The organism is Nocardia caishijiensis NBRC 108228 (genome assembly GCF_001612825.1).
GTDB classification, from domain to species: Bacteria; Actinomycetota; Actinomycetes; order Mycobacteriales; family Mycobacteriaceae; genus Nocardia; species Nocardia caishijiensis.
Genome location: NZ_BDBE01000006.1, coordinates 173,015 through 216,896, shown reverse-complemented (window position 1 = coordinate 216,896; position 43,882 = coordinate 173,015). Strand labels below are relative to the sequence as shown.

39 protein-coding genes and 1 tRNA gene (1 of these 40 only partly in view) are annotated in these 43,882 nt (G+C 68.3%); 16 read left to right on the top strand and 24 right to left on the bottom strand.

The features are described 5' to 3' along the window. Window positions 1-462: 462 nt before the first annotated feature. Complete coding sequence (locus tag NC7_RS01675) at window positions 463-1,224, bottom strand: DUF2470 domain-containing protein (RefSeq protein ID WP_067977902.1); 762 nt, start codon at window positions 1,222-1,224, stop codon at window positions 463-465. 108 nt (window positions 1,225-1,332) lie between these two features. Here NC7_RS01675 and NC7_RS01670 point away from each other — a divergent pair, with 108 nt between their 5' ends. The 3 genes from NC7_RS01670 to NC7_RS01660 are packed head-to-tail and all read left to right on the top strand — an operon-like array spanning window position 1,333 to window position 3,369. Then, window positions 1,333-1,749, top strand: a complete 417-nt coding sequence (locus tag NC7_RS01670) for a hypothetical protein (RefSeq protein ID WP_067977900.1) — start codon at window positions 1,333-1,335, stop codon at window positions 1,747-1,749. 40 nt (window positions 1,750-1,789) lie between these two features. Then, the gene (gene pheA / locus NC7_RS01665; RefSeq protein ID WP_067977899.1) at window positions 1,790-2,704 is read left to right on the top strand and encodes a prephenate dehydratase; all 915 of its coding nucleotides are present in this window, start codon (window positions 1,790-1,792) and stop codon (window positions 2,702-2,704) included. After that, on the top strand, window positions 2,701-3,369 hold the full coding sequence (locus NC7_RS01660) for a histidine phosphatase family protein (protein WP_067977897.1): 669 nt from the start codon (window positions 2,701-2,703) through the stop codon (window positions 3,367-3,369). The genes pheA and NC7_RS01660 overlap by 4 nt, the downstream gene beginning before the upstream one ends. Here the strand turns inward: NC7_RS01660 and NC7_RS01655 are convergent. The 6 genes from NC7_RS01655 to NC7_RS01630 all read right to left on the bottom strand — a co-directional run bounded on the left by NC7_RS01655 (window position 3,366) and on the right by NC7_RS01630 (window position 8,935). Then, on the bottom strand, window positions 3,366-4,196 hold the full coding sequence (locus NC7_RS01655; protein WP_067977895.1) for an ESX secretion-associated protein EspG: 831 nt from the start codon (window positions 4,194-4,196) through the stop codon (window positions 3,366-3,368). The genes NC7_RS01660 and NC7_RS01655 overlap by 4 nt on opposite strands. Continuing rightward, complete coding sequence (locus NC7_RS01650) at window positions 4,193-5,317, bottom strand: PPE domain-containing protein (protein WP_067977893.1); 1,125 nt, start codon at window positions 5,315-5,317, stop codon at window positions 4,193-4,195. Before NC7_RS01650 ends, NC7_RS01655 begins: the two co-directional genes overlap by 4 nt. Window positions 5,318-5,363: 46 nt before the next feature. Further along, a complete protein-coding gene (locus NC7_RS01645; protein ID WP_067977891.1) occupies window positions 5,364-5,675 on the bottom strand; it encodes a PE family protein in 312 nt (103 codons plus the stop codon). A 109-nt stretch (window positions 5,676-5,784) separates the two neighbouring features. Further along, window positions 5,785-6,135 carry a metallopeptidase family protein gene (locus tag NC7_RS01640; RefSeq protein WP_067977889.1) on the bottom strand — a complete coding sequence of 117 codons (351 nt, stop codon included), beginning with the start codon at window positions 6,133-6,135 and terminating at the stop codon, window positions 5,785-5,787. Next, window positions 6,132-7,196 carry a septum formation family protein gene (locus NC7_RS01635; RefSeq protein ID WP_067977888.1) on the bottom strand — a complete coding sequence of 355 codons (1,065 nt, stop codon included), beginning with the start codon at window positions 7,194-7,196 and terminating at the stop codon, window positions 6,132-6,134. Before NC7_RS01635 ends, NC7_RS01640 begins: the two co-directional genes overlap by 4 nt. A gap of 41 nt (window positions 7,197-7,237) precedes the next feature. Next, window positions 7,238-8,935, bottom strand: coding sequence for an aldehyde dehydrogenase family protein (locus tag NC7_RS01630; RefSeq protein WP_067977886.1), 1,698 nt, complete (start codon window positions 8,933-8,935; stop codon window positions 7,238-7,240). Window positions 8,936-9,015: 80 nt separating this feature from the next. On the opposite strand from NC7_RS01630, the gene serS reads away from it, so the two are divergent. From serS to NC7_RS01580, 10 genes are all read left to right on the top strand, one after another. After that, a complete protein-coding gene (gene serS, locus NC7_RS01625) occupies window positions 9,016-10,272 on the top strand; it encodes a serine--tRNA ligase (protein ID WP_067977884.1) in 1,257 nt (418 codons plus the stop codon). A gap of 78 nt (window positions 10,273-10,350) precedes the next feature. Continuing rightward, entirely contained in the window at window positions 10,351-12,168 is a 1,818-nt protein-coding gene (locus NC7_RS01620) for a putative bifunctional diguanylate cyclase/phosphodiesterase (protein ID WP_236573180.1), read from the top strand. 29 nt (window positions 12,169-12,197) lie between these two features. Continuing rightward, window positions 12,198-12,491, top strand: coding sequence for a type II toxin-antitoxin system Phd/YefM family antitoxin (locus tag NC7_RS01615; protein ID WP_067495328.1), 294 nt, complete (start codon window positions 12,198-12,200; stop codon window positions 12,489-12,491). After that, the gene (locus tag NC7_RS01610) at window positions 12,488-12,748 is read left to right on the top strand and encodes a Txe/YoeB family addiction module toxin (protein ID WP_067977881.1); all 261 of its coding nucleotides are present in this window, start codon (window positions 12,488-12,490) and stop codon (window positions 12,746-12,748) included. Before NC7_RS01615 ends, NC7_RS01610 begins: the two co-directional genes overlap by 4 nt. 99 nt (window positions 12,749-12,847) lie before the next feature. Next, on the top strand, window positions 12,848-14,116 hold the full coding sequence (locus tag NC7_RS01605) for an MFS transporter (protein ID WP_236573181.1): 1,269 nt from the start codon (window positions 12,848-12,850) through the stop codon (window positions 14,114-14,116). A gap of 92 nt (window positions 14,117-14,208) precedes the next feature. Further along, complete coding sequence (locus NC7_RS01600; RefSeq protein WP_067977877.1) at window positions 14,209-15,171, top strand: DMT family transporter; 963 nt, start codon at window positions 14,209-14,211, stop codon at window positions 15,169-15,171. Between the two features lie 121 nt (window positions 15,172-15,292). Continuing rightward, window positions 15,293-17,170 (top strand): serine/threonine-protein kinase, encoded by a 1,878-nt coding sequence (locus NC7_RS01595; RefSeq protein WP_067977876.1) that lies wholly within the window; start codon window positions 15,293-15,295, stop codon window positions 17,168-17,170. A 47-nt stretch (window positions 17,171-17,217) separates the two neighbouring features. Then, a complete protein-coding gene (locus tag NC7_RS01590; protein ID WP_067977874.1) occupies window positions 17,218-18,378 on the top strand; it encodes a DUF7373 family lipoprotein in 1,161 nt (386 codons plus the stop codon). A 5-nt stretch (window positions 18,379-18,383) separates the two neighbouring features. After that, complete coding sequence (locus NC7_RS01585; RefSeq protein WP_236573231.1) at window positions 18,384-20,237, top strand: serine/threonine-protein kinase; 1,854 nt, start codon at window positions 18,384-18,386, stop codon at window positions 20,235-20,237. Between the two features lie 98 nt (window positions 20,238-20,335). After that, window positions 20,336-21,382, top strand: a complete 1,047-nt coding sequence (locus NC7_RS01580) for a Gfo/Idh/MocA family protein (protein WP_067977870.1) — start codon at window positions 20,336-20,338, stop codon at window positions 21,380-21,382. 79 nt (window positions 21,383-21,461) lie between these two features. On the opposite strand, the gene NC7_RS01575 is transcribed toward NC7_RS01580, so the two are convergent. Continuing rightward, window positions 21,462-22,997: a Rieske 2Fe-2S domain-containing protein gene (locus tag NC7_RS01575; protein ID WP_067977868.1), complete on the bottom strand. Its 1,536-nt coding sequence runs from the start codon at window positions 22,995-22,997 to the stop codon at window positions 21,462-21,464. A 114-nt stretch (window positions 22,998-23,111) separates the two neighbouring features. Next, window positions 23,112-23,999: a hypothetical protein gene (locus NC7_RS01570; RefSeq protein WP_236573183.1), complete on the bottom strand. Its 888-nt coding sequence runs from the start codon at window positions 23,997-23,999 to the stop codon at window positions 23,112-23,114. Between the two features lie 65 nt (window positions 24,000-24,064). Here NC7_RS01570 and NC7_RS01565 point away from each other — a divergent pair, with 65 nt between their 5' ends. Continuing rightward, window positions 24,065-24,823: a lysophospholipid acyltransferase family protein gene (locus tag NC7_RS01565; RefSeq protein ID WP_067977865.1), complete on the top strand. Its 759-nt coding sequence runs from the start codon at window positions 24,065-24,067 to the stop codon at window positions 24,821-24,823. A 73-nt stretch (window positions 24,824-24,896) separates the two neighbouring features. On the opposite strand, the gene NC7_RS01560 is transcribed toward NC7_RS01565, so the two are convergent. Next, window positions 24,897-25,313: a hypothetical protein gene (locus NC7_RS01560; RefSeq protein ID WP_157101796.1), complete on the bottom strand. Its 417-nt coding sequence runs from the start codon at window positions 25,311-25,313 to the stop codon at window positions 24,897-24,899. Between the two features lie 222 nt (window positions 25,314-25,535). Between NC7_RS01560 and NC7_RS01555 the strand changes: the two genes are divergently transcribed. Next, window positions 25,536-25,608, top strand: a tRNA-Gly gene (locus tag NC7_RS01555). A gap of 38 nt (window positions 25,609-25,646) precedes the next feature. On the opposite strand, the gene NC7_RS01550 is transcribed toward NC7_RS01555, so the two are convergent. After that, window positions 25,647-27,059 (bottom strand): lipase maturation factor family protein, encoded by a 1,413-nt coding sequence (locus tag NC7_RS01550; RefSeq protein WP_067977862.1) that lies wholly within the window; start codon window positions 27,057-27,059, stop codon window positions 25,647-25,649. 34 nt (window positions 27,060-27,093) lie between these two features. Continuing rightward, a complete protein-coding gene (locus NC7_RS01545; RefSeq protein WP_236573185.1) occupies window positions 27,094-27,735 on the bottom strand; it encodes a histone deacetylase in 642 nt (213 codons plus the stop codon). A gap of 254 nt (window positions 27,736-27,989) precedes the next feature. On the opposite strand from NC7_RS01545, the gene NC7_RS29705 reads away from it, so the two are divergent. Next, complete coding sequence (locus tag NC7_RS29705) at window positions 27,990-28,688, top strand: hypothetical protein (RefSeq protein ID WP_067977860.1); 699 nt, start codon at window positions 27,990-27,992, stop codon at window positions 28,686-28,688. 8 nt (window positions 28,689-28,696) lie between these two features. Here NC7_RS29705 and NC7_RS01535 read toward each other — a convergent pair whose 3' ends face one another. The 12 genes from NC7_RS01535 to NC7_RS01480 all read right to left on the bottom strand — a co-directional run. Then, window positions 28,697-29,350 carry a MerR family transcriptional regulator gene (locus NC7_RS01535; protein ID WP_067977858.1) on the bottom strand — a complete coding sequence of 218 codons (654 nt, stop codon included), beginning with the start codon at window positions 29,348-29,350 and terminating at the stop codon, window positions 28,697-28,699. 4 nt (window positions 29,351-29,354) lie between these two features. Then, entirely contained in the window at window positions 29,355-30,494 is a 1,140-nt protein-coding gene (locus NC7_RS01530) for a serine hydrolase domain-containing protein (RefSeq protein WP_067977856.1), read from the bottom strand. A 145-nt stretch (window positions 30,495-30,639) separates the two neighbouring features. Further along, window positions 30,640-32,889, bottom strand: a complete 2,250-nt coding sequence (locus NC7_RS01525; RefSeq protein ID WP_067977854.1) for a heavy metal translocating P-type ATPase — start codon at window positions 32,887-32,889, stop codon at window positions 30,640-30,642. 138 nt (window positions 32,890-33,027) lie between these two features. After that, window positions 33,028-33,975, bottom strand: a complete 948-nt coding sequence (locus tag NC7_RS01520) for a DUF8832 domain-containing protein (RefSeq protein WP_067977853.1) — start codon at window positions 33,973-33,975, stop codon at window positions 33,028-33,030. Between the two features lie 109 nt (window positions 33,976-34,084). Then, entirely contained in the window at window positions 34,085-35,500 is a 1,416-nt protein-coding gene (locus tag NC7_RS01515) for an MFS transporter (RefSeq protein ID WP_067977851.1), read from the bottom strand. A 178-nt stretch (window positions 35,501-35,678) separates the two neighbouring features. Continuing rightward, window positions 35,679-36,254 carry a sterol desaturase family protein gene (locus NC7_RS01510; RefSeq protein WP_084457765.1) on the bottom strand — a complete coding sequence of 192 codons (576 nt, stop codon included), beginning with the start codon at window positions 36,252-36,254 and terminating at the stop codon, window positions 35,679-35,681. Window positions 36,255-36,551: 297 nt separating this feature from the next. Continuing rightward, window positions 36,552-37,298, bottom strand: a complete 747-nt coding sequence (locus NC7_RS01505; RefSeq protein ID WP_067977848.1) for a FadR/GntR family transcriptional regulator — start codon at window positions 37,296-37,298, stop codon at window positions 36,552-36,554. A gap of 179 nt (window positions 37,299-37,477) precedes the next feature. After that, entirely contained in the window at window positions 37,478-38,113 is a 636-nt protein-coding gene (locus NC7_RS01500) for a hypothetical protein (protein WP_373861214.1), read from the bottom strand. Beyond that, the gene (locus tag NC7_RS01495; protein ID WP_067977846.1) at window positions 38,110-39,780 is read right to left on the bottom strand and encodes an ABC transporter family substrate-binding protein; all 1,671 of its coding nucleotides are present in this window, start codon (window positions 39,778-39,780) and stop codon (window positions 38,110-38,112) included. Before NC7_RS01495 ends, NC7_RS01500 begins: the two co-directional genes overlap by 4 nt. A gap of 32 nt (window positions 39,781-39,812) precedes the next feature. Continuing rightward, window positions 39,813-41,504: an ABC transporter family substrate-binding protein gene (locus tag NC7_RS01490; RefSeq protein WP_067977844.1), complete on the bottom strand. Its 1,692-nt coding sequence runs from the start codon at window positions 41,502-41,504 to the stop codon at window positions 39,813-39,815. Beyond that, window positions 41,501-43,192 carry an ABC transporter family substrate-binding protein gene (locus tag NC7_RS01485; RefSeq protein ID WP_067977842.1) on the bottom strand — a complete coding sequence of 564 codons (1,692 nt, stop codon included), beginning with the start codon at window positions 43,190-43,192 and terminating at the stop codon, window positions 41,501-41,503. The genes NC7_RS01490 and NC7_RS01485 overlap by 4 nt, the downstream gene beginning before the upstream one ends. After that, window positions 43,189-43,882: the final stretch of an ABC transporter ATP-binding protein gene (locus NC7_RS01480; RefSeq protein WP_067977840.1), read on the bottom strand. The gene runs 1,169 nt beyond the window's last position; only the last 694 of its 1,863 coding nucleotides appear in the window; its start codon lies off the right edge, out of view; its stop codon occupies window positions 43,189-43,191. The genes NC7_RS01485 and NC7_RS01480 overlap by 4 nt, the downstream gene beginning before the upstream one ends.

Here is a 43,882-nt window from a genome sequence, read left to right as displayed (position 1 = left end):
GGCGGACTCGAGTGGTGCTGTGCGGGTCGGGAGTGCGGTAGGTGGCGGACTCGGGTGGTGCCGTGCGGGTCGGGAGTGCGGTAGGTGGCGGACTCGGGTGGTGCCGTGGGGCTGGAAGTTTGGCAGCTGGCGGGGCTCGAGTGGTGCCGTGGGGCAGGAAATGCGGTAGGCGGCGGGTCCGGTGGTGCCGTGGAGCTGGAAGTTTGGCAGCTGGCGGGGCTCGAGCGGTGCCGTGTGGGCTAGAAATGCGGTAGTGGCGTACTCAAGTGGTGCCGGTCGCCGGGAGTGCGGTAGGCGGCGGGCTCGGTTGGTGCCGTGTGGGCTGGGTGTGCGGTATGTGGCGGGCTCGAGTGGGCCGGGCGGGCTGGGAGTGCCATGGGGGGCGCTCAGGTGGTGCGAAGTTGCTGGGATGCACCGGAGGTTGTTGGGTGCACCGGAGGTCAGGAGTCAGGTGTGCATGGGTCAGATGCGGCGCAGGCCGTTGAGGAAGGGGCAGCCTGCTAGGAGGCGGACGGCCTTGCTCAGGGATTCGATGTCGTCGGCGGGGGCCGAGAAGGGGAGGCGCACATCGTGATCGGCGTCGATGCTCTCGACGCGCAGGGTCATGCCGTAGCGGTCGATCGACAGGGGGTGCACGCGGCCGCCCTGGAGGCTTGCGGGTAGGTGGCGGGCGAGTTGGGCGATGAGGTCGGCGTGGTCCTCGGCCATGTGGGCCAGCCAGGCGCCCTCCATCTCGCAGAACGGGTCGGCGGTGGCGGCGCGCAGGTCGGCGTGGTCGACGGATTCGGCGCCGGAGGTGTCGGCGAGTACGGCCGAATTCACCACCACGCGCAGCAAGGTCGCGCCGTGGCCGACGTCGAGCAGGCCGGGATGCGGGAAGTCCTTGGCGATTTCGACGGCGAGCGCGCGCTGGGCGTGTGGTGGCACCTGCCGCACCCAACCGCGCAACCACACCAGCGCGCGGACGGGTTCGCGCAGCGGCAGGGGTGCGTGGTCGGTGAGTTCGAGCACCGCGGAGGTCTCGTTGGCAGTGGCCGCGAGGGCGGCGGCGAGCGAGTCGGCGGGTACGGCGATCACGGCGTCACCGCAGCGGCGCAGGTGGTGCAGGGTGGTCGGCACGGGGTCGATGCCTGGCAGTGCGAGCACCGCGGTCTCCGCGCGCAGACACGCACTGCGCACGCGCTCGGCAGTGGTGGGCGCGAGAATCGTGGTGGGGCTCGACATGTCAACCTCCGCGACAGTGAATAAGGTAAACCTAAGCTAAGTTACTCGGCGGCTCCGCGCAAGAGGTCCGCCGCCGACACGCCGACAGCGGCCGTCTACCGTGGACGAATGGCGCACGACGACACCACCTCTCCCGGCGAACCCGTGCTGGTCAGCCTGTCGGCCCCGCGCCGCAGCCTCGTCGCGGGCCTGATCCGCCCGCTCGGCAGCACCCCGGCGGGGACCCGTGTCGTCGACATCGACATCCCCGACCCGCGACTGGCCGCCGCCCTGGTCGAGGCCGCCCACGCCGACGCCGGGTTCGTCGCCCGCACCGACAGCGGCCCCCGCGCGCTCGCCGTCGTCGCGGGCACGGTCGCCGCGCTCTGCGGTGAGGACATCCCCACCGCGCTCTCCACCCCCGACCTCGCCTTCCTCACCGCACTGAAACCCGCCGCTATCGAGGCGACCCGTACCGTGCTGCTCGGCATCGAAACCAGTGATGAGCAGGCGGTTCGCGCGGCGGTGTCGGTGCTCGAGTCCTGAGCCGGGGCGCGCCCGCCGCCGGTCCAGCTAATCTTTCTGTGTGCCGCGTATCGCGTATTTCGGGCCATCCGGAACCTTCACCGAGATGGCGCTGGTGCAGTTCGAGAAATCGGGGGCGTTCGACGAACCCGTCGAGCGCGTCGCCGCGCCGAGCCAGGGCGCGGCCCTCGATCTGATCCGCGCGGGCGAGGTGACCGGCGCCGTGGTCCCCATCGAGAGCTCCGTCGAAGGCTCCATCCCCGCCACCCTCGACTCGCTCGCCGTCGGCCCGCGCCTACAGATCGTCGCCGAAACCGAACTCGAGGTCACCTTCTCGATCCTCGCCCGGCCCGGCACCACCCTCGCCGACATACGCACGCTCGCGGCCTACCCGGTGGCGGCCGCGCAGGTGCGCGAGTGGGTGGCCAGGAACATGCCCGCCGCGACGCCGTTCATCTCGGCCTCCAACGCCGCCGCCGCCGAGGACGTGCTGGCAGGCACCGCCGACGCGGCGGTCTCGACCGCCCTGGCCGGTGAACGCCTCGGCCTGGTCACCCTCGCCGACGGTGTGGCCGACCACGAACAGGCCATCACCCGTTTCGTGCTGGTGCGCCGACCCGGCCTCGCCCCGCAGCCCACCGGTGCCGACCGCACCTCCGTCGTCCTCGAACTGCCGAACGAACCCGGTTCGCTGATGCGCGCGTTCGCCGAATTCGCCACGCGGGGTGTGGATCTCACCCGCATCGAATCCCGGCCGACCCGCACCGGGATGGGCACCTACCGCTTCTACCTCGACTGCGTCGGCCACATAGACGACCCGGCCGTCGCCGAGACCTTGAAGGCGCTGCACCGCACCGCCCGGATCCGTTTCCTCGGTTCGTGGCCAGCCTGTTCCGCCGTCGGCACCCCGCCGCCGTCGGACGAACCGGCCGCGCAATGGTTGACGCAACTGCGAAAGGGGGTCGCGGACCTATGACAAACCGCGCGAAACTGATCCTGGTCCGCCACGGAGAGACCGAGGGCAATGTGGCTCGCATCCTCGACACCCAGGTCCCCGGCCTGCCGCTCACCGAACGCGGTGTGGCACAGGCGAAAGCCTTCGGCGACGCGTTGATCCGCCCACCCCGCGTGCTCGTCGCCTCCGAGGCCCTCCGGGCCCGCCAGACCGCGAGCTACATCGAAGCCGCCACCGGGACGACCGCCGAGATCCTCCCCGACCTCTACGAAGTGCAGGTCGGCGAACTCCACGGCCGCTCCGACCGCGACTCCCACGAACTGTTCCAGCGGATCTACCGTGGTTGGCACCACGGCGAACTCGAGACGAGAACCCCCGGCGGGGAATCCGGCCGAGAGGTGCTCGACCGCATCCTCCCGGTGCTCGCCCAGTTGCGCGCGCGATATCTCGAGGGCGATGAAGACGGCGACGTGGTCGTCGTGAACCACGGTGCCGCAATGCGTCTGGTCGGTCGCGAACTGGCCGGCGTCGCACCGCCGTTCACCACCAACAACCACCTCGACAACACCGAGACCATCGAGCTGCTCCCCACCGAGGACGGCGGCTGGGAATGCTTGCGCTGGGGCAGATTCACCCCACCGTTCACGGTGAAGGCCGACCCGACCCCGGACGACCCGATGGGTTAGGCGCCAGGCGCGGTGGCCTTGAATTCCGTTCGGATCGGCAGGGATTCGATCAGGTCGGCCACGGCGGTGCGGAGCCGGGCATTGGTTCCGGTGGCGATGGACGACCACTTCACGCCGTCGTCGGCGACGCTGGCGGTGATGATGAAACGTCCTGCGCGCGTGTTGAACACGGCGATGTGGTTGTCCTGCACCTCGCGGGTGCCGTCGCCGTAGGCGACGCCGACGATCTCGGCGTAGGAGTGGATCTCGACCAGCGCCGAGGCGAGCGTTGCCGCGTCGGTGGCGGGCTTGCCGATTTCGCCGAGCCGCTGGGCGGTGGCGGTGGCATCGCCGGTATCGGCGAAGATCGGGGCGAGCCGCTCGGTCGGCGCGTTCATGCCGTACAGCTCGAGCGCCTCGGTGGTGCCGAGAGCCTGCAGCACCGAGGCGGGCAGATCGAGACCCGCGTCGTCGATGACATAGGAGTCCGGGCCGCGCAGGGCGACGACCGCGCGGTCGTCGCCCTGCGCCAGACAGAAACGGTTCACCTGCCCGGCGACCACCCACCGCAGCGCGATGATCCACTGCGGTCGGTAGAGCACTCGTAAACGCTCGGCGAGTTCGGGTACAACCACGTCACCGAACAGCAATTCCCGTTCGGTGAGCAGCTTTTCGGCTGCCTCCATGGCCGCGTCGTGCGCCGAGACATGGTCGTAGCGGCCGATGGCGTCGAGCACCACGGGCATCTCGTCGAACTGCAGATGCTCGAGCAGGAACTGCATCTCGTCGAGCGAGAGCACCACCGCCTCGAGCAACGACCCGCCGCCGCCCCCGCCGAGCACCGTCACTTGGCCGATCCGCTGAGATCGGCGCCGATCACTCCCTCGGCGATGTAGCGGCCATCGGTGAACGCCTCGTCGGAGCGCCCGTAGTCGTTCGCGTCGTGCTCGTCGTCGTCCTCGCCCTTGGCGCGGTTGCCGAGCAGCGGGTTGGCGGCGGGCTGGGTGTTGCGCACCGGTGCGGCCTCCGAGCGGGCCACAACGGTCTCACCGACCGGTGCGGCCGCCGGGGCGCTCGCCGACGGGGCACCCCAGCCCTCGGGCAGCTTCAGCCCGCTGCCACCGAGCGACGCCCCACCGAGACCGGCCGACGCGGTGGACATGCCGCTCATCGCGGACACACCGGCACCGGCGGCCATCGCCGGGGCGACACCCGCGGCGGCGGGAACGGTCGAGGTGGCCGCCGACAGTGCGGTCGCACCGATATTGCCGACCGTGCCGACACCACCGGACACGACGCTGCCCGCCACGTTCGCGGCCTGGGTGGCGGCGCTGACCACGCCGGGGTTGGACACGAACGCCTGCGCGGCGGCAACGGCGGTCTGCAACGGATCGCCGCCCGCATCGTTCTGGGCGGCGGATCCCGCACCGTTGGCGATCGAGGGCGGCATGGCGAACTCACCGGGCGTGGTGACGGTGGCCGTCGTCGCCGCCTCGTAGGTCTCCATCACCAACGCGGCACGGATGTCCATGGCATGGCGCGCGACCTCGGCGACCTCGAAAGCACCCGACACCACACCGGGCGGGTTGGCCGAGGCGGCGACCGCGGCGTTGGTGGCGGCGATCTCGGGCAGGCTCGGCATCGCGATCGAGGCCACGGTGTAGGCGGTGGCGTTGGCGGCGGCCTTGGCGCTCATCGTCGCCGCCATCACGCTCTGCTGGCCGGTCCAGCTGAGGAACGGGCCGAGCTTGGCGAGTGCGGCGATACCGTTCAAACCCTGCATGCCGACGCCGACTTCGGCCATCACGCGCGTGATGGTGAACGCCGCGTCGCCCCAGGCGGCGGCGATCGTGCCCCACGAGGTGGCCGCGGCCGAGATCGGCACAGCGTGGGCGCCCGCGTTGAGTGTGGTCGAGTTGACTTCGGCCATGCGCGGCAGCCAGAAGACCCCGGTGATCCCTGCGGTCATGCTTGTTTCTCCCCTGGATGAATGATCGTCGTCGGATCGGGTACGGCTACACCTGGATGGCGTTGATCGCGCCTTCGCGGACCATGTCTTCTCCGATGTGGGTGACAAGCTGCGAGCGCAGGGTGGCGGCGGCGTGGTGCAGCTCGAGAATGCCCTGGGCGATGGCGCTGTCGTGGGTGGCCGCCGCACGGTTGAAGTGTCCGGCCGCCAGCAGCGAGACCTCCTCGGCGCCCGAGGGCAGCACATGAGTGGTCGGCCCGGCGAGGGCTGCTGCCGCGGCGAGGCGCTCGGCCAGCAGATCCAGCTCGGCGGCCGCGGCGAAAACGATTTCCGGTGTGACGAGAACGTGTCCAACCATGACCCGACTCCTTCTAGTGGCGACTAACGGGAACCACGAGAATTCCCCCTACGAGTGATAGGACGCGAGAGCGGGTCGTTCGGTTCCATCGATTTCCCCACCCACTTCACTAGCCCCATCCCAGCTCATGTAACCGGTCGTCGTCAATCCCGAAATAGTGTGCTATTTCGTGGATCACGGTGATCGCGACCTCCTCGACCACCTCGTCGTCACTGTTACAGATGTCGAGAATAGCCTCTCGGTAGATGGTTACGGTATCGGGAAGCGAACCCGCGTAGTAACTGTCGCGCTCGGTGAGGGCGACGCCGTGGTAGAGGCCGAGCAGCGAGGGCTCCTCGTCGTTGCGTGCCTCCACCAGCACCACGACGTTGTCGATGGCCCCCGTGAGCTCGGGCGGAATGAGGTCGAGCGCGTCGCCGACCAGCTCCTCGAACCGGTCGGGCGACATCCGTTCGGTCATCGTGGTTGTGGCTGTGGGGGCAGCGGCGCGGCGCCGGGCAACGGGGCGGGCGTGGAGCGGCCGGTGTTGGGTGGCGGGACAGGGGCCTGTCCGTCGATCAGGATTTCCCCGCGTGCCGAACCGACGATCGGCGCGAAACCCTCACGGTCGGCGCCCTTTCCGAGCCAGCAGTCGAGTTGACGGCTGCCCGCGAGCCAACTGGTCGGTTCCAGATAGTCGAAGAACAACGTGAGCGTCTTGTTGCGGATCGCGTCGGGACTGCCGAGGTATTCGGTGGACAACCGATTGCACTCGGACTCGACGAACTTGTCCTGATCGGCCTCCGAGGGTGGGCCGCCGGTGAAGTTCTTCCCCAGATCGACGGTGCCGACGATCTCGACCGCGTGCGGTTGCGCGCAGTCGACCGGATCGGTCGGCAGGTTCTGGTTGATGCCGAGGCAGGTGCCAAGGGCGTGCACCTTCGACTGGTCGCCCTCGGTCGCCGTGCCGGTCGAGGCCGGACTGGTCGACGTGGCCGCCACCTGCAGCCCGCAGCGCAGCGTGCGGTCGCCGTGCTGCCAGCCCGCCGGGCTCGGCGACATCACGTTCACGGTGTACTTGCCGCGCGGATCGAACCGGCCGCCGAGGTAGCGCTGGACCGCGGGCACGCAGTGCTCGTCGCGCAGCTCGGTCATCCGCAGCGAATCCGGGTGCCGGGTGCCGTCGCCGAACTCCCGGCCTGGGTAGGCCTTCAGGTCGACGACACCCGCCACCTCGAACAGGTGCTGGTCGGCGCAGTTCACCTTCACCAGGTCGCTGCGGTCCGCTTTGCTCCAGGTCAGGCAGTCGCCCTCGTTGGCGCTGCTGAACTCCTTGTCCCTGACCACGGGCGCCGCGCCGGGCTGGTGTGCCTCGACCTTGTCGGATTCGAAACCGGTCACCGTCATCGTGACCAGGGCCGCGAGCACCGCGCCGAGCGCGCCGATCAGCAGTCCCCACCGCAGTTTCGTCGCCGACAGATGCAGCGGACCGGCGCCGCGTTCAGCGGTTTTCTCGGCCGGGTCGCTCTGGTGATCGGACACGACGGCGATTGTATGGGAGCCGATCGGCGCGGCGGGTGGCCTCAGCCGCGCAGCGCCGAGGCGAAGATGCCAGGCAGCCTGCGCAGCTTGCCGTCACCGTAGAAGCCGGTGAGTTTGCGACCGATGCTCGCCGCGGTCTTGTTGCTGACGAACCACGGCGGCTTCGGGGTGGTGGCGAATTCGCCCGCGAACAGTGATCGCGGGGCGGGTCGGAACGGTCCACGCACGACGGTCCGCTCCACGTCGTCGAGCAGGAAGGCGTTGTGGACGACACCGATGCCGCTCTGGATGTCGTCGATGGTGTGGCCGGGGAACGCGCCCCAGCTCGCGCGTGGCGTCAGGAACGCAAGACCGGTCCAGGAGTTGATCGCGACGGTGCCGTAGCGCAGGTTCGCCACGGCCGTGTCGAAGGCGTCGCCGAGCTCGGCGATGGTCGCCGGGTGGGCGAGCAGGTTGGCGCCGAGCGTGCCCATCAGTTCGTCGTTGGCGAAATCCACCGCCTTGTCGAGGAACTCCGCACCCGTTCCTGGCAGTTCGACGACGCCGAGGACGGGGGAGAAGTACTCGGTGCGCAGCAGCGGTGTGCCGGTCAGCGGCAGGTTCTCGACGAGCACGCGGCCGTTGGCCCGCCCGGCGTCGGGATAGCTGGTGAGCGCGCCCTCGACCCGGTTGTCGCTGCCGGGGTAGTAGGCGGGGCGGACGGGCGCGTTGTCGATGGCGGCGCGCAGTTCGGTGAGGAACTGCTCCTTCTGGTCCCAGTCGGCGCTGAGGACGACCGTCTGCGCGGCCACACAGTTGTAGCCACCGTTGTGCAGGCGCATGGTCGCCACGTGCTCGGCCTGGAACTTCAGGTCCGCGGCACTCCACTTCCCCGGCACGATGACACAGGGCGCGACACCGCCGAGTTCGCTGGTGATCGGCTTGCCGAGCGCGGGCTCACCCGCCTGCTTGCGGCGCTGCGCCTCCTCGCCGACACCCCAGACGATCGCGTCGTGGGTCGGCGCGCCACCGGTCATGTGGACGTGGTCGACCTTCGGGTGGTTCACCAGGTACCCGCCCTCGGGCGCGCCACCGGTGAGGATGCGTACCACACCGAGTTCGATGAACGGGGCGAACACCGCCTGGAACACGGGCAGCAGTGGGTCGGTGATCGGGTTGAGCTTGAGCGCGACCACCCGGTTGTTGGCGTAGAGCTCGTAGAGGGTGTCCAGCGGCGCGATGGACATGATGTTGCCCGCGCCGAGCACCGCGCCGACCCCGTTGGTCTGCGCGGGATCACGCTGGGCGAGCCCGGCTTTGCGCCGCGCGGTGGCGGCGTCGACGCCGGGACGTAACCAGACTTCGGCGCTGAACCCGTTGAGCAGCAGCCAGTCGTAGAAGCCGTGCGGCAGCGCGGGCACGCTCACCCGGCCACCGGGCGCGGTGCCGAGGTCGACACCGTCGATCGGGCTCGCGCCCTGCTCGAGCGCCGCCATCGACTCGCTGAGGGCCTTGGCGCCCGCCAGCAGCGTCATCGGGCCCGACATCCACTCCTCGCCGAGCAGGGGGCTGTCGGCGTCGAGCTGCTTGATGGTCCTGGCGGCGGCCACCCACGACTCGGCGTCGCGGGCGGTGAGCGCGTGCAGCTCGTCGAGCAGTTCGCGGCGGCGGCGCAGATCGGTCGCGGCCCAGGTTTTCGCCCCCTCGGTGAGATCGTCGAGCGCGGTATCGATGACGGCGGTGTCGAAAGTGGTACTCACCCCGCAACTATGCCCCGGCCCGGGCGAGTTGGCATAGGCCGAAATTCTGAGGATCGCGTAAACAACTAGGCTGTTTTCTCATGATCGACCTCCGATTCCTGCGCGAGAACCCGGAAGCCGTCCGTGCCTCGCAGCGGGCCCGCGGTGAGGACCCCGCGCTCGTCGACGCCCTGCTCGAAGCCGACGCCGCCCGCCGCGCCGCCGTCGCCACCGCCGACTCCCTGCGTGCCGAGCACAAGGCCATGGGCAAGGTGATCGGCAAGGCGAGCAAGGAGGAGCGCCCCGCGCTGCTGGCCGCCGCCACCGACATGTCGGCGAAGGTCAAAGAGGCCGAGCACGCCCAGAGCGCGGCCGACGCCGACCTCGACGCCGCGCATCGCGCCATCTCCAACGTGGTCCAGGAGGGTGCGCCCGCGGGCGGCGAGGACGACTACATCGTTCTCGAGACCGTCGGTACCCCACGGGAGTTCGACTTCGAGCCGAAGGATCATCTCGAGCTGGGCGAGTCGCTCGGCCTGCTCGACATGGAGCGCGGTGCCAAGGTGTCGGGCTCGCGGTTCTACTTCCTCACCGGGCACGGCGCCCTGCTGCAGCTCGGTCTGCTGCAGTTGGCCGCGCAGCGGGCGGTCGCCAACGGTTTCACCATGATGATCCCGCCGGTGCTGGTTCGCCCGGAGATCATGGCGGGCACCGGCTTCCTCGGTCAGCATTCGGACGAGGTCTATCACCTCGCCGACGACGACCTGTACCTGGTCGGTACCTCGGAGGTGCCGCTGGCCGGTTACCACGCCGACGAGATCCTCGACCTGAGCGCGGGCCCGAAGCGGTACGCGGGCTGGTCGTCGTGCTTCCGTCGCGAGGCGGGCAGCTACGGCAAGGACACCCGGGGCATCATCCGGGTGCACCAGTTCGACAAGGTGGAGATGTTCGTCTACACCACGCCGGAGCAGGCCTCGGCCGAGCATCAGCGCCTGCTGGCCTGGGAGCGCGAGATGCTCGCCGCGATCGACGTGCCCTACCGGGTGATCGACGTGGCCGCGGGCGATCTCGGCAGCTCGGCCGCCCGCAAGTTCGACTGCGAGGCGTGGGTGCCAACCCAGCAGACCTACCGCGAACTCACCTCGACCTCGAACTGCACCACCTTCCAGGCGCGCAGGCTTTCGGTGCGCTACCGCGACGAGAACGGCAAAGCCCAGGTCGCGGCCACCTTGAACGGCACGCTGGCGACCACCCGCTGGATCGTGGCGATCCTGGAGAACCACCAGCAGGCCGACGGTTCGGTCCGGGTGCCCGAGGCACTCGTCCCCTTCGTCGGCACCGACGTTTTGACACCGTAGAGTTTTCCACTGTTTGCTGGTAGAGCATTTGTGTGATGTGGCAAACATCGGAACCGAACAACATCTAGGCTGGTGCTCGTGCGAGGAATCGGGGCGCGCGGCGATACCCGAACCCGGGTGCGGGCGGCATCGGCGTTGGCGACGGCAAAAGTCATGGCCAGGACAACGGGGGCGTTCTACGTTCTCGGCGGTGTCCTCGGCCTGACCATCACTGCCGTCGCACCGGGCGACGACGGTAACCGGGTGCTGGTCGGCACCGCCGCCGCGGTCGCGTTGCTGCTCGGCCTGACGCTGCTGGCCTGGGGCCCGCGCATGCCGCACGCGCTGCACCACCTCTACCTGGCGACCGCGACCGTGCTGGTCACCATCGCCGTGCATTCGTTCCCGAACCTCGTCGGCGGTATCACGCTCGCGTCGTTCTACGTCTTCATCGCCTGCGACGCGGCCCTGTTCTTCGCCTGGCCGCAGGCCGCCGCGCACATCGGTCTGGCGATGGTGCTGTGTCTGTGGGTGCTGCCCGATCGGGGGCTGCCGTGGTGGTCGGGTCTGATCCCGGCCGGGGTCACCTTCGGGGCCGGGGTGGTGGTCGGCATCCTCACCCGCATGGCGTCCGACGCCGACATCGACGTACTCACCGGCCTGCTCAACCGGCGCGGTTTCGAAAAGCAGCTCAACCCGGCGATCGACGCGGCCGGGCGCGGTGGTCAGGGTCTGTCGCTGGTGCTGGTCGACCTCGACCGCTTCCAGAAGATCAACGACCACCTCGGTCACCGCGCGGGCGACGCCGTGCTGCAGCGCGTGGCCGACACCTGGCTCGACCTGCTCGCCCCCGATCAGGTGCTGGCCCGCTTCGGCGGCGACGTGTTCGCCCTGCTGCTGCCCGGCACCACCGAGCAGGCCGCGATCCTGCTCACCGAACAGCTGCGCGCGGCGGTGACGATGGGCTGTTCGGCCGGTGTCACGTCGTGGCAGCCAGGTGAGTCGGGGTCGCTGCTGGTCAGCCGGGCCGATGTCGGCCTGTATCGCGCCAAGCAGGCCGGACGCAACCGCACGGTGCTGGAATCGTCGCGGCAGCTGCCGCTCGCGGTGGAGCTGCGCGAGGCCATCGACAGCGGTGCCCTCGACGTGCACTACCAGCCGATCGTCAGCCTCACCGAGGACGGCGGCCAGGCCGTCGGCGTCGAGGCGCTGCTGCGCTGGTCGTCCAACGCGCAGCCCGAGGTCACCACCGAGGGCCTCATCCGGGTCGCCGAGGAATACGACCTCATCTCCGACCTGGACGAGCTGGTGCTGCGCCGCGCCTGCGCCGACGCGGCCCGCCTGCAGGAGAGCTTCGCCTCCCTCGACCTCACTCTGAACGTGAACGTCTCCGGCCTCGAACTGGCCGAAACCGACTACGCCGAACGGGTCGCCACCATCCTCAACGACACCGGTTGGCCCGCCGACCAGCTCGTGCTCGAGGTGACCGAGAGCGAATTGGCCGCCGAATCCCAGACGGCCATCACCAATCTGCACACCCTGCGCGACCGTGGTGTGCGCATCGCCATCGACGACTTCGGCACCGGCTACTCCTCACTGAGCCGCCTGGCGACGATCCCCAGCGACATCCTCAAGGTCGACCAGTCCTTCGTCGCCGCCATCCGCTCCGATTCCCCCGCACCGCCCCTGTTGGGCGTCATCGCCGCCCTCAGCAAGTCCCTCGACCTCCAGGTGATCGCCGAGGGCGTGGAAACCGAATACCAGGCCGCCGTCCTCACCGAACTCGGCTTCGCCCTGGCCCAGGGCTACCACTACAGCGACTCCCACCCGGTCGCCGACCTCATCAACGACCTCAACACCCCCCACTCCGACGACGACGATTCCCTCGCCGCCAACGGCTGGATTCCGCTCGGCTGATCTGTACATAATTCCTGTACAGTGGCCTCATGAGGCAGATCAGCTACACCGAAGCCCGCGCGACATTGGCGAGTGTGCTGGACGCCGCCACCGATGACCTTGAAGAGGTCGTTGTCACACGCGCGGGGCACGATGCGGCCGTCGTCGTTTCGCTACGGGAGTACGAGGCGCTCAAGGAAACCGCGCATCTACTAGGCACTCCCGCTAATGCACGGCACCTGCAACGCGGGCTGGAAGAGTTCGCGGCAGGTGGCTTCGCTCCGCAGGCGCGCCTCGATGTTCCCGATGGCGATGCAACCGGTGACTCGGCCGGTGTCGCGTGAAGCTGGAGTTCTTCTCCGAAGCCTGGGCGGACTATGTCTGGACAGTCGCCAATGACCGTGCTGCCGCTCGCAAGATCAACCGCCTGTTGGACGACATCGCGGCCAATGGTCAAGCCGACGGGATCGGCAAGCCGGAGCCACTGCTGCACAGTCTTTCGGGCTGGTGGTCGCGCCGGATCACGCAGGAACATCGGTTGGTCTATCGGGTCGACGGCGGTGTGATCCGGATCTTGTCCTGCCGTCATCACTACGAATAACTGCTTGACGGGCGGTTGGCGGTGGCGAACGATGGACGCATGCGGATGCTCATCTACGGCTGTTGACCTTTCTCGCTGTGTAGGCGCCTGACGGCGGCGGTGAGTCGTGCGCCCGGCAGTGTGCGTGGGCTCGGGGTTCGCGCGGTGCTGTTCAAGGGCTCGCGGGATCTGTTGCCCCTCTACGCGCTCTACGGTGTGCTTTTCGCTGATCACGGGCTCGGAACCGCGCAGATCTCGTTGCTGCTCGCACTGTGGTCGGTGACGGCGTTCCTCCTCGAGGTGCCTTCTGGGGCGTGGGCGGACACGGTGTCGCGGCGCGGTCTGCTCGTGTTCAGCGCGGTGCTGCAGGCAGCCGGGTTCACGATCTGGATGATCGCTCCCTCTTTCGCCGGGTTCGCGGTTGGGTTCGTCGTGTGGGGGATCGCCGGTGCGCTGGAATCGGGCACGTTCGAGGCGTTGATCTACGACGACCTGGTGGCGCGAGGGGAAACCGCTCAGTACGCGCGCATCATGGGGTGGGCTCGGGCCGCGCAGGAGACCACCGTTCTCATCGCGATCGTCGCGGCCGCACCGCTTTTCGCGTGGGGCGGGTACGGGTTGGTCGGCTGGGTGAGCGTCGGCGTCGGTGTCGTCCACACCGTCACCGCGCTGGCACTGCCCCGTGCGCCGGTGGCCATTTCGGCCACGGAAGTCGATGCGCTGGACGACGACCCGACGCCACCTCCCGGAGTCACCACCCCACCGGGCGTCGTCGAGGCGGATCGACCGGTACGCGAGCGCTATGTGGCGATGCTCCGGACCGGGATCGCCGAGTCGATGCAGGTGCGGCGAGTGCGTCGCGGTGTGCTGCTCGGCGCACTTCTCTACGGCGTCACCGCTTTCGACGAATACTTCGGCCTGCTCGCCGTTTCCGGCGGCGCCTCGCCCGCCACCTCCGCTTTGCTCGTCGGCGTGACCGTCGCGGGTTCGCTGGCCGGTTCGCTACTGGCGGGCCGCACCGAGTCCGCGCCCGCGCGGCTGATCGGAGTCGCCCTGTTCGTCGCGGGGCTGCTATTCATCGCCGGTGCGTCGGCTGTCGGCGCAGGACTGCTGTGGATCGGATTCCTCGGGATCGCCGTGGCGTACGGAATCGATTTCAATGCCGAGGTCGTCGCGGGTGCGCGCCTGCAGGAGGCGATCGAAGGGCGCGCCCGGGCAACGGTCACTTCGGTGGTCGGTTTGTTGTCGGAGGTGGTGGCGTTGGCGGTCTTCGGTGTCGTCGCCGCTGCTACACAGTGGGTTTCGATGTCTGTGGCGATCGCCGGGTTGGGCGTGGTGTTGTTGGCGGCCGGGTTGGTCGCACCGAGTTGGTTGCCGGGACGAAAGTGATCGTGGGCAACCCGGCCGAGTGCGGATCGTCACCCAGCCGCTGTCGGTCAGCGCATCGGTAGGGTCGAAGCTACGACGGCGGAAAGGGCGGAGTGGTCGGGCGCAACGGTCTCGGAGCGATCTTCGGATTCTGCATCGGCGGCGGTGTCGCGGTGCAGGGCCGGATCAACGGGGCACTCGGAGCCGAACTCGGCGACGGCGTCGCAGCCGCGACGATCAGTTTCGGAATCGGCCTGCTTGCCCTGCTGATCGCCTTCGCGGTCAGCCCGACCCTGCGGTCGGGCCTCGGCTCGGTCCGCACCGCCACAACCGACGGCACCCTGCGCCCCTGGTACCTCCTGGGCGGTGTCTGCGGTGCCTTCTTCGTAGCGAGCCAGGGCCTCACCATCGCCGCCATCGGCGTCACGGCCTTCACGGTCGCGGTCGTCGCGGGTCAGCTCCTCAGCAGCCTCGTCGTCGACCGGGTCGGGCTCGCCCCGAACGGCCGGACCCCCATCACCTGGGTGCGGCTGTCGGCCGCCGGACTCGGCATCATCGGTGTCGTGCTCGCCGCGACCGGCCGCGACGCTCCCGCCTCGGCCGATACCGGAGTCCCTGACTACCTGCTCATCGCCCTACCCGCCCTGGCCGGTGTCGGTCTGGCGTGGCAGCAGGCGGTCAACGGCCGCGTCGGCGCCGTCGGCGGCCCGTTCCCCGCCACGCTCGTCAACTTCACCGTCGGCCTGCTCGCCCTCTGCCTGTTCGACGCCTACACCCTCCTCACGAAGGGCTTGCCCACCGAATTCCCCACCGCCCCCTGGCTCTACCTCGGCGGCCTGATCGGCGTCGCCTTCATCGCCCTCGCCGCGATCACCGTCGGCATGACCGGCGTCCTCCTGCTCGGCCTCACCTCGGTGGCAGGCCAACTCGTCACCGCCCTGATCCTCGACACCGCCGACGGCCGCCTCGCCCCCTCCGCTCTGCTGAGCTGCACCATCGTCCTGATCGCGGTGGTCACGGCGAGCCGGGCCGCGCCGTCGGACCCGGGTGAACCGCGGGTCGACCGGCACAGGTAGTCGATCGCGTGCCGAGCACCTCGTCGACGGATCGGCGGAATGTTAGGTTGCTCGCGAGCGAGCATGCCGACAGACGGCGCGCTCACCCGCGTCGGCGGGTTCGAGTTGGGGGAGTCGTGCAGTGATCGAGCCGTTGTCGCCGACCGAATCGCCGGTGATCGGCCGTTACCGGGTGTGCGGCGTGCTCGGATCGGGCGGGATGGGCCGGGTGGTGCTGGCGACCGGTCCGGACGGACGGTTCGTCGCCATCAAGCAGATCCGCGCTCACCTGCTCGACAACCGCGAGTTCCGCGCCCGCTTCGAGCGCGAAGTCGCCATCTCGGCGCGCGTGTCGGGTGCCTTCACCGCCGCCGTGGTCGACTTCGACATCACCGGCGAATCACCGTGGCTCGCTTCGGTATTCATTCCCGGCGTGCCCTTGGACAAGGCCGTCCGTGAACTGGGACCCCTGCCGGTTCCGGCGCTGCGCACCCTCGCCTCCGGCCTCGCCTCGGCGCTGCACTCCATCCACAGCGCGGGCCTGGTACACCGGGATCTCAAGCCCGCCAACGTCATTCTCGCCGCCGACGGCCCCCGCGTGATCGACTTCGGCATCGCCCAGGCGACCGGAACCGGCGCCGCGCTCACCGAGGTCGGCGCGGTGGTCGGCTCACCCGCGTACATGTCGCCGGAGCAGGCGATGAGTGAACCGGTGACCTCGGCCGGCGACGTGTTCTCCCTCGGCTCGATGCTGTGCATGGCGGCTACCGGCAAGAGCCCGTTCGCGGCGTCTTCCACGGCGTACGCCCTGTTCAACATCGTGCACAGCGAACCGCAGCTCGAGAATGTGCCGGGCGAGCTGCGTGAGCTGATCGCCGGTTGCCTGCGCAAGGATCCGAAGTCGCGGCCGACGCCCGCTCAGATCGTGGACTACCTCGGCGCCCTGCCGGTGCGGGCGGAGCCGTGGCCCGCCCCGGTCCACGCCCAGATCGCCGAACAAACCGCGAACCTCCTCGCGTTGACCTCGGATCCCGAAGTAACACAGATCATTCCGGCGAACACGCCGGTCGTCGCGCCACCCGATCCGCCCGCCCGCCGCCGCCGTCCGATCCTGCTCGGTGTCGGAGTGGTTGCCACGGCACTGATCGTCGCCGTGGCTGCCGCCATCGTCCTTCGATCCGGCGACGAGATCACATCGGCACAGACTCCGACTCCAGTCGGGGCCCCGACGAAATCGATTCCGCCACTGCCCGACTTGCGTGGCGTCGACACCTGCGCGTGGGTGACACGAGCTCTCGGAGCGACCCTCCCCGACACAGCCGCCGCCAAGGCGGCGACAACGGTCGCCGACTGGCGCTGGTTGCCGACCGCGAGTTGGGGTTGCGACGGCAGTTCGGGCGGCGCCCGACTCGCGGTCGAAATGGGCGCGGCGCTGGACGGTTTCGGCACGACCATCCGAGTTGCCAACGGGTACGGCGTGGCTCGACGGGCCGAGGACTGCGCCTTCGGTGTCGAAGGCGGGGCCGAGGGTCAGCGCTGGGGCATCGTCGTAGACACGTTCACCCGCACCGATTGTGCGCTGGCCGACCACGCCGTCGATCGGCTCACCGCCGCACTCGACACCCTGCCCGCCGACCCGATCGCAGGAGGGTCACTGTCGTCGGTGGATCCCTGTGCCCTGCTCCACGACCCCTCGCTCGGTCGCGCCGTCGCGAAATCGGCCCACACGTGCGAGTGGCCGGGCGAGACCACCGTCCGGATCTCGCTGTCGCAACCACGTCAGCGGGTGGTGGGGGAGAAGACCGTGGACCTCGGTGACGGTGTGGTCGTGGAGGAAGGCGGTGTCGGCATGATCGGGCAGACCGAATGCCGTCGCGTGTATCTGTTCCGCAAGCTCGGTGAAACCTATCGCGAGGACATGGAAGTGCTGGTCAGCAATGCCGAGGAGAGCGCCGACGAGTTGTGTGTGGTGGCCGACCCGCTGGTGAAACGGGCGGTCGCCAGGCTGCCCGCGAGGTAGCGGCGGCAAATCGACGGGTGATAGCTTCACCGCAGAGTCCGGAGGGGGTGACCGTGCGTTATCGGTGGGGTGCGGCGCTGTTGTCGGTGTGCTTGTTCGCCGCCGTTGCTTGCGGTGACGAGGGACCAGATCACGGCGAATACGCGCTGGTCGCGGAGCCCGGCGACTACGACGAGGGGCCCAACCGGGTACGCGGGACGCTGGTCGAATCCCTGCGGTTGGGCGAGCGGGTGATCTTCGCCGACCGGATCGACCCCGAACTGACCGAGGGCAACGGCGGCGGCCCCGTGGTCGGTGTCCGTGGCGTCGACGACCTGCTGTCGGGGGCGCAGCGCGCCGCCCTCGAACCGTTCGACGTGCTCGCCGGGTTCGGCGCCATCGGCGGCAACGGCCTCGACGACAACGAGTCGAAGAACAAATTCCTGTCCATCACCGTGCTGTCGCTGCCCGGCGAAGCCGAGGCCACCTCGGCCGCACAGGCGATGGCCGCGGCCGATTTCGCCGCCACGCCGGACAACGCCCCGATCGCTCTCCCCGAATACCCTGCGGCGCTGACGCATTGGCGTCCCGGTGTACCGACGGTCGGTAGCTGGTCGGTGTGGAAGAACCTGGTGGTCCGGATCTTCGCGAAGATCGTCGAACCGAACTCCGACCAACTGGCCGACCTGCTCACCCGCACCTATCGAGCCCAACTGGCCGAACTCGAAACCTTCACGCCGACAGCGGCCGCCGAAGTGCCCGGTCTGAAACTCGACCCGGACAGCCTGCTGCCACGTGTGGTGAAAACCGACGACTACTGGCCCGACCGCTGGAATTTCACCGTGTTCGGTCCGCATTCGTTCGCGTTGCTGAACGAGCAACCCAGCGCCCGTCTGCGCGAACTCGAGACCAACCGGGTCGACGCGATCGCGGTCTCGTACAACAAATTCCTGTATCGCACCGCCGACAGCGCGACCGCCGAAGCGTTCGCCGAGGTGGAGCGACAGCGCATGCTGTCCACCCGGTACGACGAGACATCCGGGGTGGCCGACCTGTCGGGCGTCTCCTGTTTTCGCGCGACCCGACCCGCACCCGAGTCCGTCCCGGCACGCCGGTTCGCCTGCCTGGTGCGCCACGCCCAGTTCGTCGTGCTCATCCACGGCAACCAGGAAATCGAGACCCGTCGCCAAGCCGTGGCCCAGTACGCCCTGCTGGGTGGGACGTGGTGAGTGAGATGCGGATGCAGCCACTGAGTCCCCGAGACCCGATTCGACTGGGACGTTACCGACTTCTCTCGGTGCTCGGCCGGGGCGGCATGGGTCAGGTGCTGCTCGGTCAGGCACCGGACGGTCGGCTGGTCGCGGTGAAACAGATCCATCAGCAGTTCACGGGTAGCCCGGAGTTCCGGGCCAGGTTCCGACGGGAGGTGTCGGCTTCCCAGCAGGTCACCGGCGCCTACACGGCGGGCGTGCTCGACCACGACGCCGACTCCGAAACACCTTGGCTAGCCTCGGAGTACATCGCGGGCCCGGCACTGCAGGACATGATCATCGAGTTCGGTCCGCTCCCGGTGAGCGGCCTGAAACTGCTGACCACCGGCCTGGCGATGGCTCTGCTGGAGATCCACCGCACCGGTCTCGTGCACCGCGATCTGACGCCGAGCAATGTCCTGCTCACCAACGAGGGCCCGCGGGTGATCGACTTCGGCATCGCCCGCGCCGTCGAGGACGACGCCACCCTCACCGCCACCGGCGCGGTGATCGGCTCGCCTGCCTATATGTCTCCGGAACAGGCCGAATGCCAGCCACTCACCACGGCTTCCGACGTGTTCGCCGTCGGTGCGATCCTGGCCATGGCGGCCACCGGATCGAGTCCTTTCGCCGCGGTCGCCACTCCGCAGGTCCTCTACAACGTCCTCTACAGCACACCGGACACCACCGGTGTTCCCGCACCCGTCCGCCCGTTGGTCGATGCGTGTCTGGCCAAGAACCCGGCCGAGCGGCCGACGCCGGAACAACTGCTCGACGCGGCCGACCGCATCGAGGCCGAACCCGTGTGGCCGGTGCGCATCCGCCGCCGGATCGCCGAGTGCCAGACGGAGGCGGCGGCCTGGGCGAACGGAACCGCGTCGGCGGCGCCCGTCGAGACATCCGATCCCGATCGCAAGCTCGTTCGTCTCGCGCTGGCGGCCGGAGTCGTGGCGGCGCTGGTGCTCGGCTGTATCGCACTGGTCGGCATCGGTCGGGACGGCACCGCGATCGCCATGGACGACCCGCCACTGGCGCTGACCGACGACGAGACGAGGCGCCTCGACATCTGCGCGCTGTTGACCCCGCAGGTGATCGGTGAGCTCGGCACTCAGGTCGGCGATTCCGAGGCGTACCTCAGCTCCGACTGCCGAACCGACTACCGCGACGCCACCGGTCGCACCGTCGGCATCTCGCTCGAAACAGGTGTGCCGCCCGACGACAGCGATCAGCCACTCGGTCCGACCATCAACTGGATGCCGGTGCTCGGGCGTTACCGGCAGGCGGCTCTGTGTCAACGGTCCGTGCGGACCCAGAGCGGGCTGCCGATGGTTTTGAGCGTGTCCGCTACCTTGCCCGGCGGCGACGGCTGCCCGGTCGCCGAGCGCGCGCTCGCCGCGATCGTGCGGCGGCTGTCTGTCAATCCTCCACTGCGCGATTACGAAGCCAACTCGATTCTGCTGCTCGACCCGTGCGCCTTCTTCGATGTCACCGCTGTCCGTTCCGCCGTGGGTGACCCGGTCCGGTCCCGCACACCGCACGGTTGCGCGCTCACCGGCCGGGACGGCTACTTCTCGCTCGATTTCACCGAGTGGATCAGGCCGGACGACGTGCGAAGCGGCAAGGTTCGCCCGACCAGGACGATCGCCGACCGCACCGTCCATGTCGAACGCAACGATGCCGACGCCTGCGAATTCCAGGTGATGACCAAACCGATCAGTGACGAACGCGCCGAGCAGATCCAGGCCAGGTTCGTCCGCAGGGTTTCCGCGCCAACCGTCGCGTGCGCTGTGGCCACCACTCTGCTCGAACCGATTCTCGAGCAGTTGCCTCCCTCCTGACGCCGCGCTCCCATTTCTGCGGCTGGCCGTGGAGAAACTGTCGCGGCGGTGAGGTGGGAGGGGATACTCGGGCGGGGGTCGTCGACGGAAGGGTCGGGATGGAGCAGCTCGGGGTTGCGGTGGTCGGGTTCGGGTTGGCCGGGGCGGTGTTTCACGCACCGTTGATCGCGGCGGAGCCGAGGATGCGGGTGGCGGCGGTGGTGACGTCGTCGGCGGAGCGGGCGGCGCAGGCGCGGGCGCGGCATCCGGGGGTGCGGGTGTGGGAGAGCGCGGAGGAGATGTTCGCCGAGGCCGACGACGTTGATCTGGCGGTGATCGCGACACCGAACCGGACGCATGCGGAGCTGGCGGTGAAGGCGTTGGGCGCGGGGTTGCCGGTGGTGGTCGACAAACCGTTCGCGGTGAAGTCGGCCGATGCCGACGAGGTGGTGTCGATGGCCGAGCGGGCGGGGCTGCCGCTGGGCGTTTTCCAGAATCGGCGCTGGGACAACGACTTCCTGACTGTGAAGTCGCTGATGGACGGCGGCGAGTTCGGTGAGGTCCGCCGGTTCGAATCGCGGTTCGAGCGGTGGCGGCCGGTGTCTAAGGGCGGCTGGCGCGAGGTCGGGTCCGCCGAGGACGGCGCGGGCATCCTGTTCGATCTGGGTAGTCACCTGGTGGATCAGGCGCTCGCCCTGTTCGGCCCGGTCACCGAGGTGTATGCCGAACTCGACCAGCGGCGTCCCGATGTGCGGGCCGACGACGACGCCTTCATCGCCCTCACCCATGCCTGCGGCGTCCGGTCACACCTGTGGATGAGTGCCGTCGCACCCCAACTCGGCCCGCGCATGCGGGTACTCGGTTCGACCAACGGCTACACCGTCCACGGCCTCGATCCCCAGGAAGACGCCCTGCGCGCCGGACGCCGACCCGACGACGGAAAGCCCTGGGGCACCGTCACTCCCGACAAGTGGGGCACCTTCGGCGCGGGCGACGACCTGCGGACAGTCCCGACGCTGCCCGGCGACTACCCGGCCTTCTACGCCGACATGGCCGCCGCCCTGCTCGACGACGCCCCGGTCCCGGTCGACCCGCGCGACGCGGTGGAAACCCTGCGCATCCTCGAATACGCCCGCCACGTCGCCACCCCACCCGAGGACGACTGATCCCACCCGAACCCCTGCCCGTCCGGCAAGCCGACGGCCGGTCTGCGGCGGGGGTGGTGTCGGGTGGTCGCCGCCCGAATCAGAGCTTGGCGGAACGCAGTTCGTGGCCCTTGGACGTCTTGCAGCGCCCCGATTCCAGATCCCACTGCCACCCGTGCAGGTTGCAGGTGAGGTTGTTGCCTTCCACCACACCGAATTTCGACAGGTCGGCCTTGAGGTGGGGGCAGCGGCGCTGCACTTCCCAGCCGTCGAGTTCGATGGTGGCCGAGTCGTCGTGCGCCTCGGCGAACCAGCCGTCGGCGTAGGCGATGCGCTCGTCGGTGAGGCACTTGAAGAAGGTGTAGAGGAATTCGTTGTAGCCGCCGATGCGCCAGGCCTGGAAGCGGGTGGACAGGAAGATGGTGTTCACCCAGTCCGGTTCGTTGTCGCGCAGCACGGTGCGCACCAGCTCGGGGGCGATGCGGAAGCCGTAGCGGTAGCGGCCCTCGCCCTCGATGGGTGCGCGCACGGTGCGCTGCGGGAAGTCGAGGACGACGGTTTCCTCGCCGAGCACCAGGCCCACGGGGTAGCCGATCCCGTCGCTGATGAGCGCGCTCTGCTTCATGATCGGCTCGAACAGCTCGCGCAGCGGCTCGAGCAGCGAGCCCTCGCCGTGCTCCCACGTCGCCTTCTCGGCGGCGAGCACGGGCGCGAAGCGTTCGGCCATGTCGGTGATGTAGGCGGCCTTGTCGCCGTAGATGCGCTGCGGGTCGAACGGGTGCGCCAGGTCGAGTTCGGACCCACGCACGTCGGCGACGGAGCCGGGGATCATCAGGATTCCACCGGCGTTGCCGTGGATCTGCATCTGCTCGAGGAACACGATCTGGTCGGGGAAGATGTTGCCCTCGTCGCCCCGGTCGTCGTTGAGGTAGCGCAGTTCGTCGTCGAGGAACACCGGCGGACCGGCCGAGGGCACCACCCAGGTGGCGCCGACCTGCTCGATGTAGGAGCGGGCCCGGTCCATCCCGCGCTGACGCTTCTGCTTGCCGAAGTTGGCCTTGGTGCGCGCGGGAATGTCGTAGACGGCCGGGTACCAGATGGCGCCCGAGTACTGCAGCAGGTGGATGTCGATGTGCCCGAACGCGTCGTGGATCACGTCCATGTCCACGGGGCGGGCGTCGTTCATGTTGAAGCAGGTGGTCTCGCCGTCGGAGACGAGGATGCCCGAGTCACCGATGGGGCCGTCGGCGGGCGCGCGCAGCGCGACGATCATGATGTCGAGTGAACCCTTGGGCCCGGTGACGGTGTGCTTCACCGAGTCCTCGGTCTCGAAGAACTTGGTGAACCCCAGCGCCTCGAGTTCGCGGCGCAGATCCGGCACCGGGTAGTCGGGCAGCAGGACGGTCGCGTCCTTGTTGACGTGTTCGCGCAGCAGCGCGGCGTCGAAGTGGTCGCGGTGCAGGTGCGAGACGTAGAGGTAGTCGACGTCGCCGAGCGCCGCCCAGTCCAGGCCCGTGTTGTCCGGGAAGGGGAACCACGAGGCGAAGTAGGCGGGGTTGACCCACGGGTCGCACAGGATGGTCCCGGCTTCGGTTCGGATGTGGAAGCCAGCATGTCCGACACTGGTGATCTGCACGAGCTATGTCCTCCTACCAGGATCTGATTCGCCGACGCACCGGGCTCGACCTGGTGACGCGAGCCGCCGCCGAGCTCTGACCACTGCGGCGGCACCAGCCAACAAGGGTAGTGGCTAAATCGTTACATCACCGATGCAGTAGCCCTCGGGGGTCGAGACGACGGTGAATGTGCGCGTCCTGGTGCCCCCGGGGGAGGTGGTCACCGGGACCTGAACCGCCAGGTAATCCCCCTGAACTCGTTCGGATGATAGCTCCTGGTCGGCGAAGGAGGTGACATTGCCTACTTTGCCCGAGTCGGTGGCGAGCGGGGGTGCTGTGGGGTTGCCGGTGCCGCGCGGATCCCAGGTGGCGGTGCTCACCGCGCAGGTCAAGGGGTGGATCTCTTCGGTGTCGTCCGGGTTGAGAGGTTTGCCCGTTGCGCGGGACAGGTAGCGGCGGACGGTGTGGCGCGCGTCGGCCTCGTCGTAACCCGGCTCGACACCGGCGGCGAAGACGCGCCCGCAGGCGTAGCCGGTGGCGATGTCGCGCTGCTCGACGGTGATCGTCGTCGTGGCCGTGCGCCAAGTGACGGTGTCGGCGGTCGCGGTGCCCGGCCTGGTCAGCGCGGCGAGGATCGACTGCGGGTCGGTGTACATGTCGGCGACGCTGCGTGGCGGGATGGTCCAGCACTTGTCCTGTAGCTCGGTGACGGTGGCCGAGCGCAGGTCGGCGGCCCAGCGGCGCACGGCGGTCGCGGCGTCCGGGTTGCCGGGCACGGCGCCGACCTGCGGTGCGTCGGCGGGCAGGGGCTCGGTGGTCGGTACCGGCGTGGTCGCGGCCTCGGTGGCGGTCGAGGAGGTGACGGCCGTGGAGGTGCTGGTGGCGGGTGCGCCAACCGGTTCGTCGCCCGGAATGCCCTGGACCGAGTCGCAGCCCGCGATCAGCGCGGCAGCGGCCAGTCCTGCGGCCAGCGCGCCTGCGCGGCGGGTCGGAGCAAACGGAGTCAGCTGAGCGCGTTGCACTTCGACGTTCCTCATTCCTTGGCCGGGTGCCGGAAGCGGCGATCTGCGACTACGCTAGCTGAATTGTGGAACCCGTCTACCGGTCGATCATCGGCCTGGCCCGAACCGTCTTCTTCCTCGAAGGTCTGAAGTTCACCGTCCGGGGTGCCGAGAACATCCCCGCGACCGGTGGTGCCGTGGTGGCGATCAACCACACCGGCTACATGGACTTCACCTACGCCGGTCTGCCCGCGCGCACTCCCAAGCGCTATATCCGGTTCATGGCCAAGGCGGAGGTGTTCGACAACAGCATCTCCGGCCCGATCATGCGCGCCCTCAAACACATTCCCGTCGACCGCACCGCGGGCGCCGACTCCTACAAGTCGGCGGTGAAGTACCTGCGCGATGGCGAGCTGGTCGGCGTGTACCCCGAGGCGACCATCAGCCGCAGCTTCGAGATCAAGGAATTCAAGTCCGGCGCCGCCCGAATGGCGCTCGAAGCCGACGTGCCGATCATCCCGATCGTGATCTGGGGTGCCCAGCGCGTGTGGACCAAGGGCTTCCCGAAGCGCCTTGGCCGCACCAACACCCCCATCTCGATCGCCGTCGGCAAACCGATCCGGCCCTACGAGCCGGTCGCCGACCTGACCGCCGAACTGCGCGGAACCATGCAGGCCATGCTCGCCGACCTGCAGAAGGACTACCACCACGAGCCCGGCGCCTACTGGGTGCCCAAGCGCCTCGGCGGCAGCGCGCCCTCGCTGGAGGAGGCCACCGCGCTCGACGACGCCGAGGCCGCCGAGCGGATGGCCCGCAAGGCCGAGCGGTCGAACCCCGAAGGCTGAGCCGCCCCCGACAACGCGTCGGTCCCGGAGCTCGCGCTCCGGGACCGACACCCCCCGAACAGTTCGCCGCTCGTCAGTTCATGCTCAGCACCCACGAGCCGTTGCAGCCCCGGCTCGTGTTGCGGTTGCCGTCGTAGTTCCAGACGGCGGTGATCGGCGGGTTCACCCGCACCTGCCACCGGCCCGACGGCGATTCCACGGCCTTCCCGTCCCGGGTGACGATCTTGATGTCGTCGTGGTCGAACAGCCACGAACCCCGGCTGGTCGGGTAGTCCAGACGCATCCGCACCCGGCCTCCGGTGTGGTTCTGCACCACCAGGCAGGAACCGGGGTGATTGACGTCGATGGCGTATTCGCTGAAGCCCTCCTCGCCACCGTTGTCGGTGGTGTCGGCGAAACCGACGGCATCGGTGATGTCGGCGTTCGCGGGGCCCGCGACCATGATGGTTGTCACAGCCGCAGCGGCGGTGAGCAATCCGAGAGTTTTCAATCCCTTACCTCCCCGAAGTGGCGGCAACCGCTGCCGACCTGCGAACAAGCGTCGCGCACAAGGGATTCCGCATTCTTATCGCCGACTTAACGGTGCGCGTGAACGACCGACGCGCGGTGGCGTCGAGCGGCCGTCAAGGGGGGCGGATTTCGTGTTTCGGGGGCGGACACGCTAAAGTTCCTTCTCGCACCACGAGGCCCGGATCGGGCCGAGGACGTGCACGCGGATGTAGCGCAGCTGGTAGCGCATCACCTTGCCAAGGTGAGGGTCGCGAGTTCGAATCTCGTCATCCGCTCAACGAAAGCCCGGCCGATGTGCCGGGCTTTTCTGCTGTCAGAAGCGGTCGAGGCGGTCCCGGGTGACCGGCGGCAGGAATTCCCCGATGAGCGTGCGCCGCCACCAGATTCGCTGCCCGAACAGTTCGGCCGGACTGCTGAACTCGTATTCGTAGAGGCGGCCACGCACGTGGTGCGGCGGGGAGTCGGGGAACGGGTTGGGGCCGAGCAGGCGCAGGGTGTCGGGGTCGTTGCGCAGCAGTCGCGCGGCCAGCGGGAGCGCCCACGGCCGGGCGTAGGCCGGTGAGATCGCGGCGAACCACATCAGCCAGTCCAGCCGCAGGTGGTAGGGCGCGAACTGACGTGGCATGCGGCGCGGGTCGCCCGGCTTGCCTTTGAACGCGTACTCGCGCCACACGGTGTCGTCGGTGAGCTGGGTGTTGTCGGTACCCTCCAGCACGATCTCATAGCGGGTGCGACCGATCGACCCGAACGCACCATAAGTGTTGACCAGGTGAAACGGGTCGAACGAGGCATTCATCCGCTGATTCGATGAGAGCATATTGCGCACCGGCCAGTAGCTCGCCACCACCACGAGAACCACGTAGGCACCGCAGACGCCGACGAACCACCCCGGCGGAGCGGGCGCGGTTCCGCCGCCGGGCAGCGACAGCGCGGTGGCGGCGAGCAGCAGCGTCACCCAGTTCAGCCAGGCGAAATTGCCCGAAAGCACGAGCCACAACTGGGTGACGATCACGATGGCCGCGGCGATACTCGCCACCGGCTGCGGCGCGAACAGCCCGAACGGCACGACGAGTTGCGCGACGTGGTTGGCCGCCACTTCCACCTTGTGCAGCGGCCTGGGCAGGTGGTGGAAGAACCAACTCAGCGGGCCGGGCATCGGCTGGGTTTCGTGGTGGTAGTACAGGCAGGTCAGGTCGCGCCAGCAGGAGTCGCCGCGCAGCTTGATCAGCCCGGCCCCGAACTCCACCCGGAACAGCAACCACCGCGCGGCCAGCAGGACGAGCAGCGGAGGCGCGACGGTGTCGTTGCCGAGGAACACCGCCAGGAAACCGGCCTCGAGCAGCAAGGATTCCCAGCCGAACCCGTACCAGAGCTGACCCACGTTGACGATCGACAGGTGCAGCACCCACAGCGCCAGCCACAGCAGCATGCTCGCCCACAGCGGCACCACATCCGCCAGTCCCGCCGCCACCGCGACCGCGAGCACCACTCCGGTCCACGAGACGGCGGCGAACAACCGATCGGAATAGCGCAGGTGGAACAGGCTCGGCGATGCGCGCATCGATGAGCGGGCGAGGAAGCGGGGAATCGGCAGCATGCCGCGTTCGCCGAGCAGCGCCCGGAATTGCAGGGCCGCGGCGAGGAAGGCGAGGGCGTAGATCACCGCCAGGCCGCGCTGGAAGATCAGCCTGCCGTACCAGTATTCCGGTGCCGCGAACCACTCCATGCGCTCGCTCCTGAATGGTCTGCCCGTTGCCGGATTACCCGGTGTCGTGTGTCGCTAACACGGCCGCGCGCAGGTCGCGCTCGTCCCAGTGTCCGGCGACGCCGGGTCGCCTCCGCAGATAGTCGACGATGCCGTCGGTGTCCCAGCCCTGTTCGCGTAGCCCGGTCCCGATCATGCCGAGATACCGAGCCGACGGTGGCTGCGGCGCAACGGTTTCCGGCAACCAGGGCGCGGTGAAGGTCAGGATCGGTACGTCGTCCTTCGTACCCGGGTGGACGACGGTCTCGTAGCGTCCTGGCCCGAAGCGGACCCGGCCCTGTTCGACGACCCGGGACACGTCGAATCCACGGCCCGGCGTGCGATACATCTCCTGATCGAGCAGGTCGGCGAACTGGTCGAGGGTGAGCAGGTACCCCCTGGCGACGGCGCCGGTCGGCCATCCGGGGGCCGGTCGGTCGGTGTAGAAGGCGACGCCGCCGGTCCACACCGGACTCTCCCAGGCGAAATACACGGTGCCCGGCAGGGTGAGGGTGGTCGACCGCGCGGGGGGAGTGGGGTCGCGGAAGCCCGCGTAGAGGTGGTCGGTCCCGGGCGGTGTGCCACCGAGCCGGTAGTAGTCGAAGCGCGCCGCGCACATATTGGAGCCGTATGCCGCGTACCAGATGTGTTGTGTCACAGCCTCATCCACGATCGATCACAGTTTCGTACGCCGAGGAAACGGAATGGTCCACCGCTTCGATTCTCCCTTCGAGGCGGGGAAAACCGAAGGGGCAGGATTCGGCACTGTAGTTGTTGCGCGGGCGAACTCGGTCGCGACTCAATGAGAACGACCAGTCTGAATAACGCGTTGAAAGCCACGTCTGTAACGATCAATCCCACCTCGAACGAATGACCAATCGGTCGGGAAAGCCAATGAGCGGAGATGTTTTCATGCGTACAGTCCTCATGCTGGCAGCTGTTGTGGCATTGACCGGAGGGCTCACCGCTTGCGGCGCCGAGTCGGGTTCGAGCGCGCCGAGCACGACCACTCAGCACTCGGCCACCTATTCGTCGGACGCACCGAGCACGCCTCTGCCGTCCAGCGCACCCGATGCGGGTTCCCCCGGCGCAGGTTCGCCGGGGGCGGGTTCGCCCGGCGCGGGTTCGCCGGGGGCCGGTAGTCCCGACACCGAGGCGCCGGATACCCCGAAACCGACAACCGCCCCGGCTCCGAACAAGGACGGCTTCACCACGGTCGACGCGGGCAACTACCTACTCGACGGCGGCTACTACTTCCAGTCACCCACCGGGAACATCATGTGCGGCATCCTCACCGCCGCACCGTACGGCGTCGGCTGCCAGCTGGCCAAGGCGAACATCATCTCGCCGAAGCTGCCGAACTGCACCGATGCGCCCAACCGCAAGGTCGCCGCGCACCTGTACGAGGGCAAGTCGGAGCTCCTGTGCACCAGCCAGGGCATCTTCGTCGGTATTCCGCAGGACGGTTCACCCGCCGGGGGCGCGGTCCTGAACTACGGCCAGTCCCTCACCGTCAACGGCTACACCTGCGACTCTTCCTCGCAGGGCGTCCGCTGTATGGCGGGCGGCCACGGTTTCGCGATCTCGGCCGACGACCAGCACGCCTTCTGAGGGCGGCGTCACCTCGGAATGTGGATGCCCGCCGCGCGCAGCTTGGTCTCGACGAGGGCGCCGAGCACGCCCGCGGTCGAGGTGGGTTCGTGGCCGTGGTGGGCGATGAGCTGGTAGCGGGTCGCGGCCTCGACACCGCGCCGGAGCAGGGCAACGAAATCCGGGTCCTCGATGGCATTCTCGACGTCGGCGAGGTAGTCGTCGAATCCGTCGGGGACCAGGGCACGCGCCAGCACCCAGCCCTCCCTGGTCGCCGCGACCTCGGCCTCGGGGAAACCAAGGCTCGGCATCCGTTCCAGCAACGCGACCGCGCGGTCGGGCAGCAGGGCCCGGTTACCGTCGCTGAGCCGGTGCAGGGTGTCGCGCCGGGCGGTCAGCTCTTCGATGCGTTCGGTGAGCTGACGTCCGACCTCGGCCAGGGCGGTGGCGAACTGCTCGGCATCGGCGTCGAGCACGGGTTCGATGTCGGCCAGCGGCACCCCGGCGGCGGCCAACGTCCGCACCTGGACCAGCCGCAGCAGTTCGGCCGAGCCGTACCGCCGATACCCGGCGCTGTCGCGTTCGGGCTCGGTGACCAGGCCGAGCTTGTGGTAGTGCCGCACCGTCTTCACCGTGACACCGACGAACGCCGCCGCCTGCCCGATCGTCACCCCGTTGCGCATGTGCTCAGCTTGCCCTGTCCGCCACCGGGTTTCCCGATTCGCCGCCGAACACCGCGTCGACCAGGGCCTTCTGCGCGACCTGGAACGCCGGTGCCAGAGTCATCTCCGCGTCGTCGACGAAGGTCAGGTACGCGGTCATCGTGACGCCCGCGTCCGGGGTGCTGTACATGAGGGTGGCGTACCCGGCGATCCCGCCGTTGTGGGTGATCACGGTGGCCCCGCTCTCGGTTTCCTGCACGAACACCCCGAGCCCATAGGGCATGCCGGGGATGCCGGTGTCGTGGGTGCGCAGCATCTCGGCCAGCAGCGGTTGTGGCAGCAGCGTGCCGTCGAGCAGGGCGGAGACGAAGGTGTGCAGGTCGGCGGTGGTGGAGATCATGTCGCCGCCGGTGCACACCCAGGACGGGTTGTGCTTGGTGACGTCGACGATGTGCTGTTCGCCGCCGTCGATGTAGCGGTAGTAGGCGTGCGGGTGCGGTTCGGGCAGCTCCGTCGAGGCGCCGGGCAGTACGGTGTCGGTCATACCGAGCGGGCCGAAGATCAGGCGCCGCGCCTCCTCGGCGAGCGAGTGGCCGGTGACCCGCTCCACCAGCAACCGGACGATGATGTAGTTGGTATTCGAATAGCTCCAGCCGGTCCCGGGCTCGAACCGTGACGGCTTCGCGAGCGCGAGGTTCGCCAGGTCCTCCGGGCGGTAGGTCTCGAACCGCTTGTCGACCCACTCCTTGCCCGCGATGGTCGACGGCACACCGGGGACGACGGTGCCGTCGTCGTACATCTCACCGGTGATGTTGAAGATTCCGCTGGTGTGCTGCAACAACATTCGGACGGTGACCCGCTCGTCGAGCGCGTAGTCGGGCAGGTAGCGCAGCGCCGGGGTGTCGAGTTCGATTAGGCCCTCGGCGACCAGGCGCAGCACGACGGCTGCGGTGAAAGTCTTGGTGTTGCTGCCGATTCGGACGTGACCGTCGACGGGCGGTGGGGTCGTGGCGCCGAGCTCGCACACTCCGGCGCTGCCGACCCACGCGCCGCGCCGGTCGTGCACCCGCAGTGAGGCGCCGACGAATCCGCTGTCGACGATGCGTTCGATGAGCGCCTGGAGCTCCGGACGGTCCTGCTCGGCAATGTTTTTCGGGTTCGACATGGTGATCGCTCCTGCTCGCGTTGTTCGGCTTTCGTGCCGCTGCGACCAAGGCTCCACCCTGACCCAAGGTCAACCGCAAGAGTGATCTGGATCACGAAAAAGGCGGGGCAGCGGATCGTCCGCTGCCCCGCCCTAGACGGTGTGATTACCGGGCCGTCGACTTGAACCGGCGCAGTCGCAGGCTGTTGCTCACCACGAAGACCGAGCTGAACGCCATCGCGGCACCGGCGAGCATCGGGTTGAGCAGACCGGCCATGGCCAGCGGGATCGCCGCCACGTTGTAGGCGAATGCCCAGAACAGGTTGCCCTTGATGGTGGCCAGGGTGCGGCGTGACAACCGGATCGCGTCGGCGGCGGCGCGCAGGTCGCCGCGCACCAGGGTGAGGTCGGCGGCCTCGATGGCCACGTCGGTCCCGGTGCCCATCGACAGGCCGAGATCGGCCTGGGCCAGGGCGGGGGCGTCGTTCACGCCGTCACCGACCATGGCGACGACCTTGCCCTCGGCCTGCAACCGCTTGACCGTCTCCACCTTGTCCTGCGGCAGCACCTCCGCGATCACCTGCTCGATGCCGACCTCGGCGGCGATGGCGTTCGCCGCGCGGGCGTTGTCGCCGGTGAGCAGGATGGGGGTGAGGCCGAGCTCGCGGAACTGCGAGATGGCCTGCGCGGAGGTGGGTTTCACCGCGTCGGCGACCACGAGGACACCGCGCGCCTTCCCGTCCCAGCCGATCGCCACGGCGGTCCTGCCCGCGGATTCCGCGTCGGACATGGCGGTTGCCAGGTCCGAACTCAACGGCTGCGACCAGTCCGCCAGCAGGCGGGCCCGGCCGACGACCACCGCGCGACCGTCGACGACGCCCTGCACGCCGAGACCTTCGAGATTGGCGAATCCCTCCACCTCGGGCAGTGTCCCGGCATCGCGGGCGGCCTTGGCGATCGCCTGCGCGATCGGGTGCTCCGAGGAATCCTCCAGCGCACCGGCCAGTTCCAGCACGCGGGCCTTGTCCTCACCCTCGGCGGGGATCACGTCGAGCAGGGTCATCCTGCCGGTGGTGACGGTGCCGGTCTTGTCCAGCACGATGGTGTCGACCTTGCGCGTCGATTCCAGCATCTCGGGGCCCTTGATCAGGATGCCGAGCTGCGCGCCGCGTCCGGTGCCGACCATCAGCGCGGTGGGGGTGGCCAGGCCGAGGGCGCACGGGCAGGCGATGATCAGCACCGCGACACCGGCGGTGAAGGCGGCGGCGATGGAACCGCCGGTGCCGAGCCAGAATCCGAGCGTCGCGACGGCCAGGGCGATGACGATCGGGACGAAGATGCCGGAGATCTTGTCGGCCAGCCGCTGTGCCTGCGCCTTACCGGTCTGCGCGTCCTCGACCATCCGCGCCATCTGGGCGAGCTGGGTGTCGGAGCCGATCCTGGTGGCGCGCACCAGGAGTCGTCCGCCGACGTTCACGGTGGCACCGGTGACGGTGTCGTCCACGCCGACCTCCACCGGCACCGATTCGCCGGTGAGCATGGCGGCGTCGACGGCCGAGGAACCGTCGGTCACCACACCGTCGGTGGCGATCTTCTCCCCGGGACGGACGACGAACACGTCACCGACGGCCAACTGCTCCACGGGGATTCGTGTCTCGACGCCGCTGCGAACCACGGCTACGTCCTTGGCGCCCAGCTCGAGCAGCGCCTTCAGCGCGGCACCTGCCCGGCGCTTCGACCTGGCCTCGAAGTAGCGCCCGGCCAGGATGAACGTGGTGACGCCCGCGGCCGCTTCGAGGTAGATGCTGCCGCTGCCGTCCATCCGGGCGATGGTGAACTCGAACGGGTGGGTCATGCCCGGCGTGCCCGCGGTGCCCCAGAACAGGGCGTACAGCGACCAGCCGAACGCGGCGAGCGTGCCCATCGACACCAGGGTGTCCATGGTCGCGGTGCCGTGCTTCAGGTTGGTCCAGGCGGCCTGGTGGAACGGCAGCGCGCCCCAGATCACGACCGGTGCGGCCAGGGTGAGCGAGAGCCACTGCCAGTTGGTGAACTGCAGAGCGGGGATCATCGCCATCGCGATCACCGGGACGGTGAGCACCAGCGATACAAGCAGGCGGGTGCGCAGCGACGCGGTCGGGTCGTTCGCGGTGGGGGTGTCGGTGGTCTCGGGCTGCTTCGGCGCGGGCAGTGCCGCGGTGTAGCCGGCCTGCTCGACGGTGGCGATCAGTTCCTCGGGGGACACGTCACCGGTGAAGTCGACGCGCGCCTTCTCGGTGGCGTAGTTGACGGTGGCGGTGACGCCATCGAGCTTGTTGAGCTTGTTCTCGATGCGGTTCGCGCAGGAAGCGCAGGTCATGCCACCGATCACCAGTTCTACCTGGCCGGTGCCCGGTGGGTGTGTCACGGCGGTCATGGGATGCTCCGATCGTTTCCTGGTATCGATTCTTGCTGACGGTTCGCGGGTGGCGGTGCCGGGTCGGCGGGGTCGACCGATTCGCCGATGTGGCCTGTCGCGGTGCGGTGGCCGAGGCCGTTGGGTGTTCGTGGTTGGTCAGTGGCCGTGGCCGGGGGTTCCGTGGTCGGCCGGTGAGCTGGTCGGCGCCGGGGTGTCGGTCGGCGTCGCGGTGTTCGCCTCTGATCGGGCGACGCGCAGGGTGAACTCGGCGGTGCGGACCACGCCCTGGTGCTGGAAGTCGAGGAACAGGCGGTAGTCGCCCGCGCTCGGCGCGTTCACCACGAAGTCGATGCCGGGACCGGCCGGTGTCACGCCGTCGCCGGGCGAGCCTTCGGGGTGCACGTGCAGGTAGGCGAGGTCGGCGGCGCGCAGGGCGACCAGGTGGCCGTAGGCGCCGAGGTAGGGCTGCAGGTCGGTGACCGGGGTGCCGTCGCGGCTCACCGACAAGGTGATCTTCGACGACGTACCCGGGGCGACGGTGCCGTTCAGAGCGACGGTGTACTCGCCGACCTTCGCGGTGGCCGCCGGGGCGGGCAACGCCTGCACGTCGTAGTTGCCGCCGACCCGCAGGTCGGCGCCGAGGGTCAGGTTCGAGCCGCCCGCCGGGGTGAAGTCGGCGAACACCCGGTAGTCACCGGCTCGACTCAGGTTCAGCGGGACCGACCAGGTGCCCGCCTTGTCCAGTACCGGGTGCACGTGCTGGAAGGCGGCCGTGTCGCGGCGGACCACGATCAGGTGCAGGTCTTTGTCGTGGCTGGTCTGGTATTTCGTGAGCGGTGCGCCGGTGGTGTCGAGGATGCGGAACGAGACGGGGGTCTGCGCCGCGCTCTTCACGACCGTCGTGTCGAGCGCCAACGTGTAGCCCTGGTCGGTGACCAGCAGGCCACCGGGCAGGTCACCGGCCGGTGCCGCCACCGAGTGCTCGCCGTGCCCGGTCGGAGCCTGGGCGGGCTCCGGACCGATCAGGGCGCCGACACCCAGAGCGATCCCGAAGACCGCCGCGAGGCCGAGGGTGAATCCGGCGAACTTGCCTGTTGCGTTCATCGGGATGCTCCGTTTCGGGGTTCAGTCGGCGAGTTGGAAACCGGCCGCGGTGACGGCGTCGGCGCGGACGGCGCCTTCCATGGTTACCATACCCCCCTAGGGTAAGTTGTCAAACCCGAGCCGGGGTCTTGTCCTCGGCAGGGCTGCGCAGGGTCGCCGCCGCGATGCCCGCACCGGCCAAGGCCAGTAGGCCCGCGCCGAGGAAGGCTGCGGAATAGCCGTCGGTGAGTGCCGCCGGATCGTCGATTTCACCGGCGCCGAACGCGGCCGCCACCGCCGTCATCGCGGCCAGGCCGAGCGCCGACCCCACCTGGTAGCTGACATTGACGATGCCCGAGGCGAGTCCGCCCTCCTCTGGTCGCGCCGCCGAGATGGCGGTACCGAGCGAGGGGATGAACGCCAGCGACATGCCGCCCGCGGCCACCAGCGAGGCGGGCAGTACATCGACCCAGAAGTTGCCGGTGGGACGGACCAGCGACATGATGCCCAGGCCGAGGCCGAGAACCACGAGCCCGGTCACGATCATCGGCTCGGCGCCGAATCGCTGCATCGCCTTCGGGGCGAGCACCACCATGCCGAGCATGATGAGCGTCGTCATCGGCAGCAACGCCGCGCCCGAGGGGAAGGCGCTGTAGCCGAGTACCTGCTGCAGGTACAGGTTCAGGAAGAACCACATGGGCACCCACGCGGCGGCCAGCGCGAATTGCGCGAAGTTGGCGGCGGCCAGGTTCGGTGCGCGGAAGATGCTCAACCGCATCAGCGGTTCGCCGCGCCGCGACTGGATGGCGACGAATCCGACGAGCAAGGCGGCGGCCACGGCGAGCACGCCCCAGGTCTGCCCGGACTTCCACCCGACCTCCGGCGCCTGCACGATGGCGTACACGGCGGCCGCCAAACCTGCTGTCACAGTGACGGATCCGGCGATGTCGACGGACCCCTTGCGGGCGGGCGCGGCGGGCATCAACAGCGGTACCGCGATCAGCGCGAGCACGGCGATCGGGATGTTGATGTAGAAAACCCAAGGCCAGCTGACATATTCGGTGATCACACCGCCCAGGAACACGCCCGCCGTACCGCCTGCGGGCGCGGCCGCGCCGTACACCGCGAGCGCCTTGGTGAGTTCCTGTGGCGTACCGCCGAACAGCACCATCAGCAGCGTGAGTGCCGAGGGTGCGATGAGCGCCGAACCGGCGCCCTGGATCGCCCGCCCGGCCAGCTCCACCCCCACCGACCCCGCCGCACCGGCGATGACGGAGCCGACGGCCAGCACCAGCCAGCCCGCGCCGAACACCCGGCGGGCGCCGAGCAGGTCGGACAGCCGTCCGCCGAGCAGCAGCAGACCGCCGAAGGCGATCACGTAGGCATTGAACACCCAGGTGAGGTTGCCCGGGGTGAAGCCGAGTTCGGCCTGCATCTCGGGCAGCGCGATCCCGATGATCGAGGTGTCCATGATGACCATGAATTGCGCGGCGGCGATCACCGCCAGCGCCAACCACCTGCGGGTGGATTGCGATTGCGTAGTCACGACTTTCGTCCTTTCGAGCGGAGTGCGTCTCGTGCTGGGTACCATACCCCCCTAAGGTATCTATGTGTCAAGGGTGACCTTGCCGAAACGGCGAACGCCCGGTCCGCGTGGTGCGGGCCGGGCGTATCGGGTCGGCGGTTGTGCGGTTTTCCACCGCGCGGACGCGCGGTCGGGAATCTCAGTGAGCGTGGAGGTTTCGGGCAGTGGGAGAGGTCGGGGTGGTGGCGGGATCGGGTGCGGTGCCGAGGAGGCGGTCGGCGGTGCCGGTGGTCGTCACCGTGAACCAGTAGTGCTCGTTCTTGTAGTGGTGATGCCGATGGTTTCGCCAGACTGCCCGGTACGCGGCATGTTTCGGCTTGTAGTCGGTGTGGATCAGGTAGTGCGTCCACTCGTAGAGCAGGCCGAGGACGGTGATGGTGAGCAGGAAGGTCAGGCCGAGACCGAGGCGTGGAAAGGTGAGCAGCCCGATCGCCACCAGTGCGGCGATGGTGAGCAGCAGGGACTTCGGTGGGATGAAGACCAGTGGCACGTCACGCGGGTCGACGTGGTGGGCGCGGTGCTTGCGGGCCAGTTCGCTGTCGATCGTGAGCGGACCGAGATGCCTTGGCCGCCAATGCAACACGGTGACATGGATGATCCACTCGATCAGCGGGAAGGCCGCGAGGATCACGGCCGGAACCACGACATCGCCGAGCTGCCAGTCGCCGACCAGGAGGCGTGCGCCGAGAACCGTGATCAGCACGGCGCCGATCATCCACGGCGAAGGGTGACGCACGAATTCCCGCGCGGCCTCCCCGAGTGACAGGGCGCGCCGTACGGGTCGCGGCGCAACCCCACGCCGACTCCCAACCACTCCCTCGATGGAGTCCTGCCTGCCGTCCCGTGGGCTGCTGAGGCTTGTTGTCGGGTCGCTGTCGGACGTGCCGTTGGCTCGGTCGCCGCGCCCAGCCGGACGGTCGGTGGTGGCTCGATCGTGCTGCGTAGCCGGGTCGATCGGTTCGTGCGACGACGTTGTCGGACGGTTAGTGGTCATAGTGCTTCCTCGGGTGGATCACGCCCCGTCGAGGGCGTGGATGAGAGCGATGGTCGCCGGTTCGAGCAAGGCTCGGGCGCGGTCGGCGGCCTCTTCCGACTCGCCCGCGTCGATCGCGGCGGCCAGGTCTCGATACGCGCCCCCATTGCCCACCTCGGCGGACATGATCGGCGCGAGCGCGGCCAACGCTGGTTCGTAGGCGGCGCGCAGCATGGAATACATCAACCGGAATGCGATCGAATCCGCGAGATCCAGCACGTGATCCCAGAATTCGAGCGCGATCCGCTGCTGGGCGAGCGGATCGGATTCGGCGACAAGCCCTTCGACTGATTTGTGTAGGAGCGTCAGGCCGTCGGCCACCGGCAACGCTCGGCCACCGCGACCGGCATCCCTGCGTACCCGGCGCGCCGCGAGCTCGGCGATCTTCGGTCCGTTGTGCAACCGGGCCTCGAGAATGCTTCGCGCGACAGCCGGGTCGATCGAGTCTCCGCGAAGCAGTAGTCGGGGCAGCACTTCCAGGCCCGAGCTGCGCCGATAGTCCAGCACGGTCGTCGCCTCGCCCTGGCGAACGGAAACCAGCCCGGCCGCCGCCAGCCGCTGCAACGCCTCGCGTACCGCAGGCCGTGAAACACTTAGCGCCTCGGCCAATTGCCGCTCACTCGGCAAGGCGCTCCCCGCGGCCAGCTCCCCGCCGAGCACCTGCTCGGCGACCTGCTCGAACACGTCCCCGGATACCGACCGCTTCACAACAGGAGTCCACGCCATACCCCCAGCATGCGCCCCTCCTGGCCAGCTGGTCAAGTGGTAAGACCAGTTCGGACCGCCAAGTCAGCGACGCACCCGGGCCGCCGAGTGGCTGCGGGCATCCAGCTGGACCTTTGATCACCACGCTCTGGTGATATGAGCCCCTCGGCCGCCGCCACCGGCGAGTGGTGATCCACCGTTCAACTGGGGTCGGAACCTCGGATGGCGGCGAGCCAGGTGGCGATGGCCGCGGCGACGGTGGTCGCGCCGATGAAGGCGGGAAGGCCGCCGTTCATGACGTAGACCCAGAGGAGACCGGCGAAAGGGGCCGCAACAGTGGATTGGGCGTCGAGGACCAGGCGCCGGACAGGGGTGAAGGTAGGTGCTTCGGTAGGGCGCGTCGGGTTGTCGACGAGCTTGCCCGGCGGTTCGGTGGTTCGCGCCCGACCGGCGGGGAAGAACCGGGTCGGACCGTCGAGGATCGCGCGCGAGGTGATCTCGAGGTCGGTCGGCGTGAGGACGGACAGCGCCGGGTCGTAGAACACCGGCTGCCACACCGTGCGCCCACCACCACTGATTTCCAGAAACGACCTGCTCACCAAGCGATACTGCTGCCGAACCCGCCGCCCGCTCCGGGCGGTGGCAACAACCCCGACCCCGCTGGGCAGCACGCCGAACGCGAGCGCCAGCTGATACCCGGTGTATCCGAGCACACCCAGCGCCACCACCGCCAGCGCACTCACCTGATCCAGATCCGCGAACGGCACCCACGCCGCGATCACGACGAGAGTGCCGCACGTGACGGTCAGCGGATAGGTGAGCGCGCGCGGTGTCACTTCAGGAAGCCGACTTTGGTGTAGTCGGGCGAGGCGAGCCCGAACGCACCGTAGTTGGCGAGATTTTCCCGGACGGCGTAGGTTCCCGACGCCTGTTGCAGCGGAATCGAATAGCCCTCGGCGAAGATCATCTTGTCGCACTCGTTGGCGAGTTCGCGGGCCTTGTCGGGATCGAGTTCGGCGATGGTGCGATCGATGAGCGCGTTGAGTTCCGGCGACCCGATCCGCGCCTTGTTGGACTTGAGATTGTTCGGGTCGTAGGCGTAGATCTGCGGCAACGCGCCGAGCGGGAGCACACTACCGCCCCAACTGAACTGCGCGAGATCGAAATTGCCCGGGTCGATGACGTCCTTGAACAGGCCCGCGCCCGGCACCGTCTGGATGTTCAGCTTCACGCCGATCTGAGCCAGGTTCTGCTGCACGATCTGTGCCGTCTGCACCCAACCGTCCTGCTGGTACATCACATCGCGGAGTTCCAGCCGACGCCCGTCCTTCTCGCGGACCTCGCCGTTGAGCTTCCAGCCGAGGTCGTCGAGCATCTTCGCCGCGACGGTCGGGTCGAAGGAGATGGGTCCCGAGTTGTCCTGGTAACCCTTCTGGCCCTGCATGAAGATGTGGTTGTTCAGCGGCTTCGGGTCGTCGACCACGCCGTTCTGTGAGGCGTTGACGATGCCCTGCCGGTCGATCGCCTTGGACAGCGCGATCCGCAACTGCGGGTCCGCGAGCAACGAACCGGGCGCGCCGTTGAACGTGATGTGCGACCAGCTCGGCTCCGGCGTGCGCCGCACCACCACCCCCGCCGCCTGCTTGGCGCCGGTGACATTCTCCAGACCCGACATGTAGGCCACGTCGAGTTCGTCGTTCTGGATGGCCTGCAGCCACGTGGAACTGTCGAGCATGCTGAAGGTGATCGTGGCGAGTTTGGGTGTCGCACCCCACCAGGACGGGTTGCGCGACAGGACGATCCGGTTCTGCGTGCGGTCGATCGAGCTGATCTGGAACGGTCCCGAGCTCACCACCAGACCGTCGCGATCACGGTCGTTGAACGCCGCCGCGGATTCCGTGCTCGCCTTCGGATACAGCGGACTGAACTGTCCCTGCCATTCGGCATACGGCTGCGAGAAGGTGACGACCGCCTGCCGATCATCCACCCCCCGCTCCACCTTCTCGACGCGCTCGAATCCGCTGGTCGACGAAATCAGATACGCGGGGTCACGGCCGCTGAGCGCGGCCGCCTGTGAGCGCAGATCCGCCCAGGTGATCGGCGTCCCGTCGGACCACACGGCCTTCGGATTGATCGTGTACGTCACCTGCTGTGGGTCGGTGCCGGTGAGCTGGATATCGGTGAAATAGTCCTTGTTGACCGACAATTCGCCCGCGGAGTTGCTGGTGAAAGGCGAGGGCAGCAGCGGTTCGATCACATCGCCGGTATTGTCCGTGGTCCCGTCGACCTGCAGATAGTTGAACGTCTCGGGCAGTGCGGTGAGCACCAACCGCAGATTGCCGCCGTCGCGCAGGTCGGCCACATCGTGGGCATTGATGTCACTGCCGGCGCCGATGAGATTGGTGCCGGATGTGCCGCCAATGTCGGCCGAACATCCGGACAGAATCAAGCCGATCGCCACGCACGGCACCGCGAATCGGGTACCCATCGAGCGAATTCGCATAAGGCTGAGTCCTTTCCCTGAGCCGACCGGAATCATTTGACGAAGCCGATCTTGGTGTAATCGGCCGAACTGAGCCCGAACGCGCCGAAGTTGGCGAGATTCTCGCGAACCGCGACCGCACCGGCGGACTGAACGATGGGCAGCGAGAACCCCTCTTCGAAGATCATCCGGTCGGCTTCGTTGGCCAGTTCGATCGCCTTGCGCGGATCGAGCTCGGCGATGATCTGATCGATCAACGTGTTGAGTTCGGGGGAACCGATTCTGCCGAAGTTGCTCAACTTGTTCGCCGGATCGTAGGCATAGATCTGCGGCAGCGCGCCCAGCGGGAAAATGCTCTTCGACCAGGCGAACTGGGCGATATCGAAGTTGCCGGGCTCGATGACGCCGCTGAAGAAGTTCGTGCCGGGATAGGTCTCGATGTGCGCCTTGACGCCGATCGCCGCGAGATTCTGCTGCACGATGGTCGCGATGCGCACCTGGGTTTCGTGCTGCGGCAGCGCATCACGGATCTCGAGTCGGCGGCCGTCCTTCTCGCGGAACTCACCGTTGAGCTTCCACCCGAGGTCGTCGAGCATGCGAGCCGCCGCAGCCGGATCGAAGGTCACCGACTCGGCATTGTCCTGGTATCCGGTCTGGCCGACGAGATACAGGTGGTTGTTCAGCGGCTTCGGGTTGCTCACCACGCCGTTCTGCACCGCGGTGGCGATACCCTGCCGATCGATACCCTTGGAAATCGCGATGCGTAGTCGCGGGTCCGCCAGGATGGATCCGGGGGCTCCGTTGAACGTGATGTGAGTGAAGCTGTTCGCCGGGGCGCGACGAACCTGGACGCCGACGGTGTTGGTGGCGATCTTGATGTCGTCGGCCGTGCTCAGCGGTTCGACGGCGTCGAGTTCGTTGTTCTGCAGCGCGTCGAGCTGGGCCGACGAATCGAGAATGCTGTAGACGACCTTGTCGAGTTTGGGGGTGTCACCCCACCATTTCGGATTGCGGCTCAAAGTGATCCGCTGCTCCGGGCGATCGATGTGGGTCACCATGAACGGCCCCGCCGAGAGCGGCATGTCGTTGCGGTAGAAGTCGTCGAACGCCTGGGGAGACGACGTGCTCTGCTGCGGCAAGAGCGGATTGAACAGCCCCTTCCACTCCGCGTAGTGCTCGGCGAAGGTGACGACGGCCTGCCTGTCGTCGACGCCACGTTCCACCTTCTCGACGCTGCTGTAGGCGTGGGTCGCCGCTACCTCGAAGGCGGTATCGCGTCCGCTCAAAGCGGCGGCCTGGGAACGGAGGTCGTTCCAGGTGATCGGTGAACCGTCCGACCACACCGCCTTCGGATTGATCGTGTAGACGATCGTCTGCGGGTCGGTCGCGGTGAGTTCCACCGAAGTGAAGTAATCGTGGTCGACCTCGAGATTTCCGGCCGCGTCGGAGGTCAACGTGCCGGGCAACGTCCAACCGGTCACGTCGCTGACGTAGCCGTCGGCGTCGACATGGCTGCTGTTGAACGTCGCGGGAAAGTTGGGAATCGCCAGGCGCAGGGTGCCGCCGTCCGCGATCTCGTCCCGCGATTTCGGGTTGATGTCGCTGGTCGCGCCGATATCGCTCGACCCTGCTTCCATCGCCGAGTCGTCCCCACAACCACCCGCTGCCAGGGCCAGGACCAGGATCGGTGCGGCGACCCGTAATCCGGCGCGGCGCAGCCGGGATCCATGGACCGCTGTGGTCATTCGAGGAATCCGATCTTCGTGTAGTCGTAGGTGGCCAGTCCGGGTGAACCGATATTGGCCAGCGTCGCGCGGGCGCCGACGCTGCCGTCGGATTGCATCAGTGGCAGGGAGTGGCCTTCTTCGAAGACTTTGCGGTCGACTTGATTGGCGAGTTCGACGGATTTCTCCGGGTCGAGTTCGGTGAGGGTGCGTTCGATGAGGGCATTGAGTTCGGGGGAGCCGATGCGGCCGTAGTTGCCCTGCAGGTCGGTGGGGTCGTAGTAGTAGATCTGGCGGATGCTGCTCAGCGGGAACGGGTCGCCCTGGAAGATGAATTGGGCGGCGTCGAAGTCGCCGGGCTGGATGACATCGGTGAAATAGCCCGCGCCGGGCTTGGTGTCGATGGTCAGGCCCACGCCGATCGCGGCCAGGTTCTGCTGGATGATCTGGGCGATCTGCACCCAGGTCGGGTCGTTGTACATCACGTCGCGGATGACGAGTTCGCGGCCGTCCTTCGCACGGACATCGCCGTTGAGTTTCCAGCCGAGAGCGTCGAGTTCGCGGGCGGCGGCCTCGGGGTCGTAGCCGAGGCTGTTGTCCTGGTAACCCTTCTGGCCCTGCAGGAAGATGTGGTTGTTCAGCGGGGCGGGCTTTTCGACGAGACCGTTCTGCAGGGCGTCGACGATGTGCTGCCGGTCGATGGCCTTCGAGATGGCCACGCGCACACCCTCTTCGGCCAGGATCGAGCCGGGCGCGCCGTTGAAGGTGATGTGGCGCCAGCGGTTACCCGGCGCGCGGCGCACGACGAGTCCGTCGGTGCCGCGCACGGTCTGCACCTCGTCGAGGGTGGTGAGGCGGACCAGGTCGAGTTCGTTGTTCTGCAACGCCTGCACCCACGACGAGTGGTCGAGTACCCGGTAGGTGATGTTCTGGAGCACCGGCTTGTCGCCCCACCAGCGGGGATTGCGGCCCAACGTGATCCGGCCCTGTCCGCGATCGGTTCCGGTGACGACGAACGGTCCGGCCGAGAGCCCCATCGCGTCGACGAGGCTGGTGTTGAACGCCTCGGGCGTGCCGGTCACCGACTTCGGGTACAGGTTGGTGTTGCCCGCGAACTGTCCCCGCCAATCGGCATAGGGGGTGTTGAAGGTGAGGACGGCCTGCCGATCGTCGACCCCGCGCTCCACTTTCTCGACGAATTCGAAACCGTTGGTGATCGCGATCAGGTACCGCTTGTCACGCCCGCTCAGCGCGTTGGCCTGGCTGGCGAGGTCCTCCCAGGTGATCGGCGTACCGTCGGACCACACCGCCGCCGGGTTGATCGTGTAGGTCACCCGCATCGGGTCGGTGCCGGTCAGCGCCACTTCGGTGAAGAAGTCGGTATCGACCGTGAGTCGGCCCGAGGCGTCGACCTCGAACGCGCGCGGCAGCATGGTCCGCACGATCTCGCCGATCTCGCCGTCGTTGCCGTCATTGGACAGCGTGTTCCAGTTCGCCGGGTAACTGGTGACGGCCAGGCGCAGATTCCCGCCCTCGCGCAACTCCTCGACCCCCCTTGGGTTCACGTCGCTGGTATCGCCGAGCGTCGCGGAGAAGCCGTCGGCGGTGCCACCACCGTCACCGCAACCCGCCACGATCATCCCGGCGGCCACCACCACGGCCGCACAGCGCAACCGGGCACCGTGCGTGCGTAAGCGTCGGGTTCTCATGGCGTCTCCTCCAAGGTCTCCCCGCTCACCGCGGGTTCGGGCACGGCCGCGATCAGCGAGCGGGTGTACTCGTGCCGAGGATTCGCGAAAATCTGCTCGGCCGGACCGGATTCGACGATCTTGCCGCGCAACATCACCGCGATGTCGTGGGCGAGATTGCGCACCACCGACAGGTCGTGCGAGACAAACAGATACGACAGCCCGCGCGCGGCCTGCAGGTCGCGCAGCAGATTCAGCACACCGGCCTGAATCGACACGTCCAGCGACGACACCGGTTCGTCGAGGACGAGCAGCTGCGGATCGAGTGCCAACGCCCGCGCGATGCTGATGCGCTGTTTCTGCCCGCCCGAGAAGTCCGACGGGTACCGGTCGGCGTGCTCGGGTCGCAGATCGACCAGCCGCAACAATTCCGGCACCCGCTTGTTCACCTCGTCGCGGGAGCGGCCGTCGATGCGCAGCGGTTCAGCGAGCACGTCGAAGATCGGCAGGCGCGGGTCGAGCGAGGCGCTCGGGTCCTGGAAGACGATCTGCATCCTGCGCCGGATCTCGCGGGTCTGCGCCTTGGTGAGGGCGGCGACATCGTGGCCGAGCACCTCGATCGAACCCGATTGGGGGCGAACCAGATCCATGATCTGAGTGAGGGTGGTCGACTTGCCCGAACCGGATTCGCCGACCAGCGCGAGGGTGCGG

Bases quoted from the DNA above. Each gene is read 5' to 3' on its own strand.
- NC7_RS01490 (WP_067977844.1), bottom strand. From the start codon at position 41,504: ATGACCACAGCGGTCCATGGATCCCGGCTGCGCCGCGCCGGATTACGG.
- NC7_RS29705 (WP_067977860.1), top strand. From the start codon at position 27,990: ATGCGTACAGTCCTCATGCTGGCAGCTGTTGTGGCATTGACCGGAGGG.
- NC7_RS01495 (WP_067977846.1), bottom strand. From the start codon at position 39,780: ATGCGAATTCGCTCGATGGGTACCCGATTCGCGGTGCCGTGCGTGGCG.
- NC7_RS01520 (WP_067977853.1), bottom strand. From the start codon at position 33,975: ATGAACGCAACAGGCAAGTTCGCCGGATTCACCCTCGGCCTCGCGGCG.
- NC7_RS01670 (WP_067977900.1), top strand. From the start codon at position 1,333: ATGGCGCACGACGACACCACCTCTCCCGGCGAACCCGTGCTGGTCAGC.
- NC7_RS01550 (WP_067977862.1), bottom strand. From the start codon at position 27,059: ATGGAGTGGTTCGCGGCACCGGAATACTGGTACGGCAGGCTGATCTTC.
- NC7_RS01615 (WP_067495328.1), top strand. From the start codon at position 12,198: ATGAGGCAGATCAGCTACACCGAAGCCCGCGCGACATTGGCGAGTGTG.
- NC7_RS01675 (WP_067977902.1), bottom strand. From the start codon at position 1,224: ATGTCGAGCCCCACCACGATTCTCGCGCCCACCACTGCCGAGCGCGTG.
- NC7_RS01585 (WP_236573231.1), top strand. From the start codon at position 18,384: ATGCGGATGCAGCCACTGAGTCCCCGAGACCCGATTCGACTGGGACGT.
- NC7_RS01535 (WP_067977858.1), bottom strand. From the start codon at position 29,350: ATGCGCAACGGGGTGACGATCGGGCAGGCGGCGGCGTTCGTCGGTGTC.
- NC7_RS01580 (WP_067977870.1), top strand. From the start codon at position 20,336: ATGGAGCAGCTCGGGGTTGCGGTGGTCGGGTTCGGGTTGGCCGGGGCG.
- NC7_RS01660 (WP_067977897.1), top strand. From the start codon at position 2,701: ATGACAAACCGCGCGAAACTGATCCTGGTCCGCCACGGAGAGACCGAG.
- NC7_RS01530 (WP_067977856.1), bottom strand. From the start codon at position 30,494: ATGTCGAACCCGAAAAACATTGCCGAGCAGGACCGTCCGGAGCTCCAG.
- NC7_RS01485 (WP_067977842.1), bottom strand. From the start codon at position 43,192: ATGAGAACCCGACGCTTACGCACGCACGGTGCCCGGTTGCGCTGTGCG.
- NC7_RS01640 (WP_067977889.1), bottom strand. From the start codon at position 6,135: ATGACCGAACGGATGTCGCCCGACCGGTTCGAGGAGCTGGTCGGCGAC.
- NC7_RS01525 (WP_067977854.1), bottom strand. From the start codon at position 32,889: ATGACCGCCGTGACACACCCACCGGGCACCGGCCAGGTAGAACTGGTG.
- NC7_RS01510 (WP_084457765.1), bottom strand. From the start codon at position 36,254: ATGATCGGCGCCGTGCTGATCACGGTTCTCGGCGCACGCCTCCTGGTC.
- NC7_RS01650 (WP_067977893.1), bottom strand. From the start codon at position 5,317: ATGACCGCAGGGATCACCGGGGTCTTCTGGCTGCCGCGCATGGCCGAA.
- NC7_RS01505 (WP_067977848.1), bottom strand. From the start codon at position 37,298: ATGGCGTGGACTCCTGTTGTGAAGCGGTCGGTATCCGGGGACGTGTTC.
- NC7_RS01645 (WP_067977891.1), bottom strand. From the start codon at position 5,675: ATGGTTGGACACGTTCTCGTCACACCGGAAATCGTTTTCGCCGCGGCC.
- serS (WP_067977884.1), top strand. From the start codon at position 9,016: ATGATCGACCTCCGATTCCTGCGCGAGAACCCGGAAGCCGTCCGTGCC.